The 57671-nt window shown below is 52.0% G+C and carries 50 protein-coding genes, 1 tRNA gene and 1 pseudogene (2 of these 52 cut by a window edge); 20 read left to right on the top strand and 32 right to left on the bottom strand.

Going from position 1 to position 57671, the window contains the following annotated elements; translation table 11 throughout:
• The 8 genes from asnB to hypA form a co-directional block, all read right to left on the bottom strand.
• On the bottom strand, window positions 1-1411 hold the 5' portion of the coding sequence (asnB, locus tag IPH59_03730) for an asparagine synthase (glutamine-hydrolyzing) (GenBank protein ID MBK7090821.1). It extends 515 nt beyond the left edge of the window; 1411 of the gene's 1926 nt are visible here — the first part of the coding sequence; it begins with the start codon at window positions 1409-1411; the stop codon falls past the left edge of the window.
• The gene (locus IPH59_03725) at window positions 1389-3788 is read right to left on the bottom strand and encodes a heparinase II/III family protein (protein ID MBK7090820.1); all 2400 of its coding nucleotides are present in this window, start codon (window positions 3786-3788) and stop codon (window positions 1389-1391) included. The genes asnB and IPH59_03725 overlap by 23 nt, the downstream gene beginning before the upstream one ends.
• A complete protein-coding gene (locus IPH59_03720) occupies window positions 3781-4881 on the bottom strand; it encodes a glycosyltransferase family 4 protein (protein MBK7090819.1) in 1101 nt (366 codons plus the stop codon). Before IPH59_03720 ends, IPH59_03725 begins: the two co-directional genes overlap by 8 nt.
• Window positions 4865-6241: a phenylacetate--CoA ligase family protein gene (locus IPH59_03715; protein MBK7090818.1), complete on the bottom strand. Its 1377-nt coding sequence runs from the start codon at window positions 6239-6241 to the stop codon at window positions 4865-4867. Before IPH59_03715 ends, IPH59_03720 begins: the two co-directional genes overlap by 17 nt.
• A 7-nt stretch (window positions 6242-6248) precedes the next feature.
• Window positions 6249-7085, bottom strand: coding sequence for a phenylacetate--CoA ligase family protein (locus IPH59_03710; protein ID MBK7090817.1), 837 nt, complete (start codon window positions 7083-7085; stop codon window positions 6249-6251).
• 26 nt (window positions 7086-7111) lie between these two features.
• Window positions 7112-7411, bottom strand: coding sequence for a hypothetical protein (locus IPH59_03705; GenBank protein ID MBK7090816.1), 300 nt, complete (start codon window positions 7409-7411; stop codon window positions 7112-7114).
• A gap of 116 nt (window positions 7412-7527) precedes the next feature.
• Complete coding sequence (gene hypB / locus IPH59_03700) at window positions 7528-8199, bottom strand: hydrogenase nickel incorporation protein HypB (GenBank protein ID MBK7090815.1); 672 nt, start codon at window positions 8197-8199, stop codon at window positions 7528-7530.
• Between the two features lie 265 nt (window positions 8200-8464).
• Window positions 8465-8806, bottom strand: a complete 342-nt coding sequence (gene hypA, locus IPH59_03695) for a hydrogenase maturation nickel metallochaperone HypA (GenBank protein MBK7090814.1) — start codon at window positions 8804-8806, stop codon at window positions 8465-8467.
• A 138-nt stretch (window positions 8807-8944) separates the two neighbouring features.
• On the opposite strand from hypA, the gene IPH59_03690 reads away from it, so the two are divergent.
• Genes IPH59_03690 through IPH59_03680 form a run of 3 tightly spaced genes read left to right on the top strand, consistent with a single transcriptional unit; the run spans window position 8945 to window position 11415 of the window.
• Window positions 8945-9808: a T9SS type A sorting domain-containing protein gene (locus tag IPH59_03690; GenBank protein ID MBK7090813.1), complete on the top strand. Its 864-nt coding sequence runs from the start codon at window positions 8945-8947 to the stop codon at window positions 9806-9808.
• Window positions 9809-9853: 45 nt separating this feature from the next.
• Window positions 9854-10696, top strand: a complete 843-nt coding sequence (locus IPH59_03685) for a T9SS type A sorting domain-containing protein (protein ID MBK7090812.1) — start codon at window positions 9854-9856, stop codon at window positions 10694-10696.
• Window positions 10693-11415 (top strand): hypothetical protein, encoded by a 723-nt coding sequence (locus tag IPH59_03680; GenBank protein MBK7090811.1) that lies wholly within the window; start codon window positions 10693-10695, stop codon window positions 11413-11415. The genes IPH59_03685 and IPH59_03680 overlap by 4 nt, the downstream gene beginning before the upstream one ends.
• A gap of 137 nt (window positions 11416-11552) precedes the next feature.
• Here IPH59_03680 and IPH59_03675 read toward each other — a convergent pair.
• The 3 genes from IPH59_03675 to IPH59_03665 form a co-directional block, all read right to left on the bottom strand.
• A tRNA-Leu gene (locus IPH59_03675) sits at window positions 11553-11636 on the bottom strand.
• Between the two features lie 64 nt (window positions 11637-11700).
• Window positions 11701-12780: a hypothetical protein gene (locus IPH59_03670; GenBank protein MBK7090810.1), complete on the bottom strand. Its 1080-nt coding sequence runs from the start codon at window positions 12778-12780 to the stop codon at window positions 11701-11703.
• Window positions 12780-15839 (bottom strand): TonB-dependent receptor, encoded by a 3060-nt coding sequence (locus tag IPH59_03665; protein MBK7090809.1) that lies wholly within the window; start codon window positions 15837-15839, stop codon window positions 12780-12782. The genes IPH59_03670 and IPH59_03665 overlap by 1 nt, the downstream gene beginning before the upstream one ends.
• Window positions 15840-15985: 146 nt before the next feature.
• Here IPH59_03665 and smpB point away from each other — a divergent pair, with 146 nt between their 5' ends.
• The 6 genes from smpB to IPH59_03635 all read left to right on the top strand — a co-directional run bounded on the left by smpB (window position 15986) and on the right by IPH59_03635 (window position 22042).
• On the top strand, window positions 15986-16450 hold the full coding sequence (gene smpB, locus IPH59_03660) for an SsrA-binding protein SmpB (GenBank protein MBK7090808.1): 465 nt from the start codon (window positions 15986-15988) through the stop codon (window positions 16448-16450).
• A 21-nt stretch (window positions 16451-16471) separates the two neighbouring features.
• Entirely contained in the window at window positions 16472-17962 is a 1491-nt protein-coding gene (locus tag IPH59_03655; protein MBK7090807.1) for an N-acetylmuramoyl-L-alanine amidase, read from the top strand.
• Window positions 17946-18758 carry a glutamate racemase gene (locus IPH59_03650; GenBank protein MBK7090806.1) on the top strand — a complete coding sequence of 271 codons (813 nt, stop codon included), beginning with the start codon at window positions 17946-17948 and terminating at the stop codon, window positions 18756-18758. The genes IPH59_03655 and IPH59_03650 overlap by 17 nt, the downstream gene beginning before the upstream one ends.
• A 12-nt stretch (window positions 18759-18770) precedes the next feature.
• On the top strand, window positions 18771-19364 hold the full coding sequence (rdgB, locus tag IPH59_03645; GenBank protein ID MBK7090805.1) for an RdgB/HAM1 family non-canonical purine NTP pyrophosphatase: 594 nt from the start codon (window positions 18771-18773) through the stop codon (window positions 19362-19364).
• 59 nt (window positions 19365-19423) lie between these two features.
• Window positions 19424-20896 carry an O-antigen ligase family protein gene (locus IPH59_03640; protein MBK7090804.1) on the top strand — a complete coding sequence of 491 codons (1473 nt, stop codon included), beginning with the start codon at window positions 19424-19426 and terminating at the stop codon, window positions 20894-20896.
• Window positions 20897-20968: 72 nt separating this feature from the next.
• Window positions 20969-22042 carry a 4Fe-4S binding protein gene (locus IPH59_03635; protein MBK7090803.1) on the top strand — a complete coding sequence of 358 codons (1074 nt, stop codon included), beginning with the start codon at window positions 20969-20971 and terminating at the stop codon, window positions 22040-22042.
• A 702-nt stretch (window positions 22043-22744) separates the two neighbouring features.
• On the opposite strand, the gene IPH59_03630 is transcribed toward IPH59_03635, so the two are convergent.
• Entirely contained in the window at window positions 22745-23566 is an 822-nt protein-coding gene (locus tag IPH59_03630; protein ID MBK7090802.1) for a 23S rRNA (adenine(2503)-C(2))-methyltransferase RlmN, read from the bottom strand.
• 160 nt (window positions 23567-23726) lie between these two features.
• Here IPH59_03630 and prfB point away from each other — a divergent pair, with 160 nt between their 5' ends.
• From prfB to IPH59_03610, 4 genes are all read left to right on the top strand, one after another.
• Window positions 23727-24707 carry a peptide chain release factor 2 gene (gene prfB, locus IPH59_03625; GenBank protein MBK7090801.1) on the top strand — a complete coding sequence of 327 codons (981 nt, stop codon included), beginning with the start codon at window positions 23727-23729 and terminating at the stop codon, window positions 24705-24707.
• A gap of 12 nt (window positions 24708-24719) precedes the next feature.
• Window positions 24720-25715, top strand: a complete 996-nt coding sequence (pta, locus tag IPH59_03620) for a phosphate acetyltransferase (protein MBK7090800.1) — start codon at window positions 24720-24722, stop codon at window positions 25713-25715.
• A gap of 164 nt (window positions 25716-25879) precedes the next feature.
• Window positions 25880-26152 (top strand): FmdB family transcriptional regulator, encoded by a 273-nt coding sequence (locus IPH59_03615; GenBank protein MBK7090799.1) that lies wholly within the window; start codon window positions 25880-25882, stop codon window positions 26150-26152.
• A gap of 345 nt (window positions 26153-26497) precedes the next feature.
• Window positions 26498-27496, top strand: coding sequence for an FAD-binding protein (locus tag IPH59_03610; GenBank protein ID MBK7090798.1), 999 nt, complete (start codon window positions 26498-26500; stop codon window positions 27494-27496).
• Between the two features lie 131 nt (window positions 27497-27627).
• Here the strand turns inward: IPH59_03610 and IPH59_03605 are convergent, their stop codons facing one another.
• On the bottom strand, window positions 27628-27798 hold the full coding sequence (locus tag IPH59_03605) for a hypothetical protein (protein MBK7090797.1): 171 nt from the start codon (window positions 27796-27798) through the stop codon (window positions 27628-27630).
• Window positions 27799-27992: 194 nt separating this feature from the next.
• On the opposite strand from IPH59_03605, the gene IPH59_03600 reads away from it, so the two are divergent.
• The 7 genes from IPH59_03600 to IPH59_03570 all read left to right on the top strand — a co-directional run bounded on the left by IPH59_03600 (window position 27993) and on the right by IPH59_03570 (window position 34054).
• On the top strand, window positions 27993-28868 hold the full coding sequence (locus IPH59_03600; GenBank protein ID MBK7090796.1) for an efflux RND transporter periplasmic adaptor subunit: 876 nt from the start codon (window positions 27993-27995) through the stop codon (window positions 28866-28868).
• Entirely contained in the window at window positions 28865-29785 is a 921-nt protein-coding gene (locus IPH59_03595) for an ABC transporter ATP-binding protein (protein ID MBK7090795.1), read from the top strand. Before IPH59_03600 ends, IPH59_03595 begins: the two co-directional genes overlap by 4 nt.
• Window positions 29782-30711: an ABC transporter ATP-binding protein gene (locus IPH59_03590; GenBank protein MBK7090794.1), complete on the top strand. Its 930-nt coding sequence runs from the start codon at window positions 29782-29784 to the stop codon at window positions 30709-30711. Before IPH59_03595 ends, IPH59_03590 begins: the two co-directional genes overlap by 4 nt.
• Window positions 30708-31829: an ABC transporter permease gene (locus IPH59_03585; protein ID MBK7090793.1), complete on the top strand. Its 1122-nt coding sequence runs from the start codon at window positions 30708-30710 to the stop codon at window positions 31827-31829. Before IPH59_03590 ends, IPH59_03585 begins: the two co-directional genes overlap by 4 nt.
• A complete protein-coding gene (locus IPH59_03580; GenBank protein ID MBK7090792.1) occupies window positions 31826-32962 on the top strand; it encodes an ABC transporter permease in 1137 nt (378 codons plus the stop codon). The genes IPH59_03585 and IPH59_03580 overlap by 4 nt, the downstream gene beginning before the upstream one ends.
• 156 nt (window positions 32963-33118) lie before the next feature.
• Window positions 33119-33505, top strand: a complete 387-nt coding sequence (locus IPH59_03575) for a response regulator (GenBank protein ID MBK7090791.1) — start codon at window positions 33119-33121, stop codon at window positions 33503-33505.
• Window positions 33506-34054: a hypothetical protein gene (locus IPH59_03570; GenBank protein ID MBK7090790.1), complete on the top strand. Its 549-nt coding sequence runs from the start codon at window positions 33506-33508 to the stop codon at window positions 34052-34054.
• 80 nt (window positions 34055-34134) lie between these two features.
• Here the strand turns inward: IPH59_03570 and IPH59_03565 are convergent, their stop codons facing one another.
• The 19 genes and pseudogenes from IPH59_03565 to hslU all read right to left on the bottom strand — a co-directional run.
• On the bottom strand, window positions 34135-34593 hold the full coding sequence (locus tag IPH59_03565) for a diguanylate cyclase (protein MBK7090789.1): 459 nt from the start codon (window positions 34591-34593) through the stop codon (window positions 34135-34137).
• 298 nt (window positions 34594-34891) lie between these two features.
• A complete protein-coding gene (locus IPH59_03560; GenBank protein MBK7090788.1) occupies window positions 34892-35596 on the bottom strand; it encodes a sigma 54-interacting transcriptional regulator in 705 nt (234 codons plus the stop codon).
• Window positions 35515-36339 carry a sigma-54-dependent Fis family transcriptional regulator gene (locus IPH59_03555; GenBank protein MBK7090787.1) on the bottom strand — a complete coding sequence of 275 codons (825 nt, stop codon included), beginning with the start codon at window positions 36337-36339 and terminating at the stop codon, window positions 35515-35517. The genes IPH59_03560 and IPH59_03555 overlap by 82 nt, the downstream gene beginning before the upstream one ends.
• Before the next feature lie 194 nt (window positions 36340-36533).
• Window positions 36534-38507, bottom strand: a complete 1974-nt coding sequence (locus IPH59_03550) for a cation:proton antiporter (protein ID MBK7090786.1) — start codon at window positions 38505-38507, stop codon at window positions 36534-36536.
• Window positions 38508-38609: 102 nt separating this feature from the next.
• Window positions 38610-40712 carry a GAF domain-containing protein gene (locus tag IPH59_03545; protein MBK7090785.1) on the bottom strand — a complete coding sequence of 701 codons (2103 nt, stop codon included), beginning with the start codon at window positions 40710-40712 and terminating at the stop codon, window positions 38610-38612.
• A 3-nt stretch (window positions 40713-40715) separates the two neighbouring features.
• The gene (locus IPH59_03540) at window positions 40716-42038 is read right to left on the bottom strand and encodes a hypothetical protein (GenBank protein ID MBK7090784.1); all 1323 of its coding nucleotides are present in this window, start codon (window positions 42036-42038) and stop codon (window positions 40716-40718) included.
• Window positions 42031-43350: a bifunctional folylpolyglutamate synthase/dihydrofolate synthase gene (locus tag IPH59_03535; GenBank protein ID MBK7090783.1), complete on the bottom strand. Its 1320-nt coding sequence runs from the start codon at window positions 43348-43350 to the stop codon at window positions 42031-42033. The genes IPH59_03540 and IPH59_03535 overlap by 8 nt, the downstream gene beginning before the upstream one ends.
• A gap of 3 nt (window positions 43351-43353) precedes the next feature.
• A complete protein-coding gene (locus IPH59_03530; protein MBK7090782.1) occupies window positions 43354-44190 on the bottom strand; it encodes an acetyl-CoA carboxylase carboxyltransferase subunit beta in 837 nt (278 codons plus the stop codon).
• A gap of 2 nt (window positions 44191-44192) precedes the next feature.
• A complete protein-coding gene (rimI, locus tag IPH59_03525) occupies window positions 44193-45287 on the bottom strand; it encodes a ribosomal protein S18-alanine N-acetyltransferase (GenBank protein MBK7090781.1) in 1095 nt (364 codons plus the stop codon).
• Window positions 45268-45711, bottom strand: a complete 444-nt coding sequence (gene tsaE, locus IPH59_03520; protein ID MBK7090780.1) for a tRNA (adenosine(37)-N6)-threonylcarbamoyltransferase complex ATPase subunit type 1 TsaE — start codon at window positions 45709-45711, stop codon at window positions 45268-45270. The genes rimI and tsaE overlap by 20 nt, the downstream gene beginning before the upstream one ends.
• Window positions 45712-47274, bottom strand: coding sequence for a response regulator (locus tag IPH59_03515; GenBank protein ID MBK7090779.1), 1563 nt, complete (start codon window positions 47272-47274; stop codon window positions 45712-45714).
• Complete coding sequence (locus IPH59_03510) at window positions 47274-48551, bottom strand: HAMP domain-containing histidine kinase (GenBank protein ID MBK7090778.1); 1278 nt, start codon at window positions 48549-48551, stop codon at window positions 47274-47276. The genes IPH59_03515 and IPH59_03510 overlap by 1 nt, the downstream gene beginning before the upstream one ends.
• The gene (serS, locus tag IPH59_03505) at window positions 48548-49819 is read right to left on the bottom strand and encodes a serine--tRNA ligase (GenBank protein ID MBK7090777.1); all 1272 of its coding nucleotides are present in this window, start codon (window positions 49817-49819) and stop codon (window positions 48548-48550) included. Before serS ends, IPH59_03510 begins: the two co-directional genes overlap by 4 nt.
• Window positions 49820-49837: 18 nt before the next feature.
• Window positions 49838-52144 (bottom strand): polysaccharide biosynthesis protein, encoded by a 2307-nt coding sequence (locus tag IPH59_03500; GenBank protein ID MBK7090776.1) that lies wholly within the window; start codon window positions 52142-52144, stop codon window positions 49838-49840.
• A gap of 76 nt (window positions 52145-52220) precedes the next feature.
• A complete protein-coding gene (gene wecB, locus IPH59_03495; protein MBK7090775.1) occupies window positions 52221-53306 on the bottom strand; it encodes a UDP-N-acetylglucosamine 2-epimerase (non-hydrolyzing) in 1086 nt (361 codons plus the stop codon).
• Window positions 53296-54394: pseudogene (locus IPH59_03490) on the bottom strand (DegT/DnrJ/EryC1/StrS family aminotransferase). Before IPH59_03490 ends, wecB begins: the two are co-directional and overlap by 11 nt.
• A 19-nt stretch (window positions 54395-54413) precedes the next feature.
• Window positions 54414-55160 carry an N-acetyltransferase gene (locus tag IPH59_03485; GenBank protein ID MBK7090774.1) on the bottom strand — a complete coding sequence of 249 codons (747 nt, stop codon included), beginning with the start codon at window positions 55158-55160 and terminating at the stop codon, window positions 54414-54416.
• A 47-nt stretch (window positions 55161-55207) separates the two neighbouring features.
• Entirely contained in the window at window positions 55208-56833 is a 1626-nt protein-coding gene (locus IPH59_03480; protein ID MBK7090773.1) for an SLBB domain-containing protein, read from the bottom strand.
• Window positions 56805-57671, bottom strand: the 3' portion of a protein-coding gene (gene hslU / locus IPH59_03475) for an ATP-dependent protease ATPase subunit HslU (GenBank protein ID MBK7090772.1). 492 nt of this gene lie beyond the right edge of the window; only the last 867 of its 1359 coding nucleotides appear in the window; its start codon lies off the right edge, out of view — the gene reads right to left on this strand; the stop codon is at window positions 56805-56807. The genes IPH59_03480 and hslU overlap by 29 nt, the downstream gene beginning before the upstream one ends.

Raw genomic sequence — 57671 nt, 5'->3', positions numbered from 1 at the left:
AATGGTCGAAGTACCCCGCGTAGACATTTTCGGCATCCAGCCCCTTCCAATTCTCGCCTTTAAGCAATTGCCCCAGTCTTTCCCGCGAAAATGTCGAGTAATTGTCGAGAAAGATCGATTCCAAATCCGCGTCGAGATACACCGTCGTCCGTATTGCCTTATTCCGAAATGGAAACTTGTACGGCAACGCATCCAGCAGAGGTCGAAAGACCTTGCTTCGTATCGACCTTGGCAAAATCCCGAACAGCATCTTGTCGGTCTTGATGTTCGCCAGCGTCTGATAATACCGCTCGTATCCGCCAAACAACTCATCCGCGCCTTCGCCGGTCAATACGACCTTGACATGCTTCCCCGCCAGCTCCGAGACCTTGTACAACGCGACCGAAGACGGATGCGCAATCGGTTCATCCTCGTGATAGATCATTCGCGGCAATAACGAAAAGAAGTCGTTCGTCGTCATTGTCACTTCGTGCTGGTCGGCGTTGACATGTTTCGCCGCCAGCCGGGCGTAGTGCAGCTCATTCGCTTCACGCTCACCGAATGCAACCGAGAACGTCGCGATCCGGCGATCAACCATTTTCGACATCCGCTCGCTGATGATTGTCGAATCAATTCCTCCCGACAGAAACATCCCCAGCGGCACATCCGCCATCAACCGCAAGTTGATCGAGGTATCCATCAATTGCCGGATTTGCTTGACCGCATCAGTTTCCGTAATGCTATTGTCTACCGTTATGTGCGCGCAGTCCCAATATCGAACAATGCTGATTGTCCCGCGATCATACTCCAAGTAGTGTCCCGGCTCCAGCTTCTTGATTCCCGCAAACAATGTCGAATCGTCGCTGGTATACTTCAGTGCCAGTATCTGCATCAAAGCCTTATAGTCGACCGTCCGCTTGACTTGGGGAATCTGCAGTAAACTCTTAATCTCCGATGCAAACGCGAACAATTCCGGCGTATCTATGTAGTAGAGAGGCTTCACTCCAAGCCGGTCGCGCGCGATCAGAATCTTGTCAGTCCGTTTGTCATGTATCGCAAACGCAAACATCCCTCTCAGTTTATGAAGCCCAGCCCAGCCGTGCGCATCCATGCAATAGATGATCGACTCCGTGTCGCAATTCGTGCGATACGGGTAGCCCCTGCCCTCCATCTCTCTTCGTACTTCGAGATGATTGTAGATTTCACCGTTGAATGCGATCCACATCGACTCGTCGGCATTCGACATCGGTTGATGCCCATGACTCAAATCGACAATCGACAACCGCCGATGCCCGAATCCAGTGTTGGCATGGACGTAGTACCCTTCGTCGTCGGGACCGCGATGAGCAATGACATCATTCATCGCCCTAAGAAGTTCCCGCTCGACCGGACGGCTCGGATCCTTGTAACTAATTCCGCAGATTCCGCACATTGTTCACCGGCTGTAATGGTTTGAGTTCAATCTTATCATACTTGATGCCCGGCACCGGCCGCAAGACCGTTCCCGCTGGCACCGCTGCAGTTAGAGTATCCCCCGTCAAACGGACATCTGCAAAAGCTAACTCAGCTTCCGATTCAAAAATCATTCGTCCGCCGACCTGCAACATGGATACTCTGCAAAGAAGTGCGTGGACTTCGCCATTGCTGTAGAGAAGTATCATTCCGAACGCTGCATCGCTGAATAACCCCTCTTCTTCTTCCGTCATTCGCGACTCAATATAGACCGTCCGTCCATCGACCGAATCTTGAATTCTGCCGAAGCTCGTTCCTTTCTCTTCCCTGCTTTTCGATCGGTCCAAATGTGGGAATGCAGTAATCGTGAATGTTTCAGAGATGCCGGTTACAGGAGCGCTGACAAATCTCAGCCTTCGGCCCACTCCGGCACTGTCGTAGTCATTGGAGATGATCCCCTCGCTGATTTCACCCTCGGCAAGTTTCGGGTGGCACCTAATTCGTAAGTGGTTCGATTTCCCGACCAGCGCAAAGTACTCGTCGTGTTCCTCTATTGCGCACGGAGTCGCAAAATCCCATCCGATCGAATGCGGTCGATTCGTTATGACTCGGTCATTTACCATCCAGCCGTGATCATTCAACTGCAAGACTTGACGACAAAACTCGCTTTCAAGTCCGTCCCGAAACTTCAGCTTGTACTCAGCAACAAAGAAACTGGCGTGCTTGCTGGCGTAACAGTCGGATACCTGACAGTCCGGCTTAGCCTGCCAGCTAAATGGATCATCGCCGTCATAATACTCGCAGTCGAGTAACCTTGGCCCGTTGTGCGATTTTGAACCGCGCAGAAAATTCCGTAGATTCTTGTCTCCGGTATAGCAAAGCGTGCCCGGATCGACAATCATAGCCTCGCCATTGACACTCAGATCCATATGCAAATGATCTGCGTGCGAGTGTGGACAATCGCGATAGCCAAACGGTCCCGCCTGGAGCACTGCATGCATCAACTTACTTCGAGCAACTACGATCCCGCTCGAACGCAATATCGTCAGCACGTATCGCGATGGACTTCCCTGCGAGATAGCAGAGTTTCGCCCAGTCAGCCAGAATGATTCAGGAGTCTGCTCGCTCTCGCTGTTGCCGATTCCCACAAACCTCTGTGTAGCATGAAGAATCGGGCGATAATTGTGCGACATGGGACGGCTGAGAAAATACAATCGCCCTCCGTCCTCATCACCTATATGCGGCCAAAGCCCGTTCGGCTGCTGAAGATGATGCAGCACCTCCGCCATCCTCCGCAGAACACTGCGTTTATCTTCGGTCAGATCTTCGCCGTTGCGTTCGCACAGAATCAGAAACGATAACACGAATTCAACAGCATACGCATGATAACACGTCGACAACTCGGCGTGCATTCCATCGCCGTTGATCTGCCGCCGCATCTCTTGAATCATGATCTTGTGGCCGGTCGATCGCCACTTCTCCGCCTCGCGAAACTCCGGGAACAACGTACCGATGAGAAATAGCCCGTATGCTTCCCCCAGAAGATGCGTATTTGGCGAGAAGTAACGCGAGAGATGATCTGCCAAGAAGCGTCCCGAAATGTACAGCAGCCGATAAGTATCCCTCGCTGCTTGCTGATTTAAACTTTCTGACTTCTGGAAGAAGTACACTCCCCAGATCACCGAATTCGCCCTGAACGCAAATTCCAGCGCCGAGCAGAAGTTGATTCCGTGATAATCCCGATTGCGCCTGTTCCAGTGATTAATCAAATCGTAGAAATGCGCCGCATAGCGTTCTTTCCCCGTCAGCAAAAATGACTGCCCCAATTCGTAAACGAACTGCATCCGCGACGGCTCCCAAACGATTTTTGAGTCACCGACCTCGCTCGCGCTCAAGTAGTCAACGTCGCCGTAGAACCTTTCCGGCGCCAACACATTTGCCCGTGCTTCAAGATTCCATGCCGGCGGATCGCCGAGCTTCACCCTGCCGTAATGGAAAACCGGGAACTCACCGTTGAGAATCCCCTCCGCTGTCGACAGTATTCTTTCACGTTCGCGTGGACAGTGCGCGGCGAGATACTCCCCAAACTCCGAAACATCGTCAAAGCCGGGAAAGAACTTATTCGCCGATTTGCTCCGTAGCGCAGTAGCCAAGTCGACGGACTGATCAGCCTGTCGATGGCCATCCAAAAACTGCGCAGTGCATATCTGCTTCCAATTCTTCTCATCAAAGTAGTCACCATTCGCCCCGTGATGCTTCCGCTCTTGCTTGCGAATGATCTCTTCGCGTGCGCGCGACGCAAGTTCCACAAACTGCCCGGTCGCGAGTTTGAGAAGCAACTTTTTTACCTTACTCACGAACACCCGCCAGCTCAAGGTACTTATCCGCCCATTTCTGTTTCACGCTGTCCCAGCTATAGTTCGCAGCATTCGCTCGTGCTCCCGCGATAATCCTACTTCGAAGTTCTGCATCGGAGTAGACTTCCTCCAATGCCGCTGCAACTCCGGCAACGTCGTTCATCGGCGCCAACAAACCGTTTTCCCGATTGCGCACGATGTATGGAATCCCTCCCGCATTTGTCGTCACTACCGGCAACCCGCAATGGAATGCCTCTACTATCGCCACCGGCATGTTATCGATGATCGATGTATTGAGGAAAATGTCCGCCTCATCATAAAGTCGTGCTATCTCAGAACGTTCCACCCGTCCAGTAAACACCACGCCTTCAATCTTCTCCGAAACAACCAGCTTCTTTAAGCGTCGTTCATCAGAACCGCTTCCGACTATTGTAATCACTGCCTCGGGATGTCTTGACTTGAATATGCAAAACGCTCTGATCGCCGTCTCAATGTCATACAACGGCTCCAGATTTCGCGGTACTAAGATTCTCGGCATAATCGACGAACGTTCGCGATACCGAAATGCCGACAAATCAGCAATATTGTAAATGTACTCTGCCTTGAATCCGTGTTTCGAAAACACATCAACCAGATACTTCGAAGGCACAACAATCTTGTCCGCCGACCGAATCACCCGATGCACCCGCTTGCCTGCTCTGGTAAGGTGATCATCCGCCTCACCGGACCGATAATTAAGAATGCACTTCTTTCCAAACATCCGCGAAATCAAAATAGCCGGCATCGGCGCCAACAAAAACGACCGATATGAAGCCGAGAAGATATGTACGACATCATACTTGGGAATCCGCTTGAACAACCCAGCGAGATAAAACAACGAAACCACCAGTGTCCGTACATACTTGATTCGTGTTAGATAGTTCAGCGGCCACCACGGTACTGGATTATGCGGTTGAAATCCTACATCAACGCCCTCTGCCCGAAAATTCTGCAACAACAAATCGGCCTGAACCGCCTGACCTCCCATAATTGCCAGCGACGGTGCGACAATCAATATCCGTACTCCATTCAATCGTTCAGCGATCGGTTGCACCGGCTTCCTTTCCCCATTCGCTGGTTACGTAACGATACTTGCCCGACTTGTCGTAAGGCAGTTCCGCCACACCGACATACTCAATCGTCACCGGCCCGCCCAGCACCTCATTCACTTTTTCCTGAAGCGCCGTCTGAATCTCCGGCAAGATTGCCTCGCTGTACAAGTGCTTGACCGTCAAGGTCTGTGGTGTGTTTTGGACAACCTGGACCTTGTTCCTCACTCCTGAAGTTCTCAGCGACATGATTATTGCCTCACCGGCAATTCGCGAACCGTCCAGTCGATACACCAGATCAACAACTCTACCGCCTACCGCGGTGATTCTTCTCCATACCGTGTTGGACCGCGCCGATGCATTCTCAATCCGTACCATATCGCCTGTTCGATACCGAATCAACGGCATCGCGCGATTGTACAAATCGGTCACGACTAATTCGCCCATCTCTCCGTACGAAGTCGGCTTGCCGTCTTCGCTAATGACTTCGAGATAATACGTCGGTTCAAATATGTGCATTCCGATATGATCTGTCCCTTCCGAGGCCACCGTTCCGATCTCCCGCGAACCATATCGTTCGAAAGTCTCCGCTCCAAACACCTCGGCAAACAACTCCCGCTGCCAATCGTACAACGGCTCGGCAGTTACGACGACCTTGCCAACCTTCTTCATTTTGATCCCGCTATCTCGCGCCAACTCCGCCATCGCCGCCAGCATATTCGGGTAGGCGTATATCGACTTCGGCTTGAATCTATTGATCGCTTCGAGAAACTGCCGCGATGTCTCCGTCGTTGCATCGAAGCTGTAGAAATAGATCGCGCGATCTCCTAAGAAATTCGCGACACGCGCCTTGAGTTTGTCAAGATGATAGGTATCAAGCGGTGATCCCCACACCCACGCCCTTTTCGTCCCCGGGAAAACCCCGAGCTTGCCATTAAAGAAATAATCTTGTGCCCGCCGCACCGCCGTAACTTCGCGGTCGCGGTAAAATGTCAACGGCACTCCTGATGATCCCCCTGTCGAAGATTCAATCAACTCGGTCTTCTTGAATCGGTTCGACAAAATCTCCGCCATCGCGCTGTTAAGATCGCCTTTGGTCAAAAATGGAAGTCCCGATACGTCGGCGAGAGATTTCACTTCGCCAGCCTTGAATCCCGCCTCCTGAAATCGCCTCTTGTAGAACTCGGATGAGTTACCTGCATGAAGCAGCATCTTCTGCATTTGTTTCAACTGGTGACTTTCGATCTGCTCTCGCGATGCTCCCCACATTGGTCGAAAGTGGCGATAATGCCGCAGTATCGCCGACTCGCCGCGATAGGCAAGCAGCAACGGATTGCCGACATGCCGTATGAGCAGCTCCGTCACTCCCAAACTACTTTCCCTCCGCAGTGATTTCGCAAATCGAAAACCGATACTTGCCCGAAGCTTCCTTGGGAATCTCCTTTACCAGATTGTAATCTACCCTCATCGATGCTCCGAAGAAATGCCTCACCCGTTCTTCAATCATTGCCTTCGAGTTCGCGTCAAACTGCGAATCAGTCGCCAGGTTGAAAATCAGCCGCCCGCGTTCGCGCTGAATGATATGCGCCTGCCTCACTCCCGGCACCTTGGCGGCGAGATAAATCGTCAAAGCCGCACCCGATACTTTTCTGCCGTCCTCTGCAAGTAGAAAATCTGTCGTGCGTCCTGCTACCATTTGCATCTTTGGCAACGTCACTCCACAACTGCAATCAGTATACTTTGCCATTGCTCCCACATCGCCGATTTCGTATCGAATGAAGGGAAACGCGTGATTACCAAGGACCGTCACCAAGATATCGCCAGCTTCTCCATCAGGCACCGCCTTGCCATCCTTGGTAAATTCCAGATGCAGATACTCGGCGCCAATGTGCATCCCCTCATGGGCAGTACACTCTGAAGCGATCACTGAGGTCTCCCTTGACCCGTAGCGATCAAATACCTTCACTCCAAAGTAGCCCTCGATCTTCTCCCGATTTTCAACCGTCAGTACCTCCGCCGAAGTGATGATCGACTTGGGTGGCGGCAATTCGATGCCGTTCGCTTTCATGAAATCCACCACTAACGCCAGCGAATTCGCATACGCCAGAATTCCTTCCGGCTGAAATTTGTGATAGTCCACTGCGAACTGCTTGAGCGAGGCATCAGAAAAACTCGAACCTGTCGATCCGCCCGTCCGGTTTGCTATCAAATCTTGGCGCTTGTATGCCGTCGAAATCAGCCTGTCGCGGTTTTCCTGAATATCTTTTTTGAGAGTACTGGCAGATTTTGCAGATCTGAAAAATCGCTGACCGTAGCCGGATCAAAGCCGCACTTGCCGAACCGCTCTTGGTAAAACGGCACAAATTCAGCGGCATGTGCAAGTATGTCGCGAAGGCGCTCCATTCTGATTGAATGAAGCTCATCCGCACTCATCTTCTCGCAGCGTTGCAATTCCGCCAGAATAGCCAGCTCTTTGCTACCCTGCTTCTTGACCAGCACTGGATAAAGCAGACTCTCTACAATCCGTTGATACACAGTCAGTTGTCTTCCTTAACGATAGTCCAAAACAGCGCCTGTCCGCCTCGAACAAACGTCTGTTCTCTATTTATCGACCGTTGGTATATAGCAGGTTACAATAGATATGGCAACGTTTAGCGCTGATTTAGCCGCGCCGAGACCGACTCGCGAAGCCAGCCAAACCAGGCTTCAAGACCGACTCCCGAACGCGTCGACATTTCAAAGAACCTCAATGCGCCATTAATCATCTCCGCATTCGCGCGCGCCTTCGCCAAATCAAAATCCGAGGTCCCCATCAAGTCGATCTTGTTGATAATCGCAACGCTCGACCGACGATACATCGCCGGATACTTTAGTGGTTTGTCGTCCCCTTCAGTGGTGCTCATAATTACGACCTTCATCGCTTCACCCAAATCATAGCTCGCCGGACACACAAGATTTCCGACATTCTCAATTATGAGAAGATTCACCTTCTCCATATCGATCTGCTCAAGCGCTTTGCCGACCATTTTCGCGTCAAGATGACACGCTCCCCCCGTCACAATCGGACGCACCAGCTTGCCGCCCGCCTTGATGATCCGGTTTGCGTCGTTTTCGGTCTGCACATCGCCCGCCACTACGGCGATATTCAACTCTTTCCCAAGCGCCCCGATTGTCTTCTCGATCAAACTCGTCTTCCCCGATCCCGGCGAGCTGACAAGATTGATTGCGAATATCTTCCGCTTCTCCAAATCCGCCCTGATCGCCGCCGCAAGCTGATCATTCTCCGACAGCACCTTCTTTTCTATCGATACTCGCTCTGTCACATCTCCTCCAATCCGTTCCTGATTTTGTCCCCCTACTACATCCTGTCACCCTTGCCCCCGGTCAGTACCTCTTGTTATTCCCCCTTAGCAAAGGGGGCCAGGGGGTTGTATTAGCTAACCGAGCGCAGTAACGCCTCCATCCACTGTCGTAATCAAGGCGGGGTGTGCATCTCTCAACATCCACGCAAGTTTCTCCCATCTCCCTTTCTGGGAGAGGGGCAGGTCGAAGATCCCGCGCTTCGCGGGAGGGTGAGGGCAGTTTGTCTCACTCCCCCTCAAAATACGCTATCTCAAGCTCCTGTCCGCTCAACAAATCACATTGCGAACTGCCACAGTCAGGACAGACAAACACGAAATCTGATACCTCAAACTCGCGCGAGCACTTTTTACAACGTGCCGAAGTCTTGACAAATTCAATCGCCAAATCACAGTCCCCCATCCCCTGATCGCGCTTCAGCACGTCAAACCCGAAAGTCAACGCATCCGGATCGACACTGCTCAATGACCCGATTCGCACACCTATCTTGCTAACCGTCAGCATCCCTCGGGACTGCGACGCGTCCTTGACCGCATTGATGATATTATCCGCAATTGACAGTTCGTGCATACTAAACCTCGGCAGTTAACATAACTCAAAACATCGAGAAAACAGTTGCTAAAAATTGAGAAGCCCATCTAAATTGTAATAGGAAATTGATTCAGGGGTGAATATAGAGAGCGATTACCCCAATCGCGGGAGGCTGTTGTGTTTGCAAAGGGTTTAGCTGCAATTGGTTTCATTCTATCTACATTTGTGGCCACGACACTGGCTCAAGATATTGGTGTGCCTGATACCGTTAGGCACGGCTGTCACGAAGTGTACTTCTATGTTCATCAAACTTTGGACACTTTCTCATTTCCGCTCTATATTTTTAGTGACGATTCCTTGGAAGGAGTCACGCTTTCCATCTGCTACACAGGTAGCGGCGTCGATTTTCTGTTTGCCGAGGCTGGCCAAGTGTTTGACGATGTTCCATCTTCATCGTTCATCGCAACCGTCAAACCCGACCAACGCGGCTTTGCCTTATTTTGGGCGGATCACCAGAGACCCCCCTTGCCGCCGCTGAACCGCATCGAGGTCTTTGCAACGCTATATTTCACTTCGAGCTTAGGTTGCCCTTACGATCTTGAAATTGACTCTTGTTGGGTTCCGTTAGTCGGAAGCACCGAATTTGTGCCACACGGAGGTGATCCATACTCGCCGCGTTGTTTTGAAGGATTTTTTGGCGCACAATGCGGGATTATTGCCTGCACGGCTGTTGGCGACGAGTCCTCTTCGATCGTCACCGAAGGCAGGCTCCCGGTGGCAGGCACCTTCCCCAACCCCTTCAACTCCGGCACAACCATCGAACTCGACATGCCGTCTTCCGAACACCTCTCTATCGTCATCTACGACATCCTCGGTCGTCGTATGCGCACCATTGTCGATGAATTCGTCACTCGCGGTCCACACCAATTTGCTTGGGACGGAAACAACGAATCGGGAAGGTCAGTTTCCTCCGGAGTCTACTTCGCAAAGATTGCGACTTCGAGTCAACTAAGTACAAGCAAGCTGGTTCTCTTACGATGAAAGGGCTGTCAAATGCAACATTCTATGTCACGTTATGAAGTTCAGATGCCGCTCAAAACCTTCCTGATATCCTTGCTTCTCGCCTGCCCTTTGTTTGCCCAAGACAGTGGCATCAAGGACACACTCGCAATCGGTTGTCCAATTTGGTCGAATGCGGTTCTCGGCGACACAGTCCGCGTGCCGGTATTTCTCTACACCGACCAGAATCTGGACGAGGTTAGCTTCACTTTCAATTATCAGTGCGATAACCTTGAGTTTGCCGGCGCTGAACTCAACCGGTCCATTCTCTGCAATCCGCAACTGACCGGTGACCTCTTTGTATATCCCTTGCTTCCCTTGTACACTTATTCGATGTATTTGATTGGGCACCAGGAATGGGGACACTTTCCTCCGGTTATCTGCAGAAACCCAACCAGGCGATTGTTTGCGAATCTCTTATTCATCGTTACTGATCTAAACTGCTGCTACCCGAATCTCGATACAATTAGTGTTTACGGTCGCGGCTACACGTACTTCAGCAACTACCGACCGGTATTTGTTGCCTGCTCTGGTCATGATATCGCAATAAACTGTACGTTAGACGCTGAATTCGAAGAATCAGTCATAGTGCCAGATTTTCTTGTCGCTCAAAACTACCCCAACCCCTTCAACTCCGGTACAACCATCGAACTAGAAATGTCATCATCCGAACACCTCTCCATCATCATCTACGACATCCTCGGTCGTCGAGTGCGCATCATTGTCGATGAATTCGTTTCTCGTGGCCCACACCAATTTGCTTGGGACGGCAACAACGAATCAGGCAGGTCAGTCTCGTCGGGCGTCTATTTCGCCCGTATAACAAGTCGAAGCGACAGTGCTGTCAGGAAGTTGGTCTTGCTCCGATGAAATCAAGCGTCATATCTGTATTGCTGTTTCTCGGTGTGTTGACTTTGGCCTGCCCGACAATGGCGCAGGAACACAGCGAATACTGTGGCGGAATCATCACATTCGCCACCGGCACCGATAGCGCGTATCTGCATTCCGGTGACGTGGTGCTTCTCCCGGTTCACTTGGCACTTGCTCATCCCGTCACTAAATTCAAACTCGAGTTTGGAATTGACGACAGCGGAATGGTGCCGGTATTCTTTGTGCCAAGCCCTGACTTGTTCAGCGATAGCGAAGCCATGCAATTCGAAATGACTCCGCGAAGCAACGGATTCTCTGTCACATGGACGGCGCCTGAGAATCGCGCTCCGATTAGCGGCACCTTTGTTGAGGTCGGCAAGGTTGCAGTGCAGGCAGTTCACGAAGGCGACGCTTCGCTGCACAAGCCTCCGTTTTCATTGCGAAGTTCCGGAAAAACATGGATTGCGGTGGATTCGTCCAATGTCCATTCTCGTAATCCGCTTGACTACCTTGTCCTACGCTCTGATTTTACTGATATCAACGCTAGGTTGGTATCACAGTCCTTTGGCCCCGTGTTCGCTATCGGCTTCGAACAAACAACGCAGCAATTTGTCACTCTTGACATCTTTAACAGCGACAATAAGAAGGTTCGGCAAATTCCTCCGCGGTGTCTTCCCTGCAGGAAATTGGAAGGTCTATTGCGACTTCAGAGACGATAGTGGCGGTTCACTCGGAAGCGGCACCTATTTCTACGAATTGACAACCGGGTCATGCCAGAAACAAAGAAGACTCATATTGATGAAATAGTCTCGAAGAGAACCTGAATTTTGCTAGAGCGTTCTTGATTCGATTAAACTGCCGAAGGGGGGACTCGAACCCCCACATCCTTGCGGATACTGCGCCCTGAACGCAGCGCGTCTACCAATTCCACCACTTCGGCGTTGGCTTGGGATTGCCAATATAGATTCTACCGTCTCAAATGCAAGCGAAAATTGACGCGGCTTCTATTGCCTCGCCTCAGTCGTCAATTGATACCGCACAATCCGGTTATTCCCGCTGTCTGCGATATAGAGTATCCCGTCAAAGTGGCAAATCCCCTGCGGACTCAGAAACTGCTTCTCGCCCGATCCTGCTGCGCCAAATGCCAACATCGTTTCACCGCGTCGGTCGAACTTGTAGAAATAGTAGTGTGCTCCCAAAAGCGGATCCGGCGCGTCGAGCAAGAGATAAAAGTTCGAAAGGTCATCCACCGCGATATCCTTGTATGCCCGCGCCTGGAACGTAATCATCGGCGGCAATGTATCGCCGTCAACATAGGGCGACACCCAGTTCGGCAGACTGAAAATCTGCACTCCGACATTTCCTGCGCCTTGTGCCAAAGCGATATAATTCTGTCCCGCTATCTGGTAGGTGTACAGATCCAATGGAAAGCGCGTCTTTCCCAGTCCGATTCCTTCGCTGAGGAATTCCTCCGTCGGAAAATCAAAAGCATTGAATCCGAGCACCCGTCCGACCCAGAAATCGGTCAGATAGTAATTCTTCAGCGTCGAGTTCGCCGCTGCAACCGACCAATATTCTGCATGCACCGGGCGGTCGTTGATGATAATGTACGGATACGGCGCTTGGAATACGCGTGTGAAAGGCTCATTCCCAAGATATCGTTTGCGGAACACCGAATCGCCGTACCAAATCACCGAATCCTGCCCATCAACCTGCTCTGTCCGCGAATAATCGCCGCAAACTACCAATAAATCCAATCCCCGATCCTGCGATATCGCCACCGGATGCACTACCGGATACTCTTCGATGAACGTCCCATCGATCTCCAGTTTCAACACGCGGTCGTTGTAAGTATCACAAATGTAGATCTGTTGATCGTACCCGATATAAACATCGTTCGGTCGATTAAGTGCGCGCCCATTGATTTCCGTCCAAATCGGATTAATCACAATGTAGCTCGTGTCGATTCCGCCATAGATCGGCTCCGGCAAATCGGTTGGAAGCGGCGTTTTGTCCGCACAGCCAATCGTCATCCCGAGAACCACCACGGCGGCTGCAATACCATATTTTAGCCATCGTTTCATTAGAAACTCACCCCCAGCCCGAATTTGATTTGTCTCGGTGCCAGGTACTTTGTCGGATTCGCCCACAACGGCAGTTCGTATGACAACGGCGGCAGTTCGAAAAGATTTCCGCCCTTTGGAATCGTGTCGCCATCGCGATACTCTTCGCCTGTCAGAGGATTAATCAGCGTCACGTTCTTATGGTCGAGAATGTTTGTCCCTTCAAGATAGAACGTGATTGTGTACTTACCCGAGCGGAAGTATTTCTGGAACGACAAATCAAGTGAGTTCCACCACGGTCCGATTTTCGAATTCGTTTCGCCGCTTGGAACGAACTGTACAAATCCGAACTCGTCCGTCGTCTGCCGGTATGGCGTGTAACGCTTACCTGCCTGTCCCCACGCCTTGATATTCAAGTTCCAGTCGCTCGGCAAACCCATCCCCAAAAACTGCGGCTTCTTGTCGGCGCCGACACTGAAATTCGCCTTCAACACGAACTGCCAAGGTTTATCCCAATCGAATGCAACATCATTGTAAATCTCGCCCTCAGAACGAGCAGTCAGTCCTCGCAGTATATCCGCCGGCAGCGAACGCTCGCCGCGTGCTTTGCTGAATGCGCAATTTGCAGAGAGGCTAAACACATCAGTGTATTCATGCAAATACTCCAGTTCAACTCCCTGACTCGTCGCATAATCCAGATTGAAGTACAAGAAATACGTCTCGTCCGGGAATCGCGGATCTGGCGATATCGCTGTTGCCGCGATGTAGTCGCCGATGTACTTGATATACCCCGAAATGCCGATCGCACTTCTGTCATTAGGCAAATACTTCAATCCAACCTCGATATTCGTCACCTTCTCATAATCCAACGCCGGATTCCCGTAAAGCTGATAGGCTGCCTGCGAAGGCGTATACAGTTTCGCGTATAGATACTGCGGCGCCGGCTTCCGGGCAAATCGCGAATACGATCCGAACAATGTCAGATTCCGGCTCAGCAAATTCGCAATCCCGAATCGCGGCGAAAACGTTCCGCGTGCGCGTCTGCCTAAGACTTCTGTAGTCTGCTCATTGAATTGCTGCCTAAGTACCTCGCTCAACACCGAGATACTGTCATTCGCAAGCGCATCCTCGGCGTACTTGCCGACAAACCAAAGATCATATCGGAACCCGAAATCGAATACCATCCCCTGCAAATTCAAGTTGTTCTGGATGAACGCCCCATACGTTGACGGCTTGGCTTGGTAAGCATCATAATTCAATCCAAATCCCGACTCGCCCAGCCACGGCTTGTAAATGTCCAGTACCTGTACCGTTTGATGTTCGCTCTCGACGCCGACTTTAACTTTGTAGTTGGACTCAATCTCCGTCTCGTAAGTCGTCTTGAATCCGTAATTCTCGATGTAATGGTCGTACCAAGTGTCTCCGTCTCCAGCATCCCAAAATCCGTCGCCCTTGATCACCGTGAAAATTGAACTATCCGGCGAGGCTATGATCGTGTCCGGCCAGTTGTCGCTCGGCTGGATATAACCCGTCCAGTTCTTTCCTCTTACATCTGACCTCAGTGTCGTAAAAAAGCGCGAAGCTATCAATCGCAGGTGCTTTGCCAACGACAACCGATAGTCAAGGCTGATGACTTGTTGATTCGATTTCTGCGTGAACGTGTTGTAGTTGTCGAGATTCTCGCCATACTCAAAGGCATACCCGTACGAATAGTCAATCGTCCGTATTCTCGTCTCTATAATACTTCGATCCTGATTGATATTCGCCGCCGCCGAATGCGAAAGCGACAACTTCACCAATGGCGAAATTTTCCAGGTCAACTTCATCAACGTCGAGTACTGATTGTCGGCTCTCGGCGCAAACGAAGTCCCACCCAATGTCGAAGAATACAAATTGCTCGAGTACGGCAGATACGTATCACTCAGCGAGAAATTCCCCGACCAGAAGAAGAACGTCTGCCCCGGCAGTCCGGCAGATTTCAACAACCTCGAACTCAACGGCTCAGGTCCTGAGAAACTGCCTTCCACAAGGTCCGTATTGAATCCTGATCTTCCCATGAAATGATCATTGCGATAGTTCACTGTTCCGGAAAGCTTGTCCGACCCTTCCTTCGTTGTAACTTCAACGATTCCCGAAGTCGCTTGCGAAAACTCGGCATTTGCCCCGCCGGAATACAGATTCAGTTCTTTGATCGAATTCGCATTCAATGATAGCCCATACCCGCGCCGGATCAACGGATCGCTCACCGAGACGCCGTCGATCATGTACTGCGTCTCGTAAGTGCGTCCGCCTCTGATATGCAATTCCCGATCAATTTCAATCACGCCGGGAAGCTCCTTCAGTATCTCGCCCAAATCGCGCACCGTTCCATGAGCGATCTCCTTCGGCTGAATCGTCCTTATCGCGGCCGGTACTGTTGGATCCATCAATGGTCTCTCGCCATAGACAATCACTTCGCTGCCGAGCGGCAGGACAGTCTCTTCCATCACAAAATTGAGTTCCGAATCTTCGCCGGCATAGACTTCGATAGCGTAGTTTCTCACCTGCTTGAATCCGATAATCACCGCTTCTACGGTATATCTTCCGGGCTTGATCTTATCGATGACATACTTACCATTGACATCGCTCTGAGCCCCTTGCGCCAGTTCGAGTACCCTGACTACTGCGCCCGGCAATGCTTCATTGCTCCCGGCGCGAGTCACCATGCCGGTAACCCGACCAACGCGAAACGCCGGATTCGGATTCTTTGCCCGTTCTTCCGCTGTAATCGGCTTCATGCGAACTTCAACCGCAACGTCTTGTCGCGATCCCAGCCGCACTCGACGCAAGTATCCGTTGTGATAATCTGTAAGTGAGACTTCGATGTCATAGAGCCCGCCTTCAAGGTCGGCAAATTGGAAATATCCTGCTGAATCCGAGATGACTTTCCGGTCAAGCTCAATCAAGACTACTGCAGCGCCCGCCAACGGTCTATCCGTGACCCGGTCGTAGACGTAACCCGAAAGCGTTGCCCCTGTTGCCAAAGATGCAGAACAGATTGTCAGCCAGCAAAATATCAGAATTCGGATGCGAATGTTCATCTCACTCCTAAGACGCGTCATAACGATGTCTTGTCAAATCGCCGAACGATATAGCTATCCAACTATCTGGTCAAGCTAAAGTTCACCCGCCAAACTTCCCCAAAACTCATTGCGGTTTATCGCTTTGAAACGTATCATCCTTACCTATGGATGACGCCAGCATCAAAAATATCGCTCAGAACCGCAAAGCCCGGCACGAGTACGAAATCCTCGACACCTACGAGGTAGGCATCGTCTTGGCAGGTACCGAGGTCAAGTCGCTTCGCGCTAACAAAGTTCAGTTCGCTGACAGTTATGCGACGATTGATAATGGCGAGCTATGGATTCACAGCATGAATATCACTCCCTATGACCACGGCAACGTCCACAACCATGAACCTGTTCGCAAACGCAAGCTCCTCATGCACAAACAGGAACTCAAGAAACTCTATGTCCGTGCCGTCGAACGCGGGCTAAGTCTTGTGCCGCTGCGAATTTACTTCAAGAACAAGGTCGCTAAGGTCGAGCTTGCACTCGTTCGTGGCAAGAAACTTCACGACAAGCGCTCATCAATCGCCGATCGCGATGCCCGTCGCGAAATCGACCGCAAAATGAAGGAACATGGCCGTTAAGGCTCTGGTATAATTGCGGATATGAAACGACTACTAATCATCTTCTTCGCCCTTACAGTGCTTGCATCCGCGGCGGACAACACGATCTACCTGAGCGGGCTCGGTAAGCAGAATCCGATTCGCAAGATGACCCGCGAACAGGTTGACTACATCTCTGCAGCCGATATTTTTGGCGCCTTACAAGCACGCGGTCGCTGGGATGAGAAAACTTCAACCTTTACCGCGACCTTGTCGGGTCACGCAATCGAGTTTAGCAAAGGCAACTCGTTCTGTACGGTGGATGACCACCCATACAACCTTGTCCATTCTCCGATTTTCAGCGTCGATGACCTATACTTGCCCGTAGTCCCGATATCGTACCTGCTCTCTGACGTGTTGGAACGGGTCGTTACTTACGACAAGAAGCGCGGCGCACTGGTCGCGAGCAACCGCGGCTATAACATTGTCGGCGCAAGTCTTCAAGAAAAGGTCAACGGTGATCTGCTTGAAATCATGCTTACCCGCAAACTCGAATTCGAGGTCTTCATCAGCGAAGGCAACTGGATCAACATTACCATTCCCGGTGGCTTGGTTGATGCCCGCGACTTCGGAATGGATCGGAAATCAGAGAAGATAATCACCACTCGCTCATTCCAATTTGACAACGCCGCTCAGGTTTCCATTCAGATGCGCCAGAACGTCGTTCGATTCCACACCAACTACGCTTCCGATCCGCATCGCATTCAAATCTCGCTTGAAAATTCAGATTTTCTCGATGCGGTTTCCGATACCGGCGAAATCCTGCGCCACGACGATTTCAATCCGATAGACATCATTGTCATCGACGCCGGTCACGGCGGCGAGCACGACGGTGCCATTGGTCGTAATGGGTTGCGCGAGAAAGACGTCACCCTCGACATCGCACTTCGGCTCGAAAAGCTGCTGCGTGATTCTAAGAAAGTCCAACCGGTTCTCACCCGCCGCGATGATGTTACCGTCGGCCTTGAAGACCGCGCCCGGATGGCAAATGACGCCCAGGGCGACCTCTTCGTTTCGATCCACGCCAATTCATCAGAAGAACGAAACGCTTCCGGCTCCGAGACCTACTTCCTCGCCGCTGCCAAAAGCGACGAGGCTCGCATCACCGAGCTGCTGGAAAACTCCGACTTCGAAGCGGCAACGTCCGATGCGCCGCGCAAAGGCAAAGAAGAACTCGATTTCATTATCATGGATCTACTCCAGACCGAGTATTTGTCCCAGTCCCAACAATTGGCTGAAGTCGTTCAGGACGAAATGCGTAAGAATCTCAACATCCGCTCTCGAGGAATCAATCAGGCAGGTTTTCGCGTTCTCAATCATGTGAGAATGCCCTCGGTCCTGGTAGAGGTCGCATTTATCTCTAACAAAATCGAAGAGCGCCTCCTCGGTCAAGAGGACTTCCGCCAGACCGCCGCAGAGAGCGTCTTCGCCGGCTTGATGCGCTTCATCGAACGCTATGAGAAAGAGGCTCGTGCCAATGCCGGATCGCAGTAGCCCCATCGGCATTTTCGACTCTGGTCTCGGTGGTCTCACCGTCGCCCGCGAGGTCTTTCAGTTGCTTCCGTCAGAGGATGTCGTTTACTTTGGCGATGTCGGTCGCACACCTTATGGTGGTCGGTCTAAAGAAATCATCACTCAGTTCACCCGACAGGATATCAACTTCCTCATCGAGCAGGGCGTCAAGCTTGTCGTCGCGGCATGCAATACTGCATCGGCTCTCGCCCTCGACACGCTCAAAAGCGAATTTCCGATTGAAACCATCGGTGTAATCGATCCCGGCGCAGTCAGCGCTGCGGGAGCTACTAAGAATGGCCACATCGGTGTCATCGGGACCGCCGGAACAATTCACTCGAATGCCTATGCCCGCGCCCTTGAGAAAATCGACCCGAAACTTCGCGTCTTCAGCATGGCCTGTCCCTTGTTCGTCCCACTTGTTGAAGAAGGTTACGTAGACAAGCGCGCTACATACTTGATCGCCGAAGAGTACCTCGCTCCGTTCAAGAACAACGGCATCGACACGTTGATTCTCGGCTGTACTCACTACCCGTTGCTCAAGCCGATTATCCGTCAGGTGCTCGGCGAAACCGTTCAACTAATAGACTCGGCCCGCGAAACCGCCCGCGTCGTCGCCCAAAGGTTAGCCGCCGAAAGTCAACTCAACCCGAAGGGTACTGATGGCGAACGCAAATTCTATGTCTCGGATGTTCCCGACCAGTTTGCACAAACGGCACGCCACTTCCTCGGCGACACGGTGCGCAATGCGATGAGAATCGATATCACCAAGTATTAGTCTGGATGGAAAATGAAGTTTGATAAGTTAATTCTGGCTACCAATAACAAGCACAAGATCGCGGAAATGACCGCCATGCTCAAAGACACCGGCGTCACCATCCTTAACCGCGACGACCTCGAAGATTTCCCTGACATCGAAGAAACCGGCACGACGCTCGAAGAAAACGCTCTGCTCAAATCGCGTCTCATTTTTTCTCAATACCACATCCCCGCTGTCGGCGACGATACCGGACTCGAAGTTGAGTTCCTTAACGGCGCTCCCGGCGTTTACTCCGCACGTTACGCCGGACCCCACAGCAGTTTCGAAGACAACAACCGTCGCTTGCTCAAAGAGCTTTCCGGACTTCCTTTCGATAAACGCATGGCGCGATTTGCTACCGTTATTGCCGTTTCTTGCGCCGAAGGCGACTTCTGCCATCGCGGCGAAGTCAACGGTGTCATCTCCGAGTCAATGCAGGGAGTCAACGGCTTTGGCTATGACCCCGTCTTCTTTTATCCGCCTGCACAAAAAACCTACGCCCAGATGACGCCCGACGAAAAGAACCAGATTTCCCATCGAGGTCGCGCCTTGGCGAAATTCAAGGAATGGCTGCTTGCGCCGTAGTCACTTTGGATATCTGAAATACTGTTGTCCAATCTTTCCGCTATCAGTTTATTAACTACATGCCTGATCCGAAAAAGCCCGAGACATCCTATAGCGTTAATCCGCCAACCAAGGCCCTGTTAACTCCGCGAGGCATCGGCATTGCTCTTTATATAATTGCCGCTATTGCCCTGGGGCTGATAACGATTCTCGTTCCGCCGCTGATTATCACCGGAATAATTCTCGTGCTCTTTGCCGGTGTCCTAATTGCGCTCTATCCCTACTTCGGACTGATTCTCTACTACCTGGTCATTGTCGTCAAACCAGAAGTTCTGTGGACGCAGATCGAAGCGCTCCGTCCTCCCCGTCTCATCTTAATGGCGTTGATCGTGTCTCTGGTACTCCACCGTAAACTGCGTGGTGAGCAATTCGTAATCTTCCGCGAGCGCATGACCAAGCATATGGTCTTCTTCGCTGCGGCTCTTTTTGCGTCAGTCCCATTTGCTTTCTGGCAGGAAAAGTCCTTCTGGTTCGCAGTAGATTTCCTTTGGGTCTTTGTCTACTATGTTGCTTTGATAAACGTCCTCACCAGCGAACTGCGCTTCAAGGGCTTCATTTGGCTGTTCATGCTCGCCGGCGGATACAACGCCATCAGTTCGGCGCTCGCCTACTTCTCCGGCACACTCGTTGTAGCCCAAGGTATCGAACGCGCTGAGGGACTGGCTGGAACTGATCCGAACACCCTCGCGGTATCGATCATGCTCGCGCTCCCCTTTATGCTGTTCGCAGTCTTCTGGGTAAAGAACAACTTCCTCAAAATCGTACCTATCGTGTTCCTCGTCGCCGGCATCTTTACAATCGCTATCACCGGCTCGCGCGCCGGTGTGATTGGCTTGGTCACTGTGGCATTTACTGTTTGGTTAATCTCCAAGAAGAAGATGATCACTGCCGTCGCCGCTATCCTGATACTCATCGCCAGTTGGTTCGCACTACCGCCTCAATATCAGCAGCGCTACGCCTCGATATTCAATGAAGAACGCGATCCCTCCTCCGAAGGACGTATCGATGCATGGAAAGCAGGCTGGGGCATGTTCAAGTCCAACCCGATTACCGGCATCGGCGTTGATTGCTTCCCCCTTGCCTATGCCACCGGCAATTACTCCGACACCCGCGCCCTTCTCAGGCCGCACAATATGTACATCCAGATCATCTCCGAGATTGGTCTCGTCGGGTTAATCGCGTTCGGCGCCTTGCTCTGGTATGTAATTGCTTCGAATTTCCGACTCCGCCGCCGCCTTAAAGACGCAGGCAAGAACGACCATCTCTTCATGTGGATATCCTATGCTATCACCTGTTCTATTGCGGCGCTCTTCGTCACCTCAGTATTCGGGCATTCGCTCTTTCGCGCTCACTGGTATGTCTGCGCCGCGCTGACTGCCGTTATGATGACCTTAACCGATCAGATGCTCAACCCAAAATCTACCGATAGTCCCTCTTCTCTCTCGATTCCAAATCCCCTTCGTTTGATTCGCTTCCGCAAAAACGCCGATTAATCTCGAATCGTCGCGGACGTTTTTCTCGATGTTTCTCTTGACAGTTTGGCATTACAGCCCTATTGTGTGTCTATGCTTCGTGGATCAATCGCTCGACTTCTTGGCTTACTTCTATTGAGCCTCACATTGTCAGTCTCGCTGGCGGCGCAGACTGGCGATAGCGGCATCGTCCACAACCACTCCGATTCCTCCGCAATTGCCGCTCCGGAATCGACAGCATCCGCTTTATTAACCGAAGAAAACCACGTAGCCGACCAAGCCGAAACACAACGCGAACCTACCTTGTGGGAGATGCTCACACGCACCAAGCACTTGGTAATGATGGCGCTCATGCTTGTCGGAATCGGTGTGCTGTTCTTCGTCAAAGTCAATCGTTGGATTCGCTTGCTCGGAGTCGTCATCATCTTCTTCCTCTTTGGCAGCGAACTGATTCTCCCTGTTCATCCCAGCCCGATGTGCGGTGTCACCAAGCTGTTCATGTTCCGCTTTACTTGGGGCCAGTGGTTTGTCGGATTTTTGGCACTAACTCTCGTGATCTTCATTCCGAGCCTGATTTACCGCAAGGCATTCTGCGGCTGGGTCTGCCCACTTGGCGCATTTCAAGAATTGGTCAACAAAATCCCATTCAAATGGCGCGTCAAACAATTCAACTTCACCGCCTTCAATTCCATCAGAATGGGACTGTTGGCGATGTTCTTCATCACATTCTTCTACATGAAGGAATCGATGGACTATCTCGGCAATGAACTGGGACATCTCGAATTGCCGATGTGGAAAGCCTACAGCGCCTACAATATCTACGACCCGATCAACTACTTCGAGTACTTGCACTGGGGTGTCGGAACACAATGGATCATCATGATGACCATTCTGGTCATTGCCAGCCTGATCATTTACCGCCCCTTCTGTTATCTAATCTGCCCGATTGGCGCCGTCAGTTGGCTGTTTGAAAAAGTCGCTCCCGGCAAAATTCGTATCGACCGCACCAAATGCAACGAATGCGGCGTCTGCGTCATCAAGTCCCCTTGCCCGACAATCAAACCCCTCATCAAGGGTGACACTTTCGGCCTCCCCGATTGCACTTCCTGTGGCGAATGCCTCTCCACCTGCAACCGCGACGCCATCAAATTCTCTTTTAAGAATTAACTTATCAAATCGGTTGCCAACCGATGCAGTAGTGGCTCGGTGTGCGAGCCCGCCATTACTACCCGTACGGCGCGGTCCCCGCCCAAAGTTGTGTTCTCGAATTGATTCGTGCACTTTTGTTTGCAGGAAAACAGTAGTGGCTCGGTTCGCGAGCCCGCCATCGCTACCCGTAGGGGCGCGGTTCCCTCGCCCGAAGTTTGTGGGCACGAATTCATTCGTGCATTGATGTTTACAGGAAAGCCCCTATGCCGTGCGCGGCAGACGTCCTGAGGCTGTCTAACAAGTCAAGTTTCGTAGGGCAGGTCTCCTTACCGAAATCTCTCCCCATTTAGACACTCTCGCCCGGAGACCTGCCATTTAGTGGCAATTCTGCAACCCGACTAATGTGGCAGTTTCGTTATTCCCCCTTAACAAAGGGGGTTAGGGGGTTGTACTGACCTTCAAAATCTCCCCTCTCCCAATGGGAGAGTTCCGTAGGGCAGGTCTCCTTACCGAAATCTCTCCCCAATTAAGACACACTTGCCCGGAGACCTGCCAATTAATGGCAATTCTGCAATCCGACTAATGTGGCAGTTTTGTTACTCCCCCTTAACAAAGGGGGTAGGGGTGTACTGAGCTAGTCCCCTCCCGCCACCTTCTCCACCTGCGCCACCAACTGCCCGCAGGCCGCCGCAATCCTTCTCCCCTTCGGCGTCCGCAATGTCACTGCCGGACAGCGCGGATACAAATACTCGCGGAATTGATCAATCGCATCCTGCGACGGCGTCCTGAAATCGTAAGGCGTAAACGGTTTTTCAGCTTATCCAGCGGATTGTCTTTTGCCGACGGTATCAACCGCTCGCGTAGACTTTGTATCGGCGCGTGCAGCGACAACGCCAATCCCGCCTTCAACCGCATCTCCGTCAGTTTGCGAACTTCAGTTATCAGCCCCACTGTCGAAATCGTGAACTTGCGCGCCGAAAATCCCAGCCCCTGCTCGGAACTGATTGTTCGAATCGCCTCCACGACATTATCGAGATTCAACAGCGGCTCGCCCATTCCCATCATCACCACATTCGCCAGTTCCTTGTCGCCGGTAAGATTGCGCGCCAGCATAAACTGGCCGATCATCTCTCCCGCGCTGAGATTCCGCTTAAATCCAAGCAATCCGGTCGCGCAGAATTTGCACCCGATCGTGCATCCCACCTGGCTCGACATGCACAGCGCGAGGCGCTCTCGCACCGGAATCAGCACCATTTCGACCATTGCCCCGTCGGAGAATTTCACGAGATACTTGGCGGTGCTGTCGTCCGGATCGCGTTGCTTGCGAACCACTTCCGGAAGGCGAACATCGTGCTTGGCATCCAAAAGGTCTCGCAACTCCTTGTTAAAGTTGCTCATCTGGGTGAAGTCGCTGGTTTCCTTCTGGTAAATCCATTGAAACAGTTGGCGGCCGCGAAACGGCTTCTCGCCGTGCGCTACCATCAGGTCTTCCATCCCTTTAAGGGAGAGCCCGAAAACGTTGATTTTTCTTGCAGTTGACATTGTCATAATAACAACTATAATTACGCCGATTGGCAATGAGTATTTGGAGGAGATTTGACCGAAGTAGCAAGCATTCAAGAATTAGCCGAACGATTCAAACGGCTGAAGGAGTTTCTTTGACCTCGATAAGAAGGCGGCGAAACTTAAAGAATTAGAACAATTGACGCTTGCAGAGAACTTCTGGGGCAATCAGGCAAAGGCACAGGGCATTCTCAAGGAAATCTCTCTCGAAAAGAAATGGCTCGAAGAATCCGCTAAGCTCGAAAAATCGCTCGGCGATCTCGAAACTCTTGAAGAACTCTCTTCCGATGATGCCGAACTCAAACGCGAACTCGAACAGCAACATACCGAACTCGACCGCCATCTGGCCGATTTCGAACTTCGCACTCTGCTCTCTGACCGCGATGACCCCAACGACGCCATCATCTCAATTCATCCCGGCGCCGGCGGTACCGAGTCGCAAGACTGGGCACAGATGCTGCTGCGTCTCTACACCCGCTGGTGCGAACGCCACGGCTATCAGGCTGACTTAATCGACTACTCCGACGGCGACGAAGCCGGCATCAAATCAGCCACTCTCGAAGTCCGCGGCGACTATGCCTATGGCTACCTAAAATCGGAATCCGGCGTGCATCGTCTGGTGCGAATTTCCCCCTTCGATGCCAATCAACGCCGGCACACTTCTTTTGCCTCGGTCTTCGTTCTCCCCGAAGTCGGCGAAGAAATCCTCATCGAAATCAATCCTGACGATATTCGCATCGATACTTTCCGCGCCTCCGGCGCCGGCGGCCAGCACGTCAACAAGACCTCGTCGGCGATTCGCATCACACACATTCCGACTAACATTGTTGTGCAATGCCAAACCGAGCGCTCGCAGTTGAAGAACAAAGAATCCGCGCTCAAGGTCCTCAAGGCCCGCCTTTATCAACGCGCTCGTGAAGAGGAAGAGAAGAAACTCGAGGTATACGTCAAGCAACAAAAGAAGATCGAATGGGGCAGCCAAATCCGCTCATACGTTTTTCATCCATACAACATGGTTAAGGATCATCGCACCTCTTGTGAAACGTCGAATACCTCGGCGGTCATGGATGGCGCGATTGATGAATTTATCACTGCTTATCTAAACTGGAAAGATAAGTAGTCGGGAGGTTATATGTCCGTGCTCCAGCAATTTCGCGATAAAGCCAAATCCCTGAAACGTCGAGTGGTATACCCAGAAGGCGAAGAACCACGCTCGATCATCGCCGCCAAAACAGTAATCGCCGAGGGCATCGCCCAAGTGATTCTCGTCGGCGACACTGCCAAGATCACCGCACTCGCCAAAGAACATCAGCTCGACTTAAGCAAGTGCACTGTCAGCGATCCGGCGACTTCGCCTCTTCACAAGGAGTTCGCTCAAGAGCTGTTCGAACTGCGCAAAGCCAAGGGCCTCACCCTCGAGGAAGCCGAGAAGACCATCCGTCAGCCGCTCTATTGGGGCGCCATGATGGTCCGCAAGAACCTCGCCGATGGCTCTGTCGCCGGTGCTCTTAACACGACCGGTGACGTTCTCCGCGCAGGCATTCAGGTCATTGGACTTGGCAAAGGCATCACCGCAGTTTCCAGCTTCTTTATGATGGTCCTGCCGGAGTTTCTTGGCGAGAAAGAGAAAGTCATCTTCTTCGCCGACTCAGCAGTGATTCCCCAACCGAACGTGGAACAGCTTGCAGCGATCGCCGTTTCAACTGCGCGTTCGTATCGCGCTCTCATGAACGAGGAGCCTCGCGTTGCGATGCTCTCCTTCTCGACCAAAGGCTCTGCCAAGCACTCCGATTGCACAAAGGTGATTGAGGCTCTCAAGCTCGTCAAGCAGATCGAGCCGAATCTTATCGTCGATGGCGAACTTCAGGTTGATGCCGCAATCATCCCTAAGGTTCAGCAATCCAAGGCGCCAGACTCACCTGTTGAAGGTAGAGCAAATGTGTTGATTTTTCCTGATTTGGATGCCGGCAACATTGCGTATAAGTTGGTACAAAGAATGGCGAAAGCCGAAGCCATCGGCCCGATTGTCCAAGGCATGGCCAAACCTGTCAACGACTTGTCGCGCGGCTGTTCGCCCGAAGATATCGTCAACGTCACCGCCATCGCGATGACCATGGGCGGTCTATAAAGTAGTAGAATAATCACCCAATCACTTCCTCCCCTCTCCCGCCGCGGCGGGAGAGGGGCCGGGGGTGAGGGCTTTTGGGTAAGAGGGGTTAGGCCGAAGGTCCCGCGCTTCGCGGGAGGTGAGGGCCCTGAGGGCTAGAACGTCTAACTTAGAAAGGAACACGAATGCCGACATATTGGTACCGCTGTCAAACTTGCAGTCATGAATTCGAGGAGTTTCAGAAAATGTCTGACCCCGCTCTTCGCGATTGCCCGAAATGCGGAGGTGTCGTCATGCGTGTCATCACCGGCGGGACCGGGCTGATCTTCAAAGGCTCAGGCTTCTATATCACCGATTATCGCAAGGACTCGTACAAGAAAGCCGCCAGCTCCGACTCAAGTTCTTCTTCTACCCCGGCGCCTTCCACCGAGTCCAAGCCAAAACCCAAGAGCGACTAATGACGCAATCCCGACTTACGCCTGCAGATCAGCTCTACATCGATTTGGCGGAGATAGTCGGGAAAGAGAACATCCACCTCGATGGCTGCACCTACGACGATTGCTCCCACGATGCAACTGATATCAATCATCCGCCCCTGGCCGCAGTAGTAGTAAGAACACCGCGTCCCGGTTATCCCGCGCGGCGCCGGAACCGGCTACACCGGCGGAGCAGCAGCCGAGTTCGGCGGGATTGTCCTTGCTCTCATCGGTCTCAATAAAATCCTCGAAATCGACATAGCCAACAAATGTGCAATTGTCGAACCGGGTGTCATAACGCAAACACTTGCCGACACGGCCAACGCCTTGAATTTGTTCTACCCTCCTGACCCGGCAAGCGTCAAAGAATCCTCGATCGGCGGCAACGTTGCCGAATGCGCCGGCGGATTGCGTTGCAAGAAATATGGTCTCACCAAAGACTACGTTCTTGGCATCGAGGGCTACGATATCGAGGGCGAACTCATCCAGACTGGCTCGTTCGCGAAAGACCAGACCTACGACCTCGGCTCGATCCTAGTCGGCTCTGAAGGCACCTTGGCGATCATTGTTAGAATCGCTATCCAATTGATCGACCCGTCGCCTTTTAGTCGAACTTTCTTTGCCACCTTCTCGAAACAATCCGATGCCGCGGAGGTCGTCTCCGGAATCATGGCGAGCGGTGTCATTCCCGCCGTCCTCGAATTCATGGATGGCGACGCTATCGCTTGCACCCTCGACTATCTCAAATGGACCGACGTTATTCCAGCCGCGGCCGCACTTGTCATCGAACTCGATGGCACGCCGTCCACTGTCGACAAAGAGACCGAGTCGATTACTCCGATTATCAAGTCCCGCAACCCGATACAGTTCGAGACTACCGAGGACGACTCTCGCCGCGACTATCTCTGGACCTTGCGGCGCTCGATTTCCCGCGCCATCACAGCCGCTGCTGTCTTGCGCGTTTCTGAAGATGTCTGCGTGCCTCCTTCGAAACTGCCCCAACTCGTCACCGCATTACCTGACCTTGGCACCAAGCACAATCTGCGCGTCAACTCTTTCGGCCATGCGGGTGACGGGAACCTCCATGTGAACTTCCTCGCCACCGAGGACACACTCGAAATCCACGATCGTATCCACGCCGCCGTTCGCGAACTATTCGAGATTACTGTCAAAATGGACGGCACCATCTCTGGCGAGCACGGAATCGGCATGACCAAGCGCGCCTACTTGCCCATTGAGGTCCCGGCACCAACCCTTGAATTGTTCCGCACCATCAAAGCCGCCTTTGACCCACCCAATCTGGTCAACCCCGGCAAAATCTTTTAGCCTCGCTTGCGATATTAATCTCAATTTTATTGAGTGCATCCAACGTTTTGGACTCACCCTCTGTAGGGACTGTTGAAAAAGCCACTTTGCATAGGGAATGATCTCATCCATATCGCGGTCCTCCCTGTAAGTCATTCCCGCGAAAGCGGGAATCCAGCTTGGGCTTTTTCCGGAATTGCCAGCGATTCGCAAACCGGGAGGATTCTCAACAGCCCCAAGAGAGTGGTGCCTTGAGCGCGCGATCCGCCGTGGCGGAGAGCGCGATCAAGGCGGGGTGTGTCAATCTCGCCACCCGTGCGCACGGCCTCGCCGACAGCAATCTTCTCCCCTCTCCCATTCTGGGAGAGGGGCGGGCCGAAGGTCCCGCGCCTAGCGGGAGGTGAGGGCGATTAGCTTCGGGGCACTCACAATCGGTGACGCCCAACTTTCCCCTTGTCCCTTCCCTTTTCGATTTCTTATCTTCCGTCAAATCGACACTTAACTGTGAGGGCAATCCGTGCGTAAGTTAGCAATCATCCCGATCTTAGTGGTCATCTCGTTAGTGCTGGTTTTCTTAATCTACCGGCGTCAGCAGTCCGACATCCTCCCACCTGACGTAATCTATTCCTCCGGCACCGTGGAGGCCGCCGCCGTCTCCGTCGCGGCACAAACATCAGGGAAGATCATCGACAAACGCTTCAGCCGTGGCGACCAAATCACCGTCGGCGACACGCTGCTTCTCATCGAGGGCGAATTACTCGACGCCAAACAGCAGGAACTGGACGCGTCCATCTCCGCCACACGCGATGAAATCTCCGCCGCACGTATCGATCTCGCCAACGTCAAAACCAATCTCGATCGTCTCAAAGAGGCTTATGCTGTCGGTTCGATTCCCAAGCGCGAATACGACAATGTCCAGACCGCTTACGACTCCGGCACGCGACGCCTCGCCTCGCTCGAAGCCCGCTTGCAGACAATCTCCGCTCAACAACAGACGCTCGATATCCAAAAAGGCTACACCGCTATCACCAGTCCGACCAGCGGATTCGTGCAAGCCGATCCGGTCGAAGTTGGCGAAATCGCCATGACCGGCTCCACACTGCTCGAAATCGTCGACCTCAGCGATACCTGGGTGGAAATCTACGTAAACGAAGCCGACCTGCCGCATCTGCATCTCAACGATCCGGCTGATGTCTTCCTCGATGCCAGTCCCGACAGCGCCATCAAAGGCAATATCTCCTTCATTTCCCAAAAGGCTGAGTTCACGCCCAAGAACGTCCAAACTAAGAAAGAACGCGTCAAACTTGTCTTTGCTGTTCGCATCAAGGTTGACAACACCGCGGGATCATTCAAGCCGGGATTGCCGGTCGATGTCTATCTGAAGAAATCATGACCGCTGCCATCACCGCCAAATCTCTGCGCAAGACGTTCGGTGAGACGGTTGCCCTGAACAACCTCTCATTCGCTGTTCCCGAAGCATCAATCCTTGCTGTCGTCGGTCCTGATGGCGCCGGCAAAACGACACTATTGCGCATATTGGCAGGCATTCTCAATTGCGACTCCGGTGACATTCTCATCTTCGACGACGACTACCGCCGCAACTTCGATTCCAAAAAAGCAAACATCGGCTATATGCCGCAGCGCTTTGGACTCTACGAAGATTTGACGGTTCAAGAGAACATCGACTTCTTCGCTGATCTGTTTTCGGTCAAGGGTCAGGACCGCCGTACTCGCATACAACGCCTGCTGCAGTTCTCCCGCATGGAACCCTTCACCGGCAGATTTGCCGGCAAGCTCTCCGGCGGCATGAAACAGAAACTGGGACTCGCCTGCGCTCTAATTCACAATCCCAAGATTCTCCTGCTTGACGAACCAACCAATGGTGTCGATCCGGTGTCGCGTCGCGAATTCTGGAAACTCCTCTACGATCTCAATCGCGAAGGCACCACCATCGTCGTCAGTTCCTCATACATGGATGAGGCTGAACGCGCCAGTCGATTCCTGCTGATGCACAAAGGCGCTATCATCTCCGAGGGAGAACCCGCGCATATTCGAAAGCACTTTCATCAAGTCGTCTATGAACTAACACCTGCCAATCCGCGACAAGCCAAGGACCAACTCGCCTCCGATTCCCGCTTCCTTTCAGTCTCGCTCTTTGGCAAGAGTGTCCACATTGCCGCCTCGCGAGAATTGCCGTTCGCTCAAATCAGCTCTGCAGTCCAATCAAAGAATATAGCTGCCGATACTCTGCGCGAAATCATCCCCTCATTCGAAGACATCTACATCGGAATGTCGCAGGAAAAGCAATGACCGATTTCGCTGTTGATGTCACCAATTTGCGCCGCGACTTCGGCAAGTTTACTGCCGTCAATAACATCACCTTCCAGGTTAATCGCGGCGAAATCTTCGGATTTCTCGGTCCCAATGGCGCCGGCAAGTCAACGACAATCCGCATGCTGTGTGGACTGTTGAAACCAAGCTCCGGCAGCGGCACCGTCGCCGGCTTCGACATCATGAAAGAATCTGAGAAGATTAAAACGCGCATCGGTTACATGTCGCAGAAGTTCTCACTCTATCATACGCTTTCTGTCGAAGAGAATCTCAACTTCTATGCCGGCGTCTATCTCATGGATCGCGCCCGCCACACCGAGAAGAAAAACACTTTCTTCAACGAAACCGTTATGGGCCAAGTGCGCGACACGCTTGTCGCCGACTTGCCCGCCGGTACCAGACAACTGCTCGCGCTCTTCTGCGCCATTCAACACGAACCGGAAATCATCTTTCTCGATGAACCAACCGCCGGTGTCGATCCGTTGTCGCGCCGATATTTCTGGGAACAGATCAACCGTCTTTCCGATCTTGGCGTCACGATCTTTGTCACGACACACTACCTCGATGAAGCTGAAGAGTGCAATCGCATCGGCATGATCTTCAGTGGTACTCTCGCCGCCATCGGAAAACCCGACGAATTGAAGCATCAACGCTTCGCCGGACGAATCTACAAATTCGACTCCCGTAATCCCTGGGAGACTGCCGACCACCTGCGTAAGAGACCCGACATCGACGACGTCGTTCTCTTTGGTTCCGAACTTCATATCACGCTCAAGCCTGATGCCGACTTCAGCACTGTCAGTTCAGCCATTCGCACTGCTGATTCTACAGCAACTGAGATTACTGCAATCGACCCGACACTCGAAGATCTCTTCATCGCCTTGATCAACGAGGGACCGAAATGAACTCCAATCGCGTCTGGGCAATCGCTCGCAAGGAGACCTTGCAGATCATTCGCGATACGCGTTCATTGATTCTCGCATTTCTCCTCCCCATGACGTTGATCTTCCTTTTCGGATACGCGATTACACTCGATATCCGGCAGATACCAGCAGTTGTGGCCGATTACTCCAACACCACCCATTCGCGCGAGTTGATTCGCAAATTCACCAACAGCGGATACTTTGTCGAGATCGAGCGAACAAATCTGCCAGAGCGCGTCACCGAGCTGATCGAACGCAGCAAAGCCAAGGTCGCCGTCGTCATCCCCGTCGATTTTGCCAATCAGCTAATCACCGGAACCGCTGAGGTACAGATCATCACCGATGGCGCCGATGCCAACACCACTCAATCTGTCGTGGGCTACACATCCCAAATCATCTCTCAATTCAACCTTGAGAGCATCGAGCGCCAATTCGGAGGTCGTGTTTCCGTCAGCCCAATCAATCTCGAACCGAGATTCTGGTTCAACCCCGATCTTGATTCGCAGAACTTCCTCGTTCCCGGTTTGATTTCTCTTATCATGACGATTCTCGGCTCGCTCCTTACCTCGCTCACCATCGCGCGCGAGTGGGAACGCGGCACAATGGAATTGCTGATATCGACGCCAATCACGCCGTTGGAACTGGCAGTCGGCAAACTCATGCCCTACTACATCATTGGAATTGTCGATCTGTTTATGGCGGCTTACATCGGTATCGCAATCTTCGAAGTTCCCTTCCACGGCAGTCTGTGGTTGTTGTTTTTGTTTTCGAGCCTGTTTTTGTTGGCGGTTCTCGCCAATGGTTATCTCATCAGTGTCGTCGCCAAGTCGCAACAATTGGCATTTCAGCTGTCCCTGCTGACTTCGTTCTTGCCCGGCTTCCTCTTGTCCGGATTCCTTTTCCCGATTAGCTCAATGCCAACAATGATTCAGGTTGTAAGTCACGTCATCCCCGGCCGCTACTTCATCGAAGTCTTGCGCGGCCTCTTTCTTAAGGGCTCAGGGCTCGAACTTCTCTACATGCAAGGTCTCGCATTGCTCATCTTCGCCGTTGCCTTCTCGGTGCTCGCCACCCACAAGTTCAGAAAGACAATCGAATGAACTGGCGACGTACCTTCACATTGCTCATCAAGGAGTTTCAAGAGCTGTTTCGCGACCGTAAGGTCCTGGCAATCATCTTCGTGTCGCCGATTGTTCAGCTAATCATCTTTGGCTATGCCGCGACTTATGATGTCAAAAATATCCCCCTTGGAATCCTGGACCACGATCAAACATCGATGAGCCGCAAGCTAATTCAATCTCTGCAGGCATCCGACATCTTCACCGTTGACCGCATTCTCAACTCTGAAAATCAAATCGATAGTCTTCTTCAAACCAATGAAGTCTGGTGCGTTTTACAGGTTCCCCGCTCCTTTGCCGACGACATCGCATCCGGCAAGCCGGTGGACCTTGGCGCCGCCATCGATGCCGCCAATTCCAATAGCGCCATGATTACTGCCAATTACTTGCAAGGCGCCATCGCTAGATTCAACGAGGATATCCTGGCGCAACGAATCGCCTCATCCGGCGGTGTCGCCGCCAAACCTGTAGGCATGGTTGCACCCAAATTGCGCATCTGGTATAACCCTGACCTCGAAAGCCGCAACTTCAATGTTCCGGCAATGGTCGTGCAGATTTTGGTCCTGGTCACGTTGATGTTGACCTCAATGGCTATTGTCCGTGAAAAGGAGTTCGGCACCATGGAGCAGCTGATCGTCACACCGGTGCGCCCAAGCGAGCTCATCATTGGCAAGGCGCTACCCTACGCCTTCATTGGCATGATCGACATATCCTTGATAAGTGCCGTCGCCGTCTTCTACTTCAAGGTCCCCTTGGTTGGCAGCCTGACGCTGTTGTTCTTCACATCGCTCATTTTCATGATCTCGACCCTTGCCATCGGCCTTCTCATCTCGACCATCTCCGCCACTCAACAGCAGGCAATGATCAGCGCATTCTTCTTCATGATGCCCGCCATTTTGTTGTCCGGCTTCGCATTTCCGCTGGAGAATATGCCTGTTTCAATTCAGTACTTAACCTACCTGAACCCCTTGCGCTATTTCATCGTGATTATCCGCTCGATCTTCCTCAAGGGCGGCAGTTTCATCAGTCTCCTCGACCAGATTATCCCCCTGTTCGTTCTTGGAATCTCAGTCCTGGCTATCGCCGCATTACGTTTCAAAAAACGTTCCGCCTAACAGCCTTCGGCAGATCAACTATTCCGGCTACCTGACGATAAAGTTAGTACCCGGTAACGTTTGCCGGAAATGAAGTTAGCTTGAGATGTTCTATCCGGAACATTCTCGCCAAAACAAATGGGCAGGAAATAAATCCTTGGGGACTGCGAGGAAAAAGTGTATCGCATTGTTATTGTCGATGACGAACCGGAAATTGTAGATATCATGGTCGAATACTTCCACGGCGAAGAATTTGACGTCACCGGTTTATCCGATCCTTCGAGAGCAGTTGAGTTAATCGCTTCGAAGCACCCCGAAGTCGTCCTGCTCGACATCATGATGCCCGAAATGGATGGCTACGAAGTTGCCAGCCGCCTCAAAACCGATCCTCGCACTGCCGAAATTCCTATCATCTTTCTGACCGGTAAAGAACGCCAGGACGACGATCTGCGCTTCTCGAAATTCGCCGGTGATCTCTACGTCCACAAACCTGTGCCGCTCCCGGAATTGAAAGAATCTGTGCTTTTCATGATCAACAATTCGATTTCTATGGGACGAAAATAGATGGATGCTAAACTAATTAGCAAGTACGGCAATCCGAAACCTGCGAGATACTTTGTGAAATCCCTCGATGACCTCATCGACGTCGTCGAGACTGTTTACAAGCATATCAGCCAGAAGTCCAACTGCCCTGACCTTATCGACATTATGCGCGGCATCGAATGCTCGGCTGTCCCGATTCCGCGGACTCTCAGCAGTCATATCTTCTGCTTTCACATCCCCGAGAATCTGCTCGATTCCGAAAATCGCGCGACCAACGTTTCCGGCAAGCAACCGGAACTCAAGCCCGGCGTCAATGGACTGCCGCAGGTCGTGCATCAGACGACCAAGACCCAACTCATCAAAGATGTCCGCACCTTTTACGATATTTTAGTTTTTCAGCGCTACTTTAGAATGCTCATGAGTCAGAACTCCGATGGCATCAAGATGTTTACGACCAAACGTAGTGCCGAGATCAGCGCCGTCCCTATCAACGGCGAAGACAACGGCTACCAATTGACCGTTTCGTTCCCGGGAATCTTCTTCAAAGGCGCAGTCGTACCCGCACTATAGCCAATCACTAGATCACTCCAGACGCACGTCCAGATACTCTTGTCCTCAGACAGACATTTCTTAACTGATGTGAGGTGAAATTACGACTTTGTCGAAATCGCGCCTTGAGCGCGCGACAACTGCTCAGCAAGCTCTGAAAACTGATCAGGCTCTTCCGGGAATGATGCGTCCTTGATACTGACTTCGGGATCGAAAGGCAATCGTAAAGCGGCTCTTAAATAATCACGCAGGAACCCGTCTACGCGACGCTTGACAACTTCCAATCCACTGCGCGATGTCTCCATCAGCAGTAATCCGATACGATGGCGTTCACAGCCAGAAACGATATCCGAGGCTCTCAGTGAGCTCCGCAGATTCTTCTCCACTTCGCGGCAGACTTCTTCGAGATTAATCTTGTCACCGAGATTGCGATTGGCAACGGCGCGGCTTAGATCATTCATGTCAATAAGAAGCACCGACAGAAACAGGCAATAACGCTCTGCCCGGCTCAGCTCTTGACGAGTCCGATCAACAAAACTGAAGTCACTGGCTAAAGTCACCTTGCTGTTAACTCCGTTACTCTTGATTTGAGGTGTTTCCACTATTCCCGGTCGATCTACGTTACACACAGCCTATGCATCAGCAATTACGATGCCAACTGACATCACAGCTTAGTTCGTCCCTATTCATTCGGGAAGAATCTGCCGTATCGCAGTTGTGTACCGTCCAGTCTTCAGGTTTGGTTGGTACAAAGTTTTTGAAATTCTTGCAAGCAAACTCTGGGAGGGCCAAAACCACCTGCTGGCTTGTGCATCCCTGTTCACATTTCGTGCATAAGCCTACAGTTATAACGAAGCTTTACTCGACTTCGTTGAGCCTATATTCCTTTATCTTGTAGAGCAGCGACCGATAGGAGATTTCCAGAATCGTAGCCGCTTTACGGCGATTCCAGTTGGTCTTTCGCAGGACTTCGGCAATCAGCTTCTTTTCTTCGCTTTCAATCGTCCGGCTCAAGCGGTCTTTCAGCGAAAAATTCTTGTCATCTCCGACTGCCACAGCGGTTTGCGAGCTTTGCGGTGGCGGAGTATATCCCTGCCCTGCTCGTGCTTGCCGAACCGGCCGTTCTGCTGTCGGCGCGTCCGGGCTATTGCGAATCGACTCAAACACAACCGCTTCATCCTGGCGAACTACCAGTTGTTTAATCAGATTCTCAAGCTGGCGCACGTTCCCCGGCCAACTGTATTCGCTCATTGCCGCCATACAGGTCGCACTGACGTGAGCGTGCTCGCGGTGATACACTTCACCGTATTTGCGGAGGAAGTGGTCCACAAGCAGCGGCACGTCTTCTAAACGGTCGCGCAGTGAAGGCAACGACACCGTGATTTCATTCAACCGGTAGAACAAGTCATCGCGGAACTGGCGTTCATATATCGCCTGCTCCAGGTCCCGATTCGTAGCGCAGATGATTCGCACATCAACTTTTATGCTGACGATTCCGCCGACGCGAACGAATTCCTGCTGTTCCAGCACCTGCAACAGCTTGGCTTGCAGTTCAAATGACATGTCGCCGATTTCATCCAGGAAAATCGTGCCTTTGTTGGCAGTCTCAAATCGGCCCGGTTTATTCTTGTGTGCGCCAGTAAAGGCGCCCTTTCGTAGCCAAACAATTCTGCTTCAAGCAACTCTCTCGGAATCGCTGCGCAGTTTACCTTGATAAACGGATGCGACCGGCGTGATGACAATTGATGCAGCATTCGCGCTACGATTTCCTTGCCCGTTCCCGATTCGCCGCGAATCAATACTGACAGTTCGCTGTCCGCAACCTGCTCAATCAAGTTCTTAATTTCGATCATCCGGCCTGAGTCGCCGATGAATCCGTCCCAAGCGGTTTTGGCAACCAACGCCTGCTCCATCACGTCGATCTTCATGATCAAACCGCGACGCTCCAGCGCCTTTTGCAACTGCAGATCTACTTCGCGAACATCGAACGGTTTGTTGATGAAATAAAACGCGCCAAGTTGCACAGCCTCGACGACCGTCTCAGTCTCGCCCTGCCCGGAGAGCATAATCACATCCGATGGCAATCCCGCCTTTTTGAGCTTCTTGAGCACTTCCAGACCGCTCATGCCCGGCATCTTGATATCAAGCAGAATCAGCGGCGGCTTCTCTTTGGAGGCGATCTGTATCCCCTCAATGCCGTCGCTGGCGGTCATAATATCGTACTCGGACTTAAGGCCCTCGCGCAGTATCCACGAGACCTTCGGATCGTCATCGATGATTAGTAATTTCGTTTTTTCTTCTGACACTGTCTCTCCCTGTACTGTGCATTATCGGCAGAAACTTCCTGTAGTTTAGCAACATCGTGCCATTTTCATGCAAGTTATTGCATCGACAAGGATAAACGAATTGACACTTTGCACAAGTTGTTTCTTGAACTGCCCCTTTTATCTGACCGCCATTACGTAAAACTATTAATTTAAGTTGCAAAGCTAAGGTGTTATTAATGAAAGAGATGCGAAACCCCTTCGAGGTGCTGGTCTTCGCCAACCAATACAACAACGTCACCCGGCGTAAAGACCGTCTTGGCATCCGGATTAGCAATACTGGCACCATCCCTTTTTATCAAGAGCACCGTCACACCGTGGTCTGACCGCAGTTTTGTCGCTCCCAAGCTTCTCCCAACGACCTGTGCATCGGCGGCGACTTTGAGCGTAGTCATGTGCATATGTGAGAGGTCGCTCTCGATTCTCTGCAACGCCGATTCGGAATTCTTGGTCCGGAATATCTCGTAATTGTCCGACCGGACTTCCTGTACGATTTGATTGATTTCTGCCTCGGGAATCAGATAGTATCGCAATACCCGCGTGAATATCTCCACCGACGTTTCAAACTCTTCCGGGATGACTTCGTCGGCGCCAAGTCGTGCCAGGGTCTCAATCTCGTTGAGATACCTTGTGCGCGCAACGACACGTACCGTCTGATTCAACGATCTGACTAACATAACTGCCCGGCGCGTCGCTTCCGGATCGGAGATGGCAATGACGACCATTCTTGCTTTGCCGATATTTATCGATCCCCAAATCGACGCCTGTGTCGCATCGCCGTAGTAAATTCGCTCACCCGAAGCCCTTGCTTGCTTGACCGTTTCAGGATTCATTTCCAACACGACGTAGGGAATCGAAACAGCCTGCGAAGCGCGCGCCAGATTGTTGCCATTGACACCAAACCCGACAATGATCAGATGATCTGCCAAAGGCTCTTTGCTCGACTCCGCTACAAACTGCGACTTTCCACCGATTCGTAAATTCGCGAATTTGCCTTTGCAAAGCGGCAGATGCGGAGCCAATCGCAGTAGAAACGGCGCCGATGCCAGTGATACTGCCGATACTGCAAGGAAGATCTGATAGTTGTCCTGCTGCAGTAAGCCCGCCGCCAAACCGGCATTTGCCAAGATGAACGCAAACTCCCCGACGTTGCTTAGCCCGATCCCCGACATCACGGCAATGCGCATCGGGTAGCCTATTAACAGGCAAACCGGCACGACGATGATCGCTTTGAGAAGTACAATTCCGCAAGCCAGCCCCAGAATCAAAAGCGGCTGTGCGAACACGACGCGAAAATCGAGCAGCATGCCGACCGATACAAAGAACAAGCTGATAAACAAATCTCGGAATGGCGTGATGTTTCCCAATGCATGATGACTATAGTCCGACTCGGAGATAATCAATCCCGCCAGGAATGCTCCCAATGCCAGTGACAATCCCACTACCGAGGAGAACCACGCTACCCCGAGGCAAATCAAAACGACACTGATGAGAAACAGTTCCCGGTTGCGTGTCATGGCAACTGCTTCCAGTACAAACGGTGCAATCCACCGCGACGCAACAAACACGAAGACAATCATGCCCAGCCCATAGATAAGCAGTTTGGGCACCTCACTTCCGCCCTCACCCACTGAGCTTCCGACAAGGACCGGAATCGCCAGCAACATCGGTATGGAAGCAATATCCTGAAAGATCGAAACGGTAACGACGGCGCGTGCGTGCGGACTATCCCCTTCGCCTTGCTCTTGATACGATTTCATCGCAATCGCGGTACTGCTCATCGCCGCCATCATTCCAACCATAATCGCTTCGGCGGCTGAAAGTCCGAGGAAGTATACGATTGGCGCAACGACGGCTGTCGTCAGAACTACCTGTAGCGGACCTCCAATAAAGATGACCCGCTTCATTCGCAGCATGTCCTTTAAGGACATCTCGACACCGATCGAGAACAGCAACAGGACTACGCCGATATCCGCAATCTTCGAGACCTCTTCAGCGCTGCCGACCAGCTTGAAGCCGTGCGGACCCGCAAGAATACCGGTAATCAAGAATCCGACTACAACCGGGATGCGCAGTCGGCTGCAGATCAGCACGACAGTCACCGCGACTACCATGATAATCAGGAAATCTTGAAGTACCGATCCGCTCATGTTCTCCATCCGTTTACGATTTTCACACGCAAACGGCATTTTACGCTGATTGTAGACTTAGCGCAAATTCCAAATGATTCGAATGTAATTCGGGAGAATTGACTACGCGGAAGGCAATCTTATAATGATAGTCGTGCCTTTGCCCGGGGCGCTCTCGACCTTGATTTCGCCATTGTGAGCCATGACAATGCGCTCGCAAATGGCCAGCCCCAATCCAGTGCCTGACTCTTTTGTTGTGAAGTAGCGATCAAAAATTCGATCCAGATGCTCCGGCGCGATTCCGCTGCCGGTGTCTTTGATCGTAAGCACGACCAGATGCTTGCCTGTATCAGACTTGATTTCGCTGAAGGTCCGTATCAACATCTTACCGCCTTCCGGCATGGCATCGATAGCGTTGATTATCAAGTTCAGCAATACTTCAACAATCTCGTTCTCATTGACAAGAACGCCGGGGATGTCCTCTTCGAATTCCTGCGAGAATTCGATCTTGTGCTTCTTGAGATCGTTTTCCACCAGTCGTATCACGCGCTTCAGCAAGTCGTCGATCTTCTTCTGTTCGAGCTGGTACTTCGTTGGATTCGAGAAGTTCAGAAGTTCTTTTAGCAAATCATCAAGTCGGCGAATCTCCTGCTGTGCGGTATGGAAGAAGTCATCCGACTGCGCGATTTCCGGCCACCGCTCGCGCATGATTTGCAAAGCGCCGGAAATATTCGTCAGCGGCTTCTTCAAATCGTGCGAAATTTCCGACATCATCTTGCCCATCGTCATCAATCTGGTAGCGCTGAGTACTGCTCGTTGCTGTTCATATATCGAAGTCGCCTGTGATGCTACGATCGAAGCGATATACTCATCATTTTCAGAAAATGCGTCTGCCTGCCGCGAACCCAGACAGAACAAGCCGTGCAGTGCGCCCTTGGTGATGATCGGCACTGAGGCGAACGTTTTGATCGCATCACGTAGCGCCGGTATCTCATTGATGAGCCCCTTCACAGCGACAGTCCTGACTGCGGCGGAATATACAGTCTTGTCCTTCAGTTGTACTTCCCTGCTCCGCAACGCTCCTGCATCCTTCTTGCCGTAACCTTCCCAATAGTTGACTACTAGCGTTTCCGAACGTTCATTCCACGACAGCCACATCGCGAAATCGATGGCGATGATCTGCTTGAGCGAACGATAGATCAAGTCCGTCATGTCCTGCGAATTGTCGACAGTAGTGATCTCGGTGGCAAGTTGATACAGCACCGCAAATTCGTTGAGCTTCTTGCTCAGTTGCTCAAAGTTCTCCGCATCGTCGATTGCAATCGCCGCTTGAGACGCAAACGTCGCCAGCAGTCGCAGGTCATTATCCTCAAACACCGTTCCGTGCTGCGGATCCGACAAGTTCAATACGCCAAGTACACGGTCTTTGATTTTCAATGGCACCGAAATCAGCGACTTGGTTTCATAGTTGCCTTTGCTGAACTTGGCAAAACGCGGGTCTGAACTGATATCCTGAATCAATAGCGACTCACCGCTCTGCGCGACATGCCCTGCAATCGAATCTCCGACTTTGACCCGAGTCTTCTGGCGGACTTCCTCCGACATTCCTACCGATGCCGATACCGTCAGCTCGCCCCGCATTTCATCGAGCAGCATAACAGAGCCGACCGAGGCGCCGATTACATCGAGTGCCAGGCGAATGATGCGTGTCAACAGCGGCTTGAGTTCCTGCGACTGCGAGAGTATCACGCCGGCTTGGTAAAGTGCGTCAACTTCGGCAATGCGCCGATTCAACAGGTCATTCTTCACTTGAAGCTCAGCCATCAGCTTCTGACGCGCTATCTCCAGATCGCGCTTTTCCAATGCCCGCTTCGCCGCCAGTTTCAACTGCGTGAATTCAATCGGCTTCATCAAGTAGTCGTATGCGCCCATATTGATTGCCGCAAGCGCTGTGTCGAGCGACGCATAGGCCGTCATCAGAATCACCATTGCGTTCGGGTCCCCCTTGCGAATCGCCTGCAACAGCTCGATTCCCGTCATCTCGGGCAGCTTGATGTCGCTGATTACTAAATCGAAGTTGTCCTTGCCGTACATCTCCAAAGCCTGCTTGCCGTCGCCGGCGGTCTTCACCGCATATCCGGCTTTGGTCAGAAGCGTATCCAGCGAATCACACATTCGCTGTTCATCATCGACTACTAATATCTTGGGAATTTCGGAAAGACTCATACTCTATTTCTTTGTCGGCAAAGTAATCGTAAACCGCGCTCCGGCGCCGTCAACGTTGTCGGCTTCTATCTCGCCGCTATGCGCCTTGATGATGCTGTAACACACACTCAACCCCAACCCGGTGCCCTTGCCGGCAGATTTTGTTGTAAAGAACGGCTCCCAGATCTTCTCAATGATTTCCGGCGCGATTCCGGGACCCCAGTCGGTGAAGTACAGCCGCAGACTACGATCGTCGACTTCACCGCCTATATCTATTCTACCACCTGAAGGCATGAAATCGCAGGAATTTATCATCAAATTTAGGAATACCTGCTTGAGTTGCTCGGCAGAACCATATACGTGAGGAAATGGCTCCGGCAACTTCTTATTGATCGTGACCTTACCCTTTTGCGCGTGAAGCGACAACAAGAGCAGAGTTTCGTCGATGACCGCTTCGACATCAGTGTCCGCAAAGCCATCCTGGCGCGGCTTGAACATATCCAGCAATTGCCTTACAATACCGGCGATGCGGTCGACTTCCTCTGTGACAATTTGTACATACTCAACCGACTGCTTATCCATCGACTCCTGCTCGCGAATCATCAGCAGATAGTTCTTGATAATCCCCAGCGGGTTATTAACCTCGTGTGCAACGCGTGCCGAGAGTTGCCCCAGTGCCGCGAGTTTTTCCGCCTGCAACAATTGCAGCTGGGCGGTGCGTAGTCGCTCGAGCGCTTCCTTTTCCGAGTCGAACAAGCGCGCATTTTCAACTGCTACCGAGAGCTGATTTGCGAGGATCGCAAGAAACTCCAAATCGTCCTCGAAAAACGAAGTACCGGAGATCTTTCGAGTTACCGACAGCAGACCGCGCACGCGATTTTGCAGCGACATCGGAATTAGAAACTCACATTCAAGCGATTCCAGCAATTTGACTTCGTTTACATCACCGAGGCGCTGGCGGATTTCCGAGTACGACATCGGCTTGCCGTGCATACTCTGGATCAAGCGTAGAACAGGACTGTCTTCCTTGATCACCATCTGGGTCGTCGGCTCGACCGCAAGCCCTTTGGTCTTTGCCAATGATAAATCATCATTCTCATGACTGCGGACGATAAAAATCGCCGCGCCGTTGACGCCCATTTGGCCAATACAGGTCAATATGATGCCGTCGAGAAGTGTCTCGGTGTTCAAAACTGAATTGAGATGTTTCGAAATCTCGAAGATAGTATAGAGATCGAAAATCTTTCGTTTGAGCCGCTTATTCGCCTCGGTCAGTTCCGCCAGTTGTGACGGCGGATTCTGACGTTCCGGCGCATCGTCGCTGCTCTTTCGTACTTGTCTAGCCATTCAGTAAAGTTATATCGGCAGTTAGAAGTTTAATCTGTTTCTTGTCACGCAGTGCGTGAAGCCGCTTGATCGCCTCGCCCAATGTGTAATGCGATCCGCTCATTACGATAATGTCGTCTTTGCCTGCGATATGAAGGATACGGTCAACCGCTTCAGCAATGTTGAGCTTCACATCAAAGTCAATTTCTGCTCCGACCGCCGCCCAGATTACACCCTCGATTTCAGCTGCCCGAGTCGAATCGGGTCGCGTCAGGACAGCCCGCCTGACAATCGGCGCATACTCTTTCATGATCACATCCAAATCAGGCCGCTCCAGGAATCCGCATAGTAACAGCGCCTTCCGTCCCGGATAGGCTTTCTTGAAAGTCGCGACAAGAGCCCTTGTCCCGTCGGCGTTATGCGCCGCGTCGAGAACGATTGTCGGTTTTGTGGCAACCTTTTGAAAACGCGCCGGCCAGTGACAATGTTTGAGACCGCTGCGAATCGCTTTGTCGGAGATCGAAAGACTATCGCGATTCAACAACTCTGCGCACTTAAGCACGATGGCGATGTTATCGATCTGGTGTGCGCCCGCCAACGAACTGCTCAGAGTCTCTTCATTGCCGTTCAGCTTGTAGTGGAATCGCATGCCGTCCGAAGTGTATTCAAAATCTCGTGAAATCTTGACCGAGCGAAACAGCTTCGTGCCGCGTTCGTTGCAGGTGTTCTTAAAAAGCGTCAAAAGTTCCGGTCGCTTCTCACCGGTAACCAACGGCACTCCCGCCTTGATGATTCCAGCCTTCTCATAAGCTATCTTTTCCAGTGTCGGCCCGAGATTTTTGGTGTGATCAAAATCAATGTGAGTGATGACCGACACTCGCGGTTTGATAACGTTGGTCGCATCCAAACGTCCGCCGAGACCCACTTCCACGACAGCGACTTCGACACCCATCTTGCGAAAATACCAGAAGGCCAACGCCGTCGAAATCTCGAAGAATGTTATCCGCGCATCAATGATGAATTGCTTGTTCTGCCCGACGAATTCGGCAAGCGACCGCTTGTCGATATTGCCGGCATCAGTCCGAAACCGTTCGCGGAAATCCACCAAATGCGGCGAAGTGAACACGCCCGTCTTGTAACCGGCCTTGCAAAGCACGGAAAACATCAGCGACGAAACCGACCCCTTGCCGTTCGTTCCTGCTACGTGAATCGACTTGAAACTATCCTGCGGATTGCCGAGGTGGTCGAGAAAGCGGGTGATATTATCCAGCCCCATCTTGATGCCGAACAGCTCAAGATTGTAGATAAACTTAATCGCGTCGTCGTAACGCATAGTCTACTGGCTGAAGTAGTCCAGAAGCAGCGCCACTGTCTTGCGCAATTCGTGGCGATGCACAATCTTGTCCAGGAATCCGTGATCCTTGAAGAACTCCGATGTCTGGAAATTCTCGGGGAGTTTCTGGCCGATGGTCTGCTCAATGACGCGCCGTCCCGCAAAACCCAGCAATGCGCCCGGCTCGGCAATGTTTACATCACCCAGCGAAGCATAACTCGCCATAACGCCTGCCGTAGTTGGATTGGTCAGAATAGATATGTAAGGAATCTTCGTATCCGATAACCGCGCCAGCAATCCCGAAGTCTTTGCCATTTGCAAAAGCGAGAGAATGCCCTCTTGCATTCTTGCACCGCCCGAACACGAAACGATGATTAGCGGTACTTGCCGGTCCAGCGCGCGTTCGATAGTGCGCGCGATCTTCTCGCCGACGACGCTTCCCATACTGCCGCCCACAAACGAGAAGTCCATAATCGCAAACGACACCTGCCGTCCGTCGATGGCGCCGATACCGCAGATTACCGCATCGTTGCGGCCCGTCTTCTTGCGCGCTTCGGCAATGCGGTCTGGATATTTCTTGGAGTCCTTAAATTGGAGCGGGTCAAGCGATACCAGTCCGGAATCATATTCTGTGAAACTGTCGGCATCCAGCAGAATGTCCATATAGTCGGTCGAGCGAATGCGGAAATGGAATGAACAAGTGCGGCATACCCAGAGATCCTTCTCGAGTTCGCGAACATAGATAATTTCGCCGCACGAATTGCACTTTGTCCACAGCCCATCCGGGATTTCCTTGCGCTCAGTCGGCGGCGGCGCCGGTTTGCGTTTAAACCATTCCATAGTCATACTTCCAAACTCTTCAACATTGTGAACGAGTCCTCCGGTGGTGTCGAATAGAAGCCCTTGCGCCGGGTTATGACGCTAAAGCCGTATTTTTCATAGAAGCCGATGGCGCGCGAGTTTGAAACTCGAACATCCAGCACGATATCGCTGATATTGCGCTGAAGCAATAGCTTGCTCAGTTCATCCATCAAAGCCTTGCCCACACCTTTCGAACGATATTCGCCATCGACTGCGACATTGGCAACATAGCCATAGTCATCAAGAGCGACGCAGCTTAGATATCCTACACATACATTTGAATCGCGCGCAGCCAGCGTGATGACATGATCGTTTTCAATATCAGCCATGAAATTCTGCTCATCCCAGGGATCCGTAAAAGCCTCACGCTCAATTCGCACGACATCAGCTAGATCCTCGTGTTTCAATTCGCCGACCGTAATCGCAACTGTCGCCGCGTCGCGTTTCTGCTCCGGCTGTGATTTAAGCACGTAATTGACATCGAGGTTGGCCGGATCAAGTGCCTTAAACTTCTCAGGATTGCGCGCAACCATCAAAGCAAAGTCTCCTCCACCCCAAATAGTTGGCGAGATCAACGAAATCACGCGCTCTCGCTTTGCCGCAAGATCGGACAATCGCTCGGCGCCAAAACCGCCGAACTGTCGGTCCCCATAGTTTTCAATTATTGTCTGACTTCCCAGAATTTCCACACTTTCACCCGACTTCGACAGATAAAATTCCTCGCCGCGACAATGCGTAACGATAATCGGTTCAAGATTGCGCTCCGAAAAGAACAATCGTGCCAACCGCATATTGCCTGCCGAGAGAATCGGTTTCTTCCACGCCTGTGCCAAACCGAGTACCGTGGCTATTCCCACCCGCAAACCGGTAAATGATCCCGGTCCGACAGCAATTGCCAGGGCGTCGAGTTCGGATGGATCAATATCAGCCTTCTTGAACAGACTGTCAAGTGCCGCAATGACTTTCTCGGAGTGCGAGCGGTCCGGTTCGCCGACGTGATCCGCAAGAATACCCGTTTCATTGGCAATTCCCGCTAACAATCGCTCGCTGGCGGTATCAAGCGCTAAGACTAACATCTTCGATCCGCCCTATTGATAACTTCCGTGTCGTCTGACCCTCAATCTCCAAAGTCACAATAAATCCCGTTGCCGGTTTGAATCGGCCGCACTTCTCCGCCCATTCGACCAAGACTATGCCGCCGGAGTCAAGATACTCGTCAAACCCCAAATCGAGCAAATCGTTTTCGTCGCGAAGACGATAAAGATCAAAGTGAAAAATCTGCGGTTTTGTCGGATATACGTTGACAAGCGTGTAGGTCGGCGAAGTCACTTCTATTTTGGAATCAAAGTATTCAAGCAGGCCGCGAATAAACGCCGTTTTTCCAGCTCCCAGCGAGCCATAAAACAACACAACATCGCCGGCTGTCAACTGCCCGGCTAAATCGCGGGCAATCGCCGCAGTTTCGGTTTCAGAGTTGGTAACGAAATTCTGCTGCGCCATTTACTTCTTTGGTCGTAGTGTCGCCACCGGCACGATCATCTCTTCCAGTGTAATGCCTCCGTGTTGGAAGCTATTCTGGAATTGACGATTGTATTCGTTATAGTTGGTCGGATATACGAAATAGAAATCTTCGCTCGCAATCAAATATGTCGTCGCCAGATTGAATCTCGGCAGTCGATACATATCCGGATTCTTAATCAGCATCGCTTCCTTGGGGTCGCAATTGAGATTGTCGCCGTACTTATAGCGCAAGTTCGTCGAGGTGTCCTTCTTGCCGTAGGCAATCGTACCGCGCGTTCCGAGTATCGATCCGTGGTCGGAAGTTATCACACACGTCGCTCCAGTCGCGGCAACATGCTTGATAACATCAAACAGCGTCGAATGACCGAACCAAGACATAATCAGCGAACGGAATGCCGCCTCGTCGGGAGAAATCTGCTGAAGCGCACGCGACTGCGAACGACCATGCACCAAGATATCAAGGAAGTTGAATACCAGCGCCAACACCGGTGCGCTCTGATGACTCGATAAGCGCTTTAGAAAACTCTCGTCTTCCTTGAGATCGCTCATCTTGAAATACTTCGGCTCGCCGGGCGTCTTGATCTTGAGTCGTTTATATTGGTCAACTAAAAGCGAATCTTCGAATCGATTCAGACTCCGCTCATCGGCAGTTCCGCCCTCCCAGATTTCCGGTTTCACCTTAGCCAATTCGTCTGGGTACATTCCTGAGAAAATTGCATTTCGCGAGAACGGCGTTGCTGTCGGTATGATCGAGTAGTAGTAATCCAAATCGATATCCAAGTACTCGGCGATGATCGGCTCAAGCATCAGCCACTGATCGAGTCGCATGCAGTCGACGATTATGAAAAACGTCGGCTTCTTGTCATTGATATGCGGCGCTACAAATGTCTTGAACACCGCCGGAGACATCACCGGCCCATTGCCACTCTTGAGCCAGCGCGGATATTCGCGTTCGATATAACGATAAAATTCGATGTTGTATTCGCGCTTTTGAGAAAGATGACTCTGCCGCAAACCGTCGTCATTAATCTTGTCAAAATCGACATCCCATTGCGAAAGCTGCCGATGCACATCGACCCAATCTTGCGGCTCCATCGGTCCATAGAGCCGGCTTCGCAGCTGATTTAGCTTCTGGACATAATCGCGAGTGACTGCATCACCCTGAAGCCGTTTTGCATCAAGGATCTTCTTGGCTACCGCCAGTACTTGCGAAGGATTCACCGGCTTGACCAGATATTCGGCAATATTCTTTCCGATCGCCTGATTCATCAGATGCTCTTCTTCCGACTTGGTAACCATCACAACAGGTATATATGGTTTGATCTTCTTGATCTCTTCGAGCGTCGTCAATCCATCCATACCGGGCATCATTTCGTCAAGCAGAATCAAATCGAAAGTGTGCTTGCCGACCTCCACCAGCGCATCCTCTCCGGAAGCCACCGGCGTAATCTGAAAGCCTTTGCCTTCGAGAATGATTCGGTGTGATTCAAGCAGATCGACTTCGTCATCGACCCACAAGACTCTCTTGACGTCGTTACTCATTAGGCTTGTCCTTTCTCACGGTTGATCGGCTCGGCAGAAGCTAAGGTGATCTGGAAGGTGGTTCGCTGGTTTGGAATCGACTCTTTCAGCTCGATTCGACCGTTGTGGTACTCCTGAATGATACGTCGCGCAAGAGTCAATCCAAGACCCCAGCCGCGTTTTTTCGTCGTAAATCCCGTCTCGAATATCTTCTTCTGCGATTTCTGCGGGATTCCCGGCCCATTGTCCGTTACCGTGATTACGACTTTTTCGTTTGTTGCATCAGCCGTCGTACGCAGTACAATCTCGCCGCTCTTCTGATCGCACGACTGCAGGCTGTTCTTGATTAGGTTCTCAATCACCCAAGTAAACAGCTCCGGATTGACCTTGGCGCTCAAATCCGCGCCCGGTTCAAATCGCAATGAGATTCCCTTACCTGCGTGCGGCAATCGTTGACAGTAGTAACTCACAACTTCCTGTATCAACGGATTGATATTGTTCGGCGTCGTTTCTGGAATCGATCCAATCTGTCCGAAGCGATTGGCGACGCGATCGAGCCTTTGAACATCATTGCGCATCTTGGCGATGACATTGTCAAGTTGACTCGCAGAATTCTCGGCAGACTTCAACCGCCCTTCCTTCATGTCAGTCTCGATAACTTCCAGCCATCCCATCAGCGAAGTCAGCGGCGTACCGAGCTGATGCGCCGTCTCTTTCGCCATACCGACCCAGATATTGCGCTGTTCCGCACGCTGAATATTGCGGAATCCTACAAACCCGACGATCAGAAACACGCCTACAACGGCGATTTCAATAATCGGCATCAACTGTAGTTGCCGCACCAACGGCGGGTAATCATAAAGGATGTACTGAATGATCTGGCCATTCCAGGCAACAGGAGTCTCGCCGTTTTCCCGCAACATCCGCTCGCGATACTCGCCGATAGTCTTCAGCGCAGCCTGCGAGGTGTCTGTATCTTCAATCCCCGGAATTCGCGCCCACAACACTGGATTGCGATGGTGGTCGGTGACAATGATCGGAAAATATGCCTTCTGAATGATCTCTTCAAAAACAACCGCGTTCACGCGCGGCGAAGAATCCTCGGCGCCCGCCAACTCCCACAGCTTCGCCCACATGCGGACATCGCGTTTGATGTTCTCCTGCAGCCCGTTGATAAGGAACTGCGTGTAGATCATAAAAAGCGCCGCAATGGCAATCGTGCCAAAGAAGATGAACGCTTTGAACACTCCCGGCATCGTTGCCGAGCCGGAATGGTCTTTTAGAAGCGGAATTCTCATCCGATTACTTCAAGTCCTCGCATGTAAGGACGCAATACTTCAGGCACTACTATTTTACCCTCAGCCGTCTGATAGTTCTCAATTATTGCGATTACCGTGCGCGGCAGAGCCAATCCCGAACCGTTGAGCGTATGCGGGAAAACCGGCTTCTCGCCTTCCGCTGGTCGGAAGCGCATGTTCATTCGGCGCGATTGGAAGTCGCCAAAATTCGAGCATGACGATACTTCGAGATACTTGTCAACACCCGGCGCCCACACTTCGAGATCGTAGCACTTGGTCGCGGCGAAGGAAATATCGCCCGATGCCAGCTCGACTACCCGATAGTGCAGACCAAGCAATTGCAGAATGCTCTCGGCATGTCCGGTGATAATATCAAGTTCCTGATACGACACTTCCGGCCTTACAATTCGCACCATCTCGACCTTGTCAAATTGGTGCACACGAATCAACCCGCGCGTATCTTTGCCGGCGGCTCCTGCTTCGCGGCGGAAACACGGCGTGTAGGCGACCATGTATTTCGGCACATCGGCTGGTGCCAGTATCTCATTCGCGTAGATATTCGTCACCGGAACTTCTGCAGTCGGCACCAGCCACATCGTCTGATCGTTGAGCTGGTACATGTCTTCCGCCATCTTGGGCAGCTGCCCTGTTCCGGTCATCGTTTGTGTGTTGACCATGAACGGCGGAAACACTTCCGAGTATCCGTGTCGCGTGACATGGATATCGAGGAAGAAGCTAATCAGCGCGCGTTCCAACAATGCACCGGCGTTGGTGTATAGAATGAATCCCGAGCCGGAAATCTTGGCGCCGCGCTCAAGATCAAACATTCCCAACTTAGCGCCGAGATCCCAATGCGCCTGCGGCGTGAAACCGAACTTCGGCTTCGTTCCCCACTCGCGCACCTGCACGTTGGCGGATTCATCGCGCCCAACCGGTGTCGTTTCGTGCGGGAGATTGGGCACCATCATTATCAATTGGTTTAGATCGTCCTCCACAACGCGCAACCGCTCTTCATCGGCGCTGATCTGATCACCGACCGCCTTCATTGCGGCGATTTGCTCGGTCGCATCCTGCTTGTTCTTCTTCATCACGGCGATTTCACCCGATGCCTTGTTGCGCTTTTCGCGCAGAGCTTCCATGCCGGTGACGATATCGCGGCGTTCACGGTCGAGATCGAGAATCTTATCGATATCGATCTTGCTGTTCTTGTTGGCGACTCCCTGCTTTACGCTGTCAGGATTCTCCCGAATGTACTTGATGTCGAGCATTCCCTCGTCCTTCTATGATTACTGATTAATTCTCTTGGCTTCGCTCTGATAGCTGGGAACGATTTCCTGAAACAACTGAATGATCTGTTCGCGCTCTTGCTCATGCATTGCACGCTCCAGTCGTATCAATTCGCTCTTGATCGTATCCCACTCGTAGTCGGTTGCTCTTGCTACCAGAATATTTTCATGTTCCGACGTTACCAGCCCTTCTTCGTCGAACAACTCTTCCGTCAGTTTTTCGCCCGGCCGGAGCCCGGTGTATTCTATCGCAATCTCTTCTTCCGGAACGCGCCCGGACAAAGTTATCATCGCCCGCGCCAGATCAACGATACGTACCGGTTCACCCATGTTTAGTACCAGTATATCTCCGGATCTCCCGATCGTCGCCGCCTGCATTACCAGAAGTGACGCTTCCTTGATCGTCATGAAATAGCGCGTCATATCGGGATGGGTCACCGTTACCGGTCCGCCCTGCTCGATTTGTCTCTTGAATATCGGCACCACCGAACCGTCGGAGCCGAGCACGTTTCCGAACCGGACGGTGATATACGATGTCCGCGACCGTTTGGCAAAGCACTGCACTAATATTTCCGCAATTCGCTTGCTCGCTCCCATCACGCTCGAGGGTCGCACCGCCTTGTCGGTCGAGATCATCACGACGACTGACACGCCATGCTTGTCGGCAAGTTCAACCAGCAACTTGGTACCAAAGATGTTATTGCGTGTTGCCTCTTCCGGAAACAGTTCCATTAACGGCACCTGCTTGTAAGCCGCGGCGTGAAACACAATCTCCGGCCGGTACTGCTCGAACAGGCGATCCATCTTGTCGGGATCAGTGATATCCGCCACCTGAGGGTCAACGACCACGCTCTCCGGATTCCCCCGCATTTCAAGCAGCATCTCATAAAGCCGGTTCTCAGCGCGATCAATCACTATCAGCCGCTCCGGATGGTAGCGCATCACCTGCCGGCAAATCTCCGAACCAATCGAACCGGCGCCGCCGGTTACAAGAATCCGCTTTCCCTCGATAAAGTTCGCCAATCGCTGATTATCCAATCGCACCGGATTACGCCCCAGCAAATCGTCGACGCTGATATTTCGAACCTGGCTGAGTGCGACCTGCCCGCCAATGATTTCCCGCAATGGCGGCAGCGATTTGAAGCTGACGTGCGCTTTGCGGCAGGCATCAATGAGACTCCGCATCTGCGGGCCGGTCGCTGACGGAATCGCGATTATCGCATCGGTCACCTTGTGTTTGAGCGCCAGTCGTTCAAGGTCATCGCTTTTGCCGACAACAGTGATTCCATGTATTCGCATTCCCTGTTTTTCGATGTTGTCATCAATGATGCCGACCGGCTTCAGCCCCATCGGAGTTTTGCGCAATTCACGCAACACCATTTCACCTGCCGAGCCGCCGCCGATGATAAATGTCCGCCGTCCCTGACGCCACATCTGCGGCATTAACTCGCGTCCGGCGCGAAGCAGGAATCTTGATCCACCGAGCAGTACGACCAACAACAACCACTCAATGATAAACACCCCGCGCGGGATGTTGCCGTATCCGAAGAAATAGGTCGGGATTGCGATCAATACACTGCCTGCCGTAACCGCCTTCAATATCTGCGTCAGGTCGCTAATTGAAGCATAGCGGTAATATCCCGAATACAGCCGGAAGTAGAGCAGCATCGCAAAGCGCAGAATGATCACTACCGGCAAACTCGATTGGAAACTCAAGAAGTAATCCGGTGGTATCTCGCCTTCGAAGCGAATCAGGAAACTCAGGTAGTAGCCGGCGGCGATGATCACCAAATCGAGCATCACAATGATCAGCCGTCGCGGTAGAAACAGCGGCGAAACAATCGCCTCGCTTGACTCCGTATCTCCAGCTTCATTTGCCTGATAGATCATTAGTCGATTGATGCATAGGGTCAGAATCAGCGAAGCCCAGTAGGCAAAGATGAGAATCTTCGAACTCGAGAAAAACGATGTCGGGTCAGAGAAATCGACCATCGCGAAAATCATCATCACGACACCGAGCGACACCACATTGAATATCCGTAGGAATTCGCCGTAAAGCCCCTGCGGAAAGAACGTCTTCAGCAATCGCGATAGATAAATCAATCCCAACCAGTAGACCGTTATCGCCAAATTGGGAAGACCGTAGAAGTATCTCAGCGTTACACTGAATTCACCTCGAACTTCGCGCAAGTTGTGGAATAGAATCAGGGCGATCAGGAAGCAGAGCTGAGTCATCACGAGATCAGCAAGAAGCGTGATGATCTCGCGCCGCAAGCGGCCGCTCTGTTTCTGGTTTGGATTGTCCATAGATTATTAGTTTACGCCTGCATCAGCATGCAGTCAATTGCAATTTACTGCCTGTTCGCGCCGTTCCCGGCGGCATTTACCGCGCAAATTCTGCCAATCGGTCGGCTATGCGCTTCGAAGCACCGATGCGGCAGAAGCTGCGATCGCCGAAACGAAAATCGGTGCTCGCCAGTCCGCGCGCCAACTTAGCCCGGTCGAAGCCGACTATCTTGCTGCCGCCTGCGCGATTAATCTCCACCCATTCTGTGACCGAACGTAGCAGCAATGTTGGCGTCTTGAGGAAATACGCTTCGCGTTGGAGTCCGCCTGAGTCAGTTAGGACCATCCGGCAGCTCATCAGTGCGGCCAGTGTGTCGCGATAGCCGAGTGGTTCAACTACGATTAGCTTCTTGGCTCTCTTCACAGCTTCCATCAGACCAAACTCCACCAAGCGCTTGCGAGTTCGCGGATGAAGCGGCAGAATCGTGGTCGTCTTCAAAGACGCGAGCATCTTCGTCAATACCGTCAAGTTCTCCCTCACATCAACTGAGTCGGCGCGATGAATCGTCGCCAACAAAAACTCGCCTTTGCTTAAGCTATGTTGACGCAAAAAGCCATCGACATACTTCTTATCCGGTTTTGCTTCCGCGAGAACATCGTATAGCAGATCACCGGTGTTGTACACGTTCTTGCCAATACCCTCTGTCTTCAGATTCTTCACTGACTGAGCGGTCGGGCAAAACAGCAGATTCGCAATCCGGTCGGTTACTACGCGATTCAGCTCTTCCGGCACGGTCAAGTCCAAGCAACGCAATCCAGCCTCGATATGCGCCAGTGGCAGCCCAAGTTGTGCGGCCGCAATTGCCCCGCCGAGTGTGCTATTTGTGTCTCCAATTACAGCAACCGCATCCGGCGCTAGTCGTTTCAGCGCCTTAGAAGTGCCCTCAATGATTTTCGCTGTCATCTCGCTCGCAGAACCTGAGCCAACCGCCAAATTCGCAGCGGGCTTGGGAAGGCGCAGTTCCTTGAAAAATACACCCGCCATCGAATAGTCGTAGTGCTGGCCCGTGTTGATAATGCAATGATCAATCTTGCGTGCCGACAGCTCGCGATGCAGCGGCGACAATTTTATGAATTGTGGACGTGCCCCCGCAATTGTGACTATTCGTGCTTTACGAGGCATATTGGAGGACCGTGTCCGCCACAAACTCGCGTTCTTGCTCGGTTAGCATTGGATAAATCGGCAACGAAATCACGCTCTTGGCGCACATTTCCGAAACCGGCAAATCACCCTCGTGGTACCCGAGATGGCGGAAACACTCCTGCAAATGCAGCGGCAGCGGATAGTAAATCTCGTAGCCGATGCCTTCTTGCTTAAACCGGTCGCGAAGCCCATCGCGATTGTTGACGCAGACACTGTATTGATTGTAGATATGGTGTGCGTAAGGTTTTTCAGTTGGTCTGGTAAGTTTGGCGCCGGCGAACCGTTGGTTGTAGTATTCCGCATTTTCGCGGCGTTTCTTCGACCACTCATCCAGATGCGGCAATTTTGCCAGCAGAACCGCGGCATGCAGAGTGTCGAGTCGCGAATTATAGCCGACGACGTCGTGGAAGTATTTCGTTTTCGCGCCGTGCGCCTTTAGCATGCGCAATTGCTCGTTGAGTAGATCGGAATTTGTCACGATCATACCGCCGTCGCCCGGACAGCCAAGATTCTTAGTTGGATAAAAGGAATAGATCCCCAGATCTCCAATCGTCCCGGACATTTGGTTCTTATATTTGGAAGACAACGACTGCGCGGCGTCTTCAACGATCGCAATCTTGTGTTTCTTTCCAAGCGCCATGATCGGGTCCATATCCGCCGACTGTCCAAACAGGTGCCGGTACAATTGCCTTGGTTTTGCTGGTGATCTTTGCTTCGATCTGGTTGGGGACTAAGTTAAACGTATCTGCTTCGATATCGACAAACACCGGCGTTGCGCCAAGATTGGCTATAGTCCCCGCTGTTGCGAAGAAGCTGAAACTGGTCGTAATCACTTCGGTTCCGGGACCAACACCGGCTGCGCGCAATGCTATCAGCAATGCGTCGGTACCGGAAGCTACACCAATCGCGTGCTTGCATCCGAGGTATTTGGCCGCGGCTTCTTCGAACTGTTTGACCTGCGGGCCATTGATGTACTTTGTGTCTGCGATTACATTCGCGATGGCGGCATCGATCTCCGATTTCATTGAGGCGTATTCGCGCTTGAGATCAAGAAGAGGAACCAACAATTGGCAGTCCTTTCAGTGCTTATTGATTTTCGAGGAGTTGTTCCGGCGGCACCCGCTTAAGCGTCTTGGCCGGAGAACCCATAACAATGGTCTGGGCAGGAGCGTCCTTGGTCAATACTGCTCCAGCAGCTACCAGAGCATCCTCGCCGACAATCTTGCCGGGAAGAATCGTTGCGTTAAGACCCACGCGTCCGCCGCGTTTCACGGTTATACCTTTGAAATGCTTGAAGCGTTCCTGTGTGCGGCCAACGAAATTGTCGTTCGAAGTCGCTACGCAAGGCGCCATAAACACGCGGTCTTCCAGTTCAGAATAGGCGGTGAGATACACGTTTGTTTCCAGCTTGCAGTAGCTGCCGACTTTGCAGAAATTCTCAATGGCCACGCCGCGACCAACGATCGTGAAATCTCCGATCGATACGTTCTCCCGCACGGTGGAGAGGTCTGCTATCAAAACTTTCTGGCCAATCACTGCGCCTGCATATATGACCACATTCGAACCAATAATGCAGTTGTCGCCAATGCGGGTCGGTTCAAGCTCCTGCTCTTTGGTGACCGCAGAATTCGCGGCACGCATCGGCTGCTTGCCGATGCTCGCGCCATCGTCTATCCGTACATTGGCGCCGACTTTGGTGCCTGAGTAAATCACGATGTTTGACCCAAGCACACTCCCTGCGCCGATCTCCACGTTATCGCCGATAACGCAGAAGTGGCCGATCTTGGCATCAGCGGCGACTCTGGCACTCGACGAGATTATATTAGTGCTCATTCCATCTCCTTAGATTCAGCGGGTAACTGCCGCGACATACGCCCTGGCTAATTGACTGCCTGATCAACAACGATATAGATCGTCGCCAAATTGGCGAGGAAAATTCCCGCGTCCTTGACGATTCCCCAGAAATTTATCGACTTCTTCTGCGGTACCATGATCTTGTCGCCCATTGCTACTTCGGCGCCTCGACCAGATTTTACAACCGCACCGGTGTTTGCCTTGATAATGCGAATATCGCCCTTGTCCGCCTTGTATCCATAGCCGCCAGCGGCACGAACATAGTAATCAACGGATTCGCTTTCCCTGAACGGCACCAGGCCGGGATTTACCACACGCCCCATCACTGTGACTGAGAAGCTCTTCTGCGGAATCTTGATGTAGTCGCCATCAACAAGTCTGATATCCAGTTCTTTTCTGTGGTCTTCAAGCAGTCCGCTGAAATTCACAGCGACCTTGCCTGTGCGGCCAGCCGACATCTCTTTGAAGTACTGCAACTCAAAATCCGAGAGCTTGTCGGTAGATAACTGCAGCAACTGCTCAAAACTCGTTCGGTCTTCCTTGAAGAAGCGAAGCGACCGATACATCTCGGCTTCAGATAGCGAAGCTTTTTCCAGCATCCCGCCGGCCTTGTTCAATAATTCCAATAGCGTTTCGCAGCCGGGTTGAATCGGGTAGGTCCCCGGATGCAAGACCTCTCCTTCGATAACTACCCGCTCCTTGTATCGAAATCCCGAGATCGAACGAACGAAAACCCGATCGTCTGGTTTTAGCTCGATATTAACTTCAGAGTTTACGTTTTCGGTAATAGCGTTCAAGTCGACAGAAATTGACTGCTTGCCTTTGTCGTCACCGATAAACCTCACCAACTCGGCATTGGAAACATCCGCATCTTCCGCTAATCCAAATCCCAGGGTGACCAAATCGCTTATGCGGTCACCAGCGCGAAATTCGAATCTTCCCGGCGCATTCACAGCACCGTAGATTTCAATCTTGTTGAATGAGTCAGATACGACAGGAACAAATACGACGTGACCCTCATTGAGGTACGGATTCAAACTGACATTCCCCGATGCGTTGAAGAAATCCAGATCTGCATGCGTCGTATCGACTTCCTTGATCAGCTGAATGTTCCTGCGCGATGCTTTTGCCTGCAGCCCGCCCGCCAAAGCAATGGCTTCCGTCACGCGGTCGGCAGCTGATACAACAACAACTCCCGGTTGTTCTACGCCGCCCGTTACGCTAACCTTGAATGTGCGAATCTGAGCCAGACTAACGTCAATGGCTCGATCCCGCACACGAGTCATCAATGCATCACGAATTTTGTTCTTAGCATCGACAAGAGTGATCTGCCCCAGTCTTACAACACCAACCTGCGGTATCGAAACCACACCCTCTGGCAGCACTTCAACCAATAGCGGCTGTTCGACCATGCCGTAGAGTTGGATGAGAAATACGTCGCCCGGACCAACGATATACAGACTGTCATTAATCGCCTTGTCTAGCAGTCTTGGAGTAGTCGGAATCTTGACTGACCCTTCCTCTTTCGCACCCTTGGCGTCTTGCTTCAGCTGCGGATAGTCCAATCCTGACGTCGACCCGGTGAAGACAATCAACGCCAACAGCAATCCTATCAACGACCGCTTACAAAATGTATCTGCGGAGATCTTCATCTTCGATGATTTCCTTTAACGTCGCCTGAACTTTCGACTTGGTTATCTTGACTTTTCCCATTTTCTCATCCGGAACATTGAACATGATGTCTTCCAGCAGATTCGACATCAGCGTATGAAGTCTCCGCGCACCGATATTCTCGGTCGATTCATTGACCTGAGCCGCCAGTCGTGCGATCTCTTCAATCGCCGCGGCATCAAAACTGATACTGACGCCTTCTGTCTCCATCAATGCTATGTACTGCTTAAGCAGCGCATTCTTCGGTTCTTTGAGAATGCGCACGAAATCCTTTGCGTCCAGCGAATCAAGCTCGACGCGAATCGGGAATCGTCCCTGCAATTCCGGAATCAAGTCCGAAGGCTTACTCGAATGAAATGCACCGGCGGCAATGAACAGAATATGATCCGTCTTGACCATTCCATATTTGGTGCTGACATTGGAGCCCTCAACTATCGGCAAGATATCCCGTTGGACTCCCTCGCGCGACACGTCGGGTCCTGATGACTGCCCTTCCGGTCCGGCGATCTTGTCGATTTCATCAATAAAGACAATTCCTGAGTTTTCGACACGATCCATCGCCTCAACGACGACCTCATCCATGTCAACCAGCTTGGCGGCTTCTTCTTGAATCAAATATTTCTTGGCTTCGGCAATTGTCAATTTGCGAATCTTCTTCTTCTTGGGCATCATCCCGGAAAACATTTCCTGGAAATTGACTCCCAGCTCTTCCATTCCCTGTGGAGTGAAGATCTCGACGACCGGGAATCGATTGGACGGAATCTCGATGTCGACCGATCTGGAATCAAGCAATCCATCGTGAAGCTGTTTGCGCAGCTT

It is taken from the genome of bacterium (assembly GCA_016708315.1).
Classification (GTDB): domain Bacteria; phylum Zixibacteria; class MSB-5A5; order CAIYYT01; family CAIYYT01; genus JADJGC01.
This window is presented reverse-complemented; position numbering and strand designations above follow the sequence as displayed.

Excerpts from the sequence above, each read along its gene's own strand:
- hypA (MBK7090814.1), bottom strand. The coding sequence starts at position 8,806 with ATGCACGAACTGTCAATTGCGGATAATATCATCAATGCGGTCAAGGAC.
- IPH59_03685 (MBK7090812.1), top strand. The coding sequence starts at position 9,854 with ATGCCGCTCAAAACCTTCCTGATATCCTTGCTTCTCGCCTGCCCTTTG.
- IPH59_03680 (MBK7090811.1), top strand. The coding sequence starts at position 10,693 with ATGAAATCAAGCGTCATATCTGTATTGCTGTTTCTCGGTGTGTTGACT.
- IPH59_03670 (MBK7090810.1), bottom strand. The coding sequence starts at position 12,780 with ATGAAACGATGGCTAAAATATGGTATTGCAGCCGCCGTGGTGGTTCTC.
- IPH59_03665 (MBK7090809.1), bottom strand. The coding sequence starts at position 15,839 with ATGAACATTCGCATCCGAATTCTGATATTTTGCTGGCTGACAATCTGT.
- smpB (MBK7090808.1), top strand. The coding sequence starts at position 15,986 with ATGGATGACGCCAGCATCAAAAATATCGCTCAGAACCGCAAAGCCCGG.
- IPH59_03655 (MBK7090807.1), top strand. The coding sequence starts at position 16,472 with ATGAAACGACTACTAATCATCTTCTTCGCCCTTACAGTGCTTGCATCC.
- IPH59_03650 (MBK7090806.1), top strand. The coding sequence starts at position 17,946 with ATGCCGGATCGCAGTAGCCCCATCGGCATTTTCGACTCTGGTCTCGGT.
- rdgB (MBK7090805.1), top strand. The coding sequence starts at position 18,771 with ATGAAGTTTGATAAGTTAATTCTGGCTACCAATAACAAGCACAAGATC.
- IPH59_03640 (MBK7090804.1), top strand. The coding sequence starts at position 19,424 with ATGCCTGATCCGAAAAAGCCCGAGACATCCTATAGCGTTAATCCGCCA.
- IPH59_03635 (MBK7090803.1), top strand. The coding sequence starts at position 20,969 with ATGCTTCGTGGATCAATCGCTCGACTTCTTGGCTTACTTCTATTGAGC.
- IPH59_03630 (MBK7090802.1), bottom strand. The coding sequence starts at position 23,566 with ATGTCAACTGCAAGAAAAATCAACGTTTTCGGGCTCTCCCTTAAAGGG.
- pta (MBK7090800.1), top strand. The coding sequence starts at position 24,720 with ATGTCCGTGCTCCAGCAATTTCGCGATAAAGCCAAATCCCTGAAACGT.
- IPH59_03615 (MBK7090799.1), top strand. The coding sequence starts at position 25,880 with ATGCCGACATATTGGTACCGCTGTCAAACTTGCAGTCATGAATTCGAG.
- IPH59_03595 (MBK7090795.1), top strand. The coding sequence starts at position 28,865 with ATGACCGCTGCCATCACCGCCAAATCTCTGCGCAAGACGTTCGGTGAG.
- IPH59_03590 (MBK7090794.1), top strand. The coding sequence starts at position 29,782 with ATGACCGATTTCGCTGTTGATGTCACCAATTTGCGCCGCGACTTCGGC.
- IPH59_03585 (MBK7090793.1), top strand. The coding sequence starts at position 30,708 with ATGAACTCCAATCGCGTCTGGGCAATCGCTCGCAAGGAGACCTTGCAG.
- IPH59_03580 (MBK7090792.1), top strand. The coding sequence starts at position 31,826 with ATGAACTGGCGACGTACCTTCACATTGCTCATCAAGGAGTTTCAAGAG.
- IPH59_03570 (MBK7090790.1), top strand. The coding sequence starts at position 33,506 with ATGGATGCTAAACTAATTAGCAAGTACGGCAATCCGAAACCTGCGAGA.
- IPH59_03560 (MBK7090788.1), bottom strand. The coding sequence starts at position 35,596 with ATGTCATTTGAACTGCAAGCCAAGCTGTTGCAGGTGCTGGAACAGCAG.
- IPH59_03550 (MBK7090786.1), bottom strand. The coding sequence starts at position 38,507 with ATGAGCGGATCGGTACTTCAAGATTTCCTGATTATCATGGTAGTCGCG.
- IPH59_03545 (MBK7090785.1), bottom strand. The coding sequence starts at position 40,712 with ATGAGTCTTTCCGAAATTCCCAAGATATTAGTAGTCGATGATGAACAG.
- IPH59_03540 (MBK7090784.1), bottom strand. The coding sequence starts at position 42,038 with ATGGCTAGACAAGTACGAAAGAGCAGCGACGATGCGCCGGAACGTCAG.
- IPH59_03535 (MBK7090783.1), bottom strand. The coding sequence starts at position 43,350 with ATGCGTTACGACGACGCGATTAAGTTTATCTACAATCTTGAGCTGTTC.
- IPH59_03530 (MBK7090782.1), bottom strand. The coding sequence starts at position 44,190 with ATGGAATGGTTTAAACGCAAACCGGCGCCGCCGCCGACTGAGCGCAAG.
- rimI (MBK7090781.1), bottom strand. The coding sequence starts at position 45,287 with ATGTTAGTCTTAGCGCTTGATACCGCCAGCGAGCGATTGTTAGCGGGA.
- tsaE (MBK7090780.1), bottom strand. The coding sequence starts at position 45,711 with ATGGCGCAGCAGAATTTCGTTACCAACTCTGAAACCGAAACTGCGGCG.
- IPH59_03515 (MBK7090779.1), bottom strand. The coding sequence starts at position 47,274 with ATGAGTAACGACGTCAAGAGAGTCTTGTGGGTCGATGACGAAGTCGAT.
- IPH59_03510 (MBK7090778.1), bottom strand. The coding sequence starts at position 48,551 with ATGAGAATTCCGCTTCTAAAAGACCATTCCGGCTCGGCAACGATGCCG.
- serS (MBK7090777.1), bottom strand. The coding sequence starts at position 49,819 with ATGCTCGACATCAAGTACATTCGGGAGAATCCTGACAGCGTAAAGCAG.
- IPH59_03500 (MBK7090776.1), bottom strand. The coding sequence starts at position 52,144 with ATGGACAATCCAAACCAGAAACAGAGCGGCCGCTTGCGGCGCGAGATC.
- wecB (MBK7090775.1), bottom strand. The coding sequence starts at position 53,306 with ATGCCTCGTAAAGCACGAATAGTCACAATTGCGGGGGCACGTCCACAA.
- IPH59_03485 (MBK7090774.1), bottom strand. The coding sequence starts at position 55,160 with ATGAGCACTAATATAATCTCGTCGAGTGCCAGAGTCGCCGCTGATGCC.
- IPH59_03480 (MBK7090773.1), bottom strand. The coding sequence starts at position 56,833 with ATGAAGATCTCCGCAGATACATTTTGTAAGCGGTCGTTGATAGGATTG.